The sequence below is a fragment of the Ferrimicrobium sp. genome (genome assembly GCF_027364955.1).
Lineage (GTDB): Bacteria > Actinomycetota > Acidimicrobiia > Acidimicrobiales > Acidimicrobiaceae > Ferrimicrobium.
In genome coordinates, this window is record NZ_DAHXOI010000005.1 from 57,672 (window position 1) to 115,342 (window position 57,671).

At 57.5% G+C, this 57,671-nt stretch carries 43 protein-coding genes and 3 pseudogenes (1 of these 46 only partly in view); 33 read left to right on the forward strand and 13 right to left on the reverse strand.

Going from position 1 to position 57,671, the window contains the following annotated elements:
• Nucleotides 1-330 precede the first annotated feature (330 nt).
• The 5 genes from M7Q83_RS04880 to dnaK all read right to left on the reverse strand — a co-directional run bounded on the left by M7Q83_RS04880 (nucleotide 331) and on the right by dnaK (nucleotide 5,713).
• Nucleotides 331-561: a hypothetical protein gene (locus tag M7Q83_RS04880; protein WP_298335957.1), complete on the reverse strand. Its 231-nt coding sequence runs from the start codon at nucleotides 559-561 to the stop codon at nucleotides 331-333.
• 957 nt (nucleotides 562-1,518) lie between these two features.
• Nucleotides 1,519-1,944 (reverse strand): helix-turn-helix transcriptional regulator, encoded by a 426-nt coding sequence (locus M7Q83_RS04885; RefSeq protein WP_298335959.1) that lies wholly within the window; start codon nucleotides 1,942-1,944, stop codon nucleotides 1,519-1,521.
• A gap of 7 nt (nucleotides 1,945-1,951) precedes the next feature.
• Nucleotides 1,952-3,055, reverse strand: coding sequence for a molecular chaperone DnaJ (gene dnaJ, locus M7Q83_RS04890; RefSeq protein ID WP_298335961.1), 1,104 nt, complete (start codon nucleotides 3,053-3,055; stop codon nucleotides 1,952-1,954).
• A 16-nt stretch (nucleotides 3,056-3,071) separates the two neighbouring features.
• On the reverse strand, nucleotides 3,072-3,851 hold the full coding sequence (locus tag M7Q83_RS04895) for a nucleotide exchange factor GrpE (RefSeq protein ID WP_298335963.1): 780 nt from the start codon (nucleotides 3,849-3,851) through the stop codon (nucleotides 3,072-3,074).
• A gap of 5 nt (nucleotides 3,852-3,856) precedes the next feature.
• Nucleotides 3,857-5,713, reverse strand: a complete 1,857-nt coding sequence (dnaK, locus tag M7Q83_RS04900) for a molecular chaperone DnaK (RefSeq protein ID WP_298335964.1) — start codon at nucleotides 5,711-5,713, stop codon at nucleotides 3,857-3,859.
• Between the two features lie 937 nt (nucleotides 5,714-6,650).
• On the opposite strand from dnaK, the gene M7Q83_RS04905 reads away from it, so the two are divergent.
• Nucleotides 6,651-8,540 (forward strand): hypothetical protein, encoded by a 1,890-nt coding sequence (locus M7Q83_RS04905; protein ID WP_298335966.1) that lies wholly within the window; start codon nucleotides 6,651-6,653, stop codon nucleotides 8,538-8,540.
• A gap of 63 nt (nucleotides 8,541-8,603) precedes the next feature.
• Entirely contained in the window at nucleotides 8,604-9,290 is a 687-nt protein-coding gene (gene gpmA, locus M7Q83_RS04910) for a 2,3-diphosphoglycerate-dependent phosphoglycerate mutase (RefSeq protein ID WP_298335968.1), read from the forward strand.
• A 240-nt stretch (nucleotides 9,291-9,530) separates the two neighbouring features.
• Here gpmA and M7Q83_RS04915 read toward each other — a convergent pair whose 3' ends face one another.
• Nucleotides 9,531-11,324, reverse strand: a complete 1,794-nt coding sequence (locus tag M7Q83_RS04915; RefSeq protein WP_298335970.1) for a hypothetical protein — start codon at nucleotides 11,322-11,324, stop codon at nucleotides 9,531-9,533.
• Nucleotides 11,325-11,859: 535 nt separating this feature from the next.
• On the opposite strand from M7Q83_RS04915, the gene M7Q83_RS04920 reads away from it, so the two are divergent.
• A complete protein-coding gene (locus M7Q83_RS04920; RefSeq protein ID WP_298335972.1) occupies nucleotides 11,860-11,997 on the forward strand; it encodes a hypothetical protein in 138 nt (45 codons plus the stop codon).
• A gap of 36 nt (nucleotides 11,998-12,033) precedes the next feature.
• On the forward strand, nucleotides 12,034-13,869 hold the full coding sequence (locus M7Q83_RS04925; protein ID WP_298335974.1) for an ABC transporter substrate-binding protein: 1,836 nt from the start codon (nucleotides 12,034-12,036) through the stop codon (nucleotides 13,867-13,869).
• 597 nt (nucleotides 13,870-14,466) lie between these two features.
• On the opposite strand, the gene M7Q83_RS04930 is transcribed toward M7Q83_RS04925, so the two are convergent.
• On the reverse strand, nucleotides 14,467-14,793 hold the full coding sequence (locus M7Q83_RS04930) for a DUF6788 family protein (RefSeq protein ID WP_298335976.1): 327 nt from the start codon (nucleotides 14,791-14,793) through the stop codon (nucleotides 14,467-14,469).
• An 88-nt stretch (nucleotides 14,794-14,881) separates the two neighbouring features.
• Between M7Q83_RS04930 and M7Q83_RS04935 the strand changes: the two genes are divergently transcribed.
• Genes M7Q83_RS04935 through M7Q83_RS04950 form a run of 4 tightly spaced genes read left to right on the forward strand, consistent with a single transcriptional unit; the run spans nucleotide 14,882 to nucleotide 16,557 of the window.
• Nucleotides 14,882-15,247: a DUF4277 domain-containing protein gene (locus M7Q83_RS04935; RefSeq protein ID WP_298335978.1), complete on the forward strand. Its 366-nt coding sequence runs from the start codon at nucleotides 14,882-14,884 to the stop codon at nucleotides 15,245-15,247.
• The gene (locus M7Q83_RS04940) at nucleotides 15,186-15,512 is read left to right on the forward strand and encodes a hypothetical protein (RefSeq protein ID WP_298335980.1); all 327 of its coding nucleotides are present in this window, start codon (nucleotides 15,186-15,188) and stop codon (nucleotides 15,510-15,512) included. The genes M7Q83_RS04935 and M7Q83_RS04940 overlap by 62 nt, the downstream gene beginning before the upstream one ends.
• Nucleotides 15,484-15,912: a hypothetical protein gene (locus M7Q83_RS04945; protein WP_298335982.1), complete on the forward strand. Its 429-nt coding sequence runs from the start codon at nucleotides 15,484-15,486 to the stop codon at nucleotides 15,910-15,912. Before M7Q83_RS04940 ends, M7Q83_RS04945 begins: the two co-directional genes overlap by 29 nt.
• Before the next feature lie 12 nt (nucleotides 15,913-15,924).
• Complete coding sequence (locus M7Q83_RS04950; protein ID WP_298335984.1) at nucleotides 15,925-16,557, forward strand: hypothetical protein; 633 nt, start codon at nucleotides 15,925-15,927, stop codon at nucleotides 16,555-16,557.
• Between the two features lie 226 nt (nucleotides 16,558-16,783).
• Here M7Q83_RS04950 and M7Q83_RS04955 read toward each other — a convergent pair whose 3' ends face one another.
• The 3 genes from M7Q83_RS04955 to M7Q83_RS04960 are packed head-to-tail and all read right to left on the reverse strand — an operon-like array spanning nucleotide 16,784 to nucleotide 19,784.
• Complete coding sequence (locus tag M7Q83_RS04955; protein ID WP_298336171.1) at nucleotides 16,784-17,428, reverse strand: G1 family glutamic endopeptidase; 645 nt, start codon at nucleotides 17,426-17,428, stop codon at nucleotides 16,784-16,786.
• Nucleotides 17,391-17,663 carry a G1 family glutamic endopeptidase gene (locus tag M7Q83_RS14210; protein WP_366526372.1) on the reverse strand — a complete coding sequence of 91 codons (273 nt, stop codon included), beginning with the start codon at nucleotides 17,661-17,663 and terminating at the stop codon, nucleotides 17,391-17,393. Before M7Q83_RS14210 ends, M7Q83_RS04955 begins: the two co-directional genes overlap by 38 nt.
• A gap of 12 nt (nucleotides 17,664-17,675) precedes the next feature.
• Entirely contained in the window at nucleotides 17,676-19,784 is a 2,109-nt protein-coding gene (locus tag M7Q83_RS04960; RefSeq protein WP_298335985.1) for a hypothetical protein, read from the reverse strand.
• A 321-nt stretch (nucleotides 19,785-20,105) separates the two neighbouring features.
• Between M7Q83_RS04960 and M7Q83_RS04965 the strand changes: the two are divergent.
• Both M7Q83_RS04965 and M7Q83_RS04975 read left to right on the forward strand, forming a co-directional pair.
• A pseudogene (locus tag M7Q83_RS04965) lies at nucleotides 20,106-21,520 on the forward strand (MFS transporter).
• Nucleotides 21,521-22,530: 1,010 nt separating this feature from the next.
• On the forward strand, nucleotides 22,531-22,701 hold the full coding sequence (locus tag M7Q83_RS04975) for a hypothetical protein (protein WP_298335991.1): 171 nt from the start codon (nucleotides 22,531-22,533) through the stop codon (nucleotides 22,699-22,701).
• A gap of 37 nt (nucleotides 22,702-22,738) precedes the next feature.
• Here M7Q83_RS04975 and M7Q83_RS04980 read toward each other — a convergent pair whose 3' ends face one another.
• A complete protein-coding gene (locus tag M7Q83_RS04980; protein ID WP_298335993.1) occupies nucleotides 22,739-24,247 on the reverse strand; it encodes an APC family permease in 1,509 nt (502 codons plus the stop codon).
• Between the two features lie 183 nt (nucleotides 24,248-24,430).
• Between M7Q83_RS04980 and M7Q83_RS04985 the strand changes: the two genes are divergently transcribed.
• The 20 genes and pseudogenes from M7Q83_RS04985 (at nucleotide 24,431) to M7Q83_RS05075 (ending at nucleotide 48,600) form a co-directional block, all read left to right on the forward strand.
• Complete coding sequence (locus M7Q83_RS04985; RefSeq protein WP_298335996.1) at nucleotides 24,431-25,789, forward strand: glutamine synthetase family protein; 1,359 nt, start codon at nucleotides 24,431-24,433, stop codon at nucleotides 25,787-25,789.
• Entirely contained in the window at nucleotides 25,789-26,676 is an 888-nt protein-coding gene (locus M7Q83_RS04990; RefSeq protein WP_298335998.1) for a MurR/RpiR family transcriptional regulator, read from the forward strand. Before M7Q83_RS04985 ends, M7Q83_RS04990 begins: the two co-directional genes overlap by 1 nt.
• Nucleotides 26,677-26,681: 5 nt before the next feature.
• Nucleotides 26,682-27,824 (forward strand): amidohydrolase family protein, encoded by a 1,143-nt coding sequence (locus M7Q83_RS04995; protein WP_298336000.1) that lies wholly within the window; start codon nucleotides 26,682-26,684, stop codon nucleotides 27,822-27,824.
• A gap of 909 nt (nucleotides 27,825-28,733) precedes the next feature.
• Complete coding sequence (locus M7Q83_RS05000) at nucleotides 28,734-28,937, forward strand: type II toxin-antitoxin system VapB family antitoxin (protein ID WP_298336002.1); 204 nt, start codon at nucleotides 28,734-28,736, stop codon at nucleotides 28,935-28,937.
• Nucleotides 28,934-29,323 carry a PIN domain nuclease gene (locus M7Q83_RS05005; RefSeq protein ID WP_298336004.1) on the forward strand — a complete coding sequence of 130 codons (390 nt, stop codon included), beginning with the start codon at nucleotides 28,934-28,936 and terminating at the stop codon, nucleotides 29,321-29,323. Before M7Q83_RS05000 ends, M7Q83_RS05005 begins: the two co-directional genes overlap by 4 nt.
• 200 nt (nucleotides 29,324-29,523) lie before the next feature.
• On the forward strand, nucleotides 29,524-30,123 hold the full coding sequence (locus M7Q83_RS05010) for a GNAT family N-acetyltransferase (RefSeq protein WP_298336006.1): 600 nt from the start codon (nucleotides 29,524-29,526) through the stop codon (nucleotides 30,121-30,123).
• 306 nt (nucleotides 30,124-30,429) lie between these two features.
• A complete protein-coding gene (locus M7Q83_RS05015) occupies nucleotides 30,430-32,730 on the forward strand; it encodes a 2OG-Fe(II) oxygenase (protein WP_298336008.1) in 2,301 nt (766 codons plus the stop codon).
• 320 nt (nucleotides 32,731-33,050) lie between these two features.
• A complete protein-coding gene (locus M7Q83_RS05020) occupies nucleotides 33,051-33,323 on the forward strand; it encodes an AbrB/MazE/SpoVT family DNA-binding domain-containing protein (RefSeq protein WP_298336010.1) in 273 nt (90 codons plus the stop codon).
• The gene (locus M7Q83_RS05025; protein WP_298336012.1) at nucleotides 33,320-33,724 is read left to right on the forward strand and encodes a PIN domain-containing protein; all 405 of its coding nucleotides are present in this window, start codon (nucleotides 33,320-33,322) and stop codon (nucleotides 33,722-33,724) included. Before M7Q83_RS05020 ends, M7Q83_RS05025 begins: the two co-directional genes overlap by 4 nt.
• Nucleotides 33,725-34,069: 345 nt before the next feature.
• The gene (locus M7Q83_RS05030; protein WP_298336014.1) at nucleotides 34,070-35,845 is read left to right on the forward strand and encodes a TIGR02677 family protein; all 1,776 of its coding nucleotides are present in this window, start codon (nucleotides 34,070-34,072) and stop codon (nucleotides 35,843-35,845) included.
• The gene (locus M7Q83_RS05035) at nucleotides 35,842-37,059 is read left to right on the forward strand and encodes a TIGR02678 family protein (protein WP_298336016.1); all 1,218 of its coding nucleotides are present in this window, start codon (nucleotides 35,842-35,844) and stop codon (nucleotides 37,057-37,059) included. The genes M7Q83_RS05030 and M7Q83_RS05035 overlap by 4 nt, the downstream gene beginning before the upstream one ends.
• Nucleotides 37,056-41,231 (forward strand): TIGR02680 family protein, encoded by a 4,176-nt coding sequence (locus M7Q83_RS05040; protein WP_298336017.1) that lies wholly within the window; start codon nucleotides 37,056-37,058, stop codon nucleotides 41,229-41,231. The genes M7Q83_RS05035 and M7Q83_RS05040 overlap by 4 nt, the downstream gene beginning before the upstream one ends.
• A 2-nt stretch (nucleotides 41,232-41,233) precedes the next feature.
• Entirely contained in the window at nucleotides 41,234-42,505 is a 1,272-nt protein-coding gene (locus M7Q83_RS05045) for a TIGR02679 family protein (protein ID WP_298336019.1), read from the forward strand.
• Nucleotides 42,506-42,723: 218 nt separating this feature from the next.
• Nucleotides 42,724-42,969, forward strand: a pseudogene (locus M7Q83_RS14215) (transposase); the annotation flags it as partial.
• Between the two features lie 140 nt (nucleotides 42,970-43,109).
• Entirely contained in the window at nucleotides 43,110-43,490 is a 381-nt protein-coding gene (locus M7Q83_RS05050; RefSeq protein ID WP_298336021.1) for an IS3 family transposase, read from the forward strand.
• 571 nt (nucleotides 43,491-44,061) lie between these two features.
• Nucleotides 44,062-44,766 (forward strand): annotated as a pseudogene (locus M7Q83_RS05055) (reverse transcriptase domain-containing protein); the annotation flags it as partial.
• Nucleotides 44,767-45,341: 575 nt separating this feature from the next.
• The gene (locus tag M7Q83_RS05060) at nucleotides 45,342-46,088 is read left to right on the forward strand and encodes a group II intron maturase-specific domain-containing protein (protein ID WP_298336173.1); all 747 of its coding nucleotides are present in this window, start codon (nucleotides 45,342-45,344) and stop codon (nucleotides 46,086-46,088) included.
• A 238-nt stretch (nucleotides 46,089-46,326) separates the two neighbouring features.
• Nucleotides 46,327-46,686: an integrase core domain-containing protein gene (locus tag M7Q83_RS05065; RefSeq protein ID WP_298336025.1), complete on the forward strand. Its 360-nt coding sequence runs from the start codon at nucleotides 46,327-46,329 to the stop codon at nucleotides 46,684-46,686.
• 388 nt (nucleotides 46,687-47,074) lie between these two features.
• Complete coding sequence (locus M7Q83_RS05070; RefSeq protein ID WP_298336027.1) at nucleotides 47,075-47,332, forward strand: helix-turn-helix domain-containing protein; 258 nt, start codon at nucleotides 47,075-47,077, stop codon at nucleotides 47,330-47,332.
• Nucleotides 47,329-48,600 (forward strand): HipA domain-containing protein, encoded by a 1,272-nt coding sequence (locus M7Q83_RS05075; RefSeq protein WP_298336029.1) that lies wholly within the window; start codon nucleotides 47,329-47,331, stop codon nucleotides 48,598-48,600. Before M7Q83_RS05070 ends, M7Q83_RS05075 begins: the two co-directional genes overlap by 4 nt.
• Nucleotides 48,601-49,347: 747 nt before the next feature.
• Here the strand turns inward: M7Q83_RS05075 and M7Q83_RS05080 are convergent.
• Together M7Q83_RS05080 and M7Q83_RS05085 are read right to left on the reverse strand one after the other, a co-directional pair.
• Nucleotides 49,348-50,250: a nucleotidyl transferase AbiEii/AbiGii toxin family protein gene (locus M7Q83_RS05080; protein WP_298336031.1), complete on the reverse strand. Its 903-nt coding sequence runs from the start codon at nucleotides 50,248-50,250 to the stop codon at nucleotides 49,348-49,350.
• Nucleotides 50,231-50,764 (reverse strand): hypothetical protein, encoded by a 534-nt coding sequence (locus M7Q83_RS05085; RefSeq protein WP_298336033.1) that lies wholly within the window; start codon nucleotides 50,762-50,764, stop codon nucleotides 50,231-50,233. Before M7Q83_RS05085 ends, M7Q83_RS05080 begins: the two co-directional genes overlap by 20 nt.
• Nucleotides 50,765-51,554: 790 nt before the next feature.
• On the opposite strand from M7Q83_RS05085, the gene M7Q83_RS05090 reads away from it, so the two are divergent.
• The 3 genes from M7Q83_RS05090 to M7Q83_RS05100 form a co-directional block, all read left to right on the forward strand.
• Nucleotides 51,555-53,633, forward strand: a complete 2,079-nt coding sequence (locus M7Q83_RS05090; protein ID WP_298336035.1) for a hypothetical protein — start codon at nucleotides 51,555-51,557, stop codon at nucleotides 53,631-53,633.
• Nucleotides 53,634-54,404: 771 nt separating this feature from the next.
• Nucleotides 54,405-55,256, forward strand: coding sequence for a hypothetical protein (locus M7Q83_RS05095; RefSeq protein WP_298336037.1), 852 nt, complete (start codon nucleotides 54,405-54,407; stop codon nucleotides 55,254-55,256).
• Nucleotides 55,257-56,972: 1,716 nt separating this feature from the next.
• Nucleotides 56,973-57,671 carry the 5' portion of a hypothetical protein gene (locus tag M7Q83_RS05100; RefSeq protein ID WP_298336039.1) on the forward strand. The gene runs 48 nt beyond the window's last position, so only the first 699 of its 747 coding nucleotides appear in the window; its start codon is at nucleotides 56,973-56,975; its stop codon lies beyond the right edge, outside the window.

Here is a 57,671-nt window from a genome sequence, read left to right on the forward strand (position 1 = left end):
ATCTACTTGTTTGTCTCGTTCATACTCTTCTTGGCATCACTACTCTGAACACCACCACCAGCCCGTTGAACTAGTATTGGTTCCCACGACCCAGAGTCGCTGACCCCGAGCCCGCATCTGCGCTTCTCATCACGCGATGTAGCCGGGTGCTCTCCGTCTCCTTTGAAGCCAGAATCCCCCTCTCAACGAAGCTGGATTCCCCACGGTAGAACACAAGGCTTCGCATCTCTCGTGCACTGTCACCCACCGATGACATATGGGTAATGCCGACGTTGGCTCTTTGCCAGGAACCGTTACCAGAGCGCTCGATCACTCTATTATTATGCAACATCACCGCGCAGGAGCCTCCATGGAACCGAGCTGCTCGGTTCGAGCAAGCTCATCCAAGCTGACCGATCCAAACCGAGGGTGTCGCGCAGGCGGTGTCTTGGCAATAATGTGTGACTGGTTGGATCGAGATAATGACATCGCTAGCCAAGCTACGCCCCCAGTAGCCAGTGCTCCTCGGATCTCGCTGAGTGCCTTCCCCAAATGCCACAAGGTCAGATTACGCGTATCCATCGTTCCACCTCTTACGGTGTGATCTCTCACCCAATGGTCCCTTACCGTATCGCCTCTCACCGTATCGTCTCCAAACAGGTTGCCTGTACTGTACTGCACTGTCTTGCATTGTGCTGTCTTGCGCTGCACCATCTTGCATTGTGCTGTCTCTCAACATGTTGCCTCTCATCAGCCCTCCGATGCCCACTTCTGTCGATAAGAAATCCGAACAACGTTTCCCGCACCCTCCTTCGACCTCGTATCTCTCGGCGCAGCGAGGTGAGTGTTTCTCAGGCTTGCTCTCATCTGTTATGCCCATGGTGGTGCCATAATGAACTCGTCACCTCGTTATCTCGCACCGACGATTGGCGTGCTCTCAGCCTCGAAGAACCTCCGCCCCATGACCGATATGGCATCACTGCGTTCTTACCGCCACATCCCGCGATCCAGGTTTTCTGCCTTGGTGCCTCTGTCTCATGTTCACTCCCCCAAGACTCCGTATGCAACGGGCAGGTTGGCCCCAAGTGCTTAGCAATCTGTGTTCCTTGCCGGCAAGCACACCATGGCTCGACACCGTTGTTCCTGGCCGACTCAGCACTAGCGCAGAGTCCTGGCATATCCCAATCTCCGGGTACCTTATTATTGCTAAGCTTGATTATTGCTAAGCTTGTTTTGCGTCATACCATCTCCGGCAATGCCCCTCGCATCCACATATGGGCCAGATCCCGGGATCGGAGTGTTCCCGCGTGTTAGCCTCCCCGCGAAAAACCTCCGGCGAAGCAATGAACAAACCCATTGAACACGTCTTCAATACCCTGCCTTCGTTGAGCCACCCTTCCGATCCTTAACCTCTCACTGGCTGGCATCCTTGTCGTCCGACACCACGACATCTCACGCGCCTGACTCTTGTCCTCGTCTCGGCTTGCGCCCCCTACCGCCTGGGTTCACACCCGCGCGGTAGGCGACCAAATCTGATCCCTAGCGACGGATCTGGGTGCTCTTCACATGAACCACCGCCTGGGAAAGCGGAACGAGATCACGCCGGTAATGACGATGGATCTCCTTCTCACGAAGACGTGCCAGTTCTCGCTCGCGTTCGAGTTCGGCTCTGAGCTCAGCGACCTCAGCCTCTAGCTCAATCACCCGACGCACACCCTCGATGTTGAGACCCGCATCGGTCAACTCTGCGATGCGTCGCAGCCGTGCGAGATCGTGTTCGCTATAACGCCTTGAGCCGCCCCCGGTACGGTTTGGTTCAAGCAAACCCCGTCGTTCATAGACCCGTAAGGTCTGAGGGTGCATGCCAGCGAGCTCGGCAGCCACCGAGATCACATACACCCCCCTCCCGATGGCGGCACCCTCGAAGGCGCCGCGCCTGGCCTGGCCTTCGATATCACTTACCATCTAGCCTCTAGCCTCCTACCTTCTCTTCCCCTTTGTCTCCAAAGACCTTGTGATAGTCCTGGAGGTACTTCTTCTGTCGTGCATCGAGTGCCGCCGGAACGACGATCTCTACCGTCACCAGGAGATCACCGACGGCGTTCTTCTTCCTCGGGTTTGGCAACCCTCGGCCGCGAACCCTGAAGGTCTGACCTGAATGGGTACCCGCCGGGATCTTGAGCGTCACAGGGCCAGTCAACGAGGGTGCGCTCACCGTACCCCCAAGGGCAGCGTCAGCGAAGCTGATCGCAACCTTGGTGGTCAGATCGGCTCCCTTGCGACCAAAACGAGGATCTGGATCGACATGAACCTTCACCAGGAGGTCCCCTGAGGGACCCCCACTCTTACCAGGGGCACCCTTGCCGCGAACCCGAATCGTCTGTTCTGGCTCCACCCCAGCCGGGATGCGAACCTTCACAGTGCGAGCACGGTGTTCAGTTCCTGTTCCCTTGCAGGCGGTGCAGGCCTGTTCGATAATGAGTCCTCGACCATGACACGCTGGGCAGGGCTGAGAGAAGGAGAAGAATCCCTGGTTATCAGAGACCGATCCCGATCCGTTGCACCGGGCACAGACCTTTGGTACCGTTCCAGGGGCCGCTCCAGTTCCATTGCACACAGAACATGAGGTCTCCCCGATCACCAGCACCGAGGCGGTCGCTCCTGCAGCAGCGTCAGCAAAGCTGAGGCGAACCTCGGCGCTCTGGTCCTCTCCACGCTTGGGCCCACTCGTTCGTTTCCCTCGATTGAAGAGGTTCCCGATCAGATCACCAAGATCCTCCGAGTGCACATTGAAGTTTCCGTTCCCTCCAGCGTTAGAACCCATACCACCAAGGCCAGAGGCCATCGGGCCCATTCGGCGGACCTCGTCGTACTCCTTGCGCTTGGTCGCATCACCGAGCACGTCGTAGGCGGCCGAGACCTCCTTGAACTGCTCCTCATGGCCAGCATTCGAGTCAGGATGGTACTTACGAGCAAGCGCTCGGTATGCCTTGGTTATCTCCTTGTCAGTCGCTGTCGACGGAACTCCGAGGACCTTATAGTAGTCCTTCTCGAACCACTCGCGCTGTGGTGGCATTCGTTACCTCCATCTCTCACGAACCGGTGACCTTCACCATCGCGGGCCGCAAGGTCTGTCCATTCCAGCGATAGCCAACACGGAATACCTCACTCACCGTCGGTTCACCGTCTCCTTCATCGTGGGCAACCGCCTCCGCCTCTTCAGGGTTGAAGCGCTTGCCGAGAGGCTCGATCACCTCTAAACCCTCTTTGGCGAGCACCTCCAAGAAGGAGGCGCTGATCTGGGAGAGCACCGAGGCGACCTCATCCGATCCTGACTCCGAGGTTGCATGAGCGAGCGCGAGCGTCAAGGTGTCAAGTGCTGGGAGCAGCTTGGTCACCAATGCTCGAGACCCTGCGGCCCCAAGCTCACTCTGTTGTCTCGCGACGCGCTTCTTATAGTTCTCAAAGTCAGCTTGAAGACGCTGCAGTGCCTCGAGGTAGGAGTCTCGTTCACGCTCTGCATCGGCGAGGGGATCGTTGATCTCTGGCTCAAAGTCGAGTGCATCGAGATCGAACTCACCCTCGGTCTCATCGCCACGAATGGAGGGGTCCTCATCAGCGTTGGCATCTAGCCCCTCATCAGAAGGGTTGACCTTGGCTCCTTGATCATCCGCCGGGGTGTATTCACCCGTCCTGCTCGTCGCATCCGAGCGCTCATCCCCAGAGGAGGACGCCTCTCCATCGAAAGGCGTCTCCTCCTTGGCTCTGTCGTGCCCTTGGCCACCATGGTGCTCGTTGGCACCCTGAGAACCGTGAGCACGGTGGGGCTCATGAGTACTCTCGTGTTCTTCGTCGAATCTCTCATCGGCCACGCGCATCACTCCTTGGGTTCGTCGACGATCTCAGCATCGACGACATCGTCGTCGCTACCACTTCCGCCATCGGCATCACTCGGCCCAGCGGTGCCATCCCCGGCTCCGCTGGCAGAAGCCTGACGCGAGGCCTCCTCATAGAGTCGCTGAGTGAATCCCTGAGAAGCCGACATCAGCGCGTCCGTCGCTGACTTGATCGCCGCAATATCGGTGCCGTCAAGCGAGTGCTTGACCTCGTTGAGGGCTTCGGTCACCTTGTCCCGCTCCGGACCCTCAAGCTTGTCACCCTGTTCGGTGAGGAGCTTCTCGGTCTGATAGACGAGCGTGTCGGCGTTGTTGCGAACCTCTGCCTCCTCTTTACGCTGCTTATCCTCGGCGACATGGGCCTCTGCATCGCGCATCATCTGGTCGATCTCCTCCTTGGAGAGTGCGGTCGTGCCGGTGATGGTGATGGATTGTTCCTTATTGGTCGCACGATCCTTGGCCGAGACATGAACGATACCGTTCGCGTCGATGTCAAAGGTCACCTCGATCTGGGGGATACCCCGAGGCGCCGGCGGAATTCCAACGAGTTGGAAACGGCCAAGCGTCTTGTTATAGGAAGCCATATCGCGCTCACCCTGGAGCACATGGATCTCCACCGAGGGCTGATTGTCATCAGCAGTCGTGAAGACCTCGGTCCGCTTCGTCGGGATGGTGGTGTTGCGTTCAATGAGCTTGGTCATGACGCCACCTTTGGTCTCAATACCGAGCGACAGTGGGGTCACGTCGAGGAGCAGCACATCCTTGACCTCGCCCTTCAACACACCAGCCTGGATCGCAGCACCAACGGCGACGACCTCATCTGGGTTCACACCACGGTGTGGCTCCTTGCCGGTCATCTGCTGGACGAGATCCTGGATCGCTGGCATACGGGTTGATCCTCCAACGAGCACCACGTGATCGACCTTACCGACGGTGAGGCCAGCATCCTTGATCGCCTGCTCGAAGGGGCCCTTGCAGGCCTGAACGAGGTCTGCGGTGAGCTCCTGGAAGCGCGAACGGGTCAGCTTCATCTCAAGGTGCTTTGGCCCCTCTGACGTTGCGGAGATGAAGGGGATGTTAATCGTCGTCTCCAACGAGGCCGAGAGCTCAATCTTGGCCTTCTCGGCCGACTCCTTGAGCCGCTGCATCGCCATCTTGTCGGCGCCGAGGTCAACACCTTCGTTGTCCTTGAAGGACTTGATCATCCAGTCGATGATCCGCTGATCCCAGTCGTCACCACCGAGTTGGGTGTTACCAGCGGTGGACTTGACCTCGAAGACGCCGTCACCGATCTCAAGGACCGAGACGTCAAAGGTACCACCACCGAGGTCGAAGACGAGCACCGTCTGATCCTCGGTCTCCTTGTCGAGGCCGTAGGCGAGTGCGGCAGCCGTCGGCTCGTTGATGATGCGAAGCACCTCGAGTCCCGCGATCTGTCCGGCCTCTTTGGTGGCGGTGCGCTGTGCATCGTCGAAGTAAGCCGGGACGGTGATAACCGCCTGGTTGACCGTGTCGCCGAGATAGGCCTCCGCGTCTCTCTTGAGCTTGGAGAGGATACGTGAACTGATCTCCTGTGGGGTGTACTTCTTACCATCGATATCGATGGTCCAGTCCGTGCCCATGTGGCGCTTGACCGACCGGATTGTCCGATCAGGGTTGGTGATCGCCTGCCGCTTAGCGACCTCACCGACGAGTACCTCGCCGGTCTTTGAGAATGCGACAATCGAAGGTGTGGTTCGCCCACCCTCCGAGTTCGGGATGACGGTAGGGTCACCTCCTTCGAGAACCGAGACGACGGAGTTCGTCGTTCCAAGATCGATGCCTACTGCTTTGGCCACTCGAGCCTCCTTATTAGCTGTTACCAAATACTTGAGTGTAAGTATATCAAGTTTTACTACATCCTACCCATCAGCTTTATTCCAAAACCTTGAAGAAAGGTCTTTAGTCCCCTCGCGACCCGCACAGAACCGGGACTGGCCCTGCTCAGAACCCAGCCGCTTGGGATGATCGACCCTCAAAGACCCCCGGCGGAGCCTCTCTGAAAAGTACCGCGGAGCCTCTCTGAAAAGTACGGCGGAGCCTCTCTCGAACGCATGATGGTGCGCCCTGGCAAGGCCCAGATCCACCCCCACGCCCTTGGATAGCGCATTCGCATGGTGGAAAGATAACATGAGGACAGCTGAAGAGCCAGTTCGCACCTGGCTCTAGATGGCCATCACCGAGGCCCGATCCACTGAACCCCCGACGAGAACAGGCGGGTCCCTCCTATCCTCCAACAATGGCCGGTGTCAACGGCGTTACCTATTGCCTGGGTTCCGGTATTGGCAGGGCCAAGAGACGCGCGATGCTGGGACAGCCCTCGCAAAAGAGGCATGCGCAGCGCAAGAGCATCGTACTGATCTGCCATGTTTTGCCAAGAGTCGGCGGTAGCCTCACCTAGGCCGGCAAGTGATGACCTCTCATGACGGAGTCATCCCGAAGAGAAGCTTCGTGACCGCGAGCCTCTCATACACAACGACATCGCCACGCCGCTACCGTCAACACGCTGACGATAGTGTCAACACCTGAGCAGAGTTCATGCCCGGGACACGCCATGGCCCGGATGTTCCGAGTAACCCAAGTAATATGGTGCGACCGACGAAGTCCAGTCGCGGGCACAGACCCAATCAACATCCAAGTTCAGTGGTTACGAACATCACCCCATAAACGCACATCACCCCATAAAATAGCAAGATCTTCGTCGCGACTTTCTGTATTTCGGCTAACATACGACCGATGAGAGGCACAGATCAACAGGGACGTAACCGGGTACCAGCGGGAACCGCGCGTTCTCCGAGCATCCGAATCTGGCTCGTCACGATGGTGGTTCTCTCGCTCATCCTCACAGCCTGTGGCACCAACTCCGCGGCTCAACTCAACCCGACACATGCCAAGGAGTTGCTCACCAAGGCCTACCATGACACGATCGCAACGGGTGGCTATACGGTTGGCGCTACGATTCACGAGACGCTGGGGCGAGAGACGTTGAAGAACACTCGACTATCAGGTCTCGTAACCACCGACCCACCTGCCGCGCAACTCGAGCTGCCAACGTCACACGGTAGAACGCAAGAACAACTCACTATCGGTGACACCCAGTACGTGCCGGCCCCGTCCACGCCGCACTCCGACCGTGTGAACCAGTGGCTCGCCTTCGCTATACCACCACAAGCATCGCTCGCCAACCCCAGCACCTTGAACTCCACGAGCACGCTCGCCCCCTTGCCGTTCCTCATCAACCCCGCCATCGGTCAGATCCACGAGGTTGGCCAAGCACAGGTGAACGGCACCCCCACCATTGAGGTCCAAACTCAGGTGCAAGAACAACTAGAGCAGCCACCCCCAGTACCGAGCAGTGGATACTCCATCGGGCCTCCCATCACGACGGTACTCACCCATGTCATCCTCTCGATCTGGGTCACCCGAGGTGCAAAGCCACTTATCAAGCGGCTCGAGACCACCCAACAGGCGACACCATATCACGAGAAGCTCACCACAACCACCATCACGACACTCTCTGGCTATGGAACAAAACTCTCCATCACCCCACCACCGATCGCATCAGTGATCACCCTGTCCTCTATCATCGGATCGTCAAACGCTCAAGGACAAACTCTAACAGCGCTCCAAGCAGGAGCCCCGCTCGCTCCGAACCCAATCCTCACCCCGATGAAGACCTATACCAATGCCATCCCGGTGGAAGAGATCAGTACAGTCAATAATCAGGCGCTCGTCCTTGATGAGGAGACCGGTCAAGGGAGCGAGTTGGTCCGGTTTGATCCAGCAAACGGTGCCGTCGAAGCCCACGCACGGCTCCCCGTTATCGAGGCGACAACCTACGCAGACGGGGAGCTTTGGGTATTGGCCTCTCCACCCAGTCAAAAGAACGCCTCCATCATCGAGGTGCTCAATCCTGACACGCTTACGATGCTCTATCAACGCACCCTCTCCGTAACGCCCAACCTCGCGGCGGACGCCGCCTCTATCGCGGTGGTTGGCAAGAGAGTCTGGATCTCCACCACGACGGGTATCGTTGGGCTAGACGCTGATCTGCGCCACCCGACTTCCATCACCATCGCGCGCCCTGCGACGCTGTCGATTGAGGTCGCAGGCTCTGTCAATGGCAGCGTTTTGTTGACGTCGCTCTGTGGAGATGGAGGTTCCGCCGTCACGGTCCAGGTGCGAAACCCAATCACTGGCGACCTCGTCTCCTCCTTCAAGACCGGGTTGGGGGGAATCGGCGGTGCTGCCATGACCCCTATCACCAACCGTGTCTGGCTCCGTGTTGCCACCGGGATGCTGGGAACCCTTGGCTTTGTCAACCTCACACCAGGTAACCCTCCAACCCTGTTGCCAGGCAGACCGCTCAAAAACGAGACCGGAATCCATGATCCTCCGTTCCCAAATACGCTTCGAGTCAGCGTCGCCGGTTCCACGGTGTTCGCCTACGACCCCGATAACAACGTCCTCGAGTGCCGCAACGCAGAGACCGGGTCGCTGCTCGCCGTGACTCGCAGCCTCGAAGGTGTCACCACGATCACGAGTCTCACCCACGATGAGATCGCGGTCACCCTTGGCAATGGTGAACTCACCTTCGCGAGGATCAGTCCAACCTGTCTCGGTTAACTGATGCCTGACTCAGAGGTTCAGGTTGCCTGCAGGGGACAATGTTCGTTAGGCTTGAAATCTATGGCTACCCTGATCCTCCTCCGTCACGGACAGAGCACGTATAACCAAGAGAACCGTTTCACCGGTTGGGTCGACGTTGACCTCACTGAGACCGGATACCAAGAGGCCAAGAAGGCTGGTGAACTGCTGCGTAACGCTGGACTCCTACCTGACATTGTCTTGACCTCGGTGCTGAAGCGCTCGATCTACACGACTGATGAGGTCCTCAAGGTCCTTGATCGAGCATGGGTACCCGTCGAGAAGAGCTGGCGGCTCAACGAGCGCCACTACGGGGGACTCGCTGGACTCAACAAGGCCGAGACGGCCGAACGCTTTGGAGCAGAGCAGGTCAAGATCTGGCGGAGGAGTTACGATGTCAGGCCACCGGAGACCTCCGAAGAGGAGCACCGACACTTTATGAGCGATCCGCGCTACCGAGGCCTCAAAGCGACCGACGTTCCCTACACCGAGGCCCTCGCCGACGTACTGGTGCGCGTCATGCCCTACTGGGAGGAGCACATGGTCCCACTTCTCCGGGAGGACCAGGTAGTACTCGTTAGCGCCCATGGCAACTCTTTGCGAGCCATGGTCAAGTTCCTAGAATCCATCCCGGACGATGAGATCGTCGGTTACGAGATCGCCAATGGCGAGCCCATCGTCTATGAACTCGACGGCGAACTCCACGTAGCCTCAAAGACCGTCCTCTGACTCCACAGACCTACCACCTCGGAGCGCAGGGATCGGATCGCCCGGCAGGTAAGCGACTCTGATCGAAGCCGCTCTCCCTTCAGAGGATGTAATAGACCCATTTGTGACCACTGCAACAGAGTTTCCTCGCTGACGGCGACGGTGGATTGGTGTCTGGGCTCAACCGGGGCATCTCATTTCGCCTCGCCTCTGTACGACCCCATTCACAAAGCTGACCAGACGGCAAGGCCCGGGCTTGCCCTACGCCGTCACCGGTATCGCCTCGACGATGACGTTGTCGGCATAGGAGCCACCCACACCAGGGACCTCAGTAAAGGGGCCACCACAGGTGACAAGGGCGAGGGTTGGTGGACCCTGGTTGGTAAAGAGCTGAGGGTGAGCCACGGTGTTGGGAGAGAGGGTTGGTTTGGTGGTGATCTGCCAGGTGGTCTCGTGTCCTTGCCAGTTGAGGATCACAGCGATGCCAAGGCTAGCGATACCGATGCCGATGGGGAGGGCATTAGTGGTGTTGGTTGGAGCATTCGGGGGACCAGTGACCAGTTTGACTGGGGCGGGGGAGGTGGATGAGGACTTGGTGGTGGGTGTCACCGTCGTTGGCTTGGTGGTGATCACCTTTGGTGCTGTAGTTGGAACCGAGACCGGGATAGTGAGACTCGAAGAGTTACTCGTCACCGCCGTACCCGCTGGATCGGTTGCCGTAGCAGATGCGGCATCGCTCACCTTACCGTTGGTGATGTCGGTGCTGGTGACCGTGTAGGTACCAGTACAGGTAACACTCGCACCAGCTGCCAACGATGTGACCGGGCAGGAGATCGGACCTGTCAGAGCCTCACCGGGGACCGACTGGGTATCGGCGACAGAGAGGTTGTTCAAGGTAGTGTTGCCGGTGTTAGTCACATCAAAGTCATAGGTAACACTCTGTCCCGCCTTCGTGATGGGATTCGGGGATCCAGGAGCCTCGATCTTGGTGAGGGAGAGGGATGGATTCGAGGGAGTGATCACAGCTGGGGTGGGGGCCACTAGGGCAGGCGGAATCTCCACTCCAAAGGCAACGCCTTGCTCTTGGCCATCACTAGTTATAGAATCGGTGGCGGTAACCGTGGTTGGATTATTCGTGGCGAGCACGAGATCGCCAACAGCGCCTGAAGTTGAACCGACGCAAGTAACGATCCCGGTACCAATTCCCAGATTCGTCTCCGCTTGGGTCTCACTGATCGGAGTCGTCGTGGAATTGCCGCTACTTCCCCCACAGGTATTGAGGAATGATAATGACGACTCACTCGACGTGGAGCCGTCTGGATCGGACAAAGGCTCGACCATCCCATTGACTGCAGCCCACGAATTCGACGACGTGAATTGGACTGACTCACCGCTGTTGGTGCTCTCGCCATCGGCGGCAACCAGAGTGAAGGAAGGAATTGCGATTCCGGCGGAGGTGCTAAGACTCATGTTCGCTAGCGTGAAGCTCCAGCTGGCTGGGTAATACATAGACGAACCTCCGATGCCCTCTTGCTGAGAGTAGAGAATGTATTCTCCAGTGGAGGGAAGTCCAGTATACGCATCACGTCCAAAGGCAGCGTTGGACCAGGAGACCGGCGACGTGACCGCCTGTACGAGCGGCGGAGGACTTGAATCGCTCTCAGCGAAGTTGTAGGTCAAATCAAAGGAGAAGATGTCGCCGTTTGGAAGAACTTCCTGGTAGGGAACCGACTCCCCGGGAGTCGCCTTGATACTCCCCGCGGTCAAGTCAGGTCCATTCAATACTGCGGACGGGGCCTCTGAGTTCTCAGAGGGCACAGGTGCAGAATAATTGCCGTAATCGAACCAGCAGATGTTGCTTGCATCAGGCCCATCGGTAGCAACGCCGCAGTCTTGCGATATCGGGCTCGTTGGCGATGTCAGTGTGCTCGTCACTAGCTGGGTTGGCGAGCCGCTAGCACCTGCAACCAGAACCCCAGCCGCAAGGGTCAGCGACGAGAGAGCGAGACCCCAGTGGGATCGGACTCCGCGCCTCCGATGTTGTGCCTTTCCCATAGCGCCATCCCTTCTCGTTTGTTGCCCACAAGAACCAATCTGTCCCTGTTGAACTCCACTAATTTCCCACTGTACCGCATTGAGCGGGTTGGCGAACACTTTTTTCTAGATTTTTGGATACACCGCTAAAGTTTTTGCTGGTTTGTGACCGATAACAACGCAATCAGCGCCCGATCCCACTGGATATCGGTGTCAGAAGACCATGTCCTGAACCAAATATTTTGATCGATTAGTTGTAGCCAGTCGCCTACAGAACGGGTTTCATCACCATTATCTTTCGAGCTACCTTGATGACCCTGGTCATCGCTTGCCTCCCCAAGGAGTCGTCAGCAACTCTGCGCACATCCCCGATCTTGACGAGCTCCGTTCACTCGCGTTCCGCGGATCCGGTGGGTGACATTGGCGTGAGTGCATGGCGTTAGCCTAAATTTTGCGTGGCTGAAACCAAAAGAAGACGCACGCCTTCACTCATCTGCTGGCTACAACAAACGCATCGGGGATGCAACCACCGCGACCTCAACAGCGAGGTAACCTTATGACCCGTCTCTATCGCTTCTTTGGGACGGAGCTCCACCATGGCAGCTCACTCTACGAGTTACTAGTCGGTCTAGATGCGACACCCATTGTGGCGGAGTCAACACAACAACACGCTGGACCACCGGTCGCCGACTAGTCTATCAACATTAAAGCAACCTTCAAGGAGTCATTGATGAAGCGTACAATTCGATTTGCTGGGGTCGCAGTCGCTGCTGGGGCCTTGCTCGCAGCCTGCGGTTCCACGAGCTCGAGTTCAACTTCGAGTTCGTCGTCGACCCAGCCGATCAAGGGCGGCACCGCCTACTTCGCAGAGCAGCCCGGCGCCTCCCCCAACTACATCTTTCCTCTCACGCCGAGCGGGGAGTTCTCCGTCAACAACCTCGCCCAGTTTCAGGTACTCATGTACCGACCGCTCTATTACTTCGGGAACGGTAACGACGCGTCGATCAACTACAACCTCTCCATTGGTAACCAACCAGTCTTCTCCAATGGAGACAAGACGGTGACGATTACTCTCAAACATTACGAGTGGTCGAACGGTACACCAGTCACCTCGCGCGATGTCATCTTCTTTATGAATCTGTTGAAGGCAGAGAAGGCGAACTGGGGTGCCTACGTGCCTGGAGCCTTCCCTGATAACGTAGTCTCAACCACCGCGCCAAACGCCACCACCGTTGTCTTCCAGCTCAACAAGGCCTATAACCCGACCTGGTTCACCTACAACGAGCTCTCCCAGATCACTCCATTCCCGATGGCCTGGGATCGAACATCTCTGACTCAGCCCGCGCCCAACCCCAATGCCGCCAATCTCCCCGATACCACCGCGACTGGGGTCAAAGCGGTCTATTCGTTCTTAAACTCCCAAGCCGCTGATCTGTCCACCTATGCCACCAGCCCGATCTGGTCGATCGTTGATGGGCCGTGGAAACTCTCAAGCTTCACCACCGTTGGTAGAGCCGTCTTTGTACCGAACACCAAGTACTCCGGCCCGGACAAGCCAAAGCTCTCGGAGTTCGTGGAACTACCTTTCACCAGTGCATCCTCAGAGTTCAACGTACTTCGTGCCGGGAACAACGCGATCACCTACGGGTACATCCCGACCGAAGACCTCACGCAGAAGGCAACCGTCGAGTCACTTGGTTACAACATCAACCCATGGGTTGACCTAGGTTTTAACTTCTTCCCGATCAACCTCAACAACCCAACCTATGGACCGGTCTTCCAGCAGCTCTACTTCCGACAGGCGCTTGAGCACCTGATCGATCAGCCTGCCTGGATCACCCACTTCCTCGATGGCTATGGGGTCACAACCGCATCGCCGGTACCAACCGAACCGAGCAATACCTTTGCTGACGCTACCTCGAAGACGATCCAGTATCCGTATTCGACCTCTGCTGCAAAGAACCTGTTGACCTCCCATGGTTGGAAGGTCGTCAATGGCGTGATGACCTGCGAGAGTCCTGGAACGTCAGCGACCGAGTGTGGAGCGAACATTCCGCCGGGACGCAAGATGACCTTCAACATGATCTACGCATCGGGAGTCACCTCGCTCGCCCAAGAGATGACGGCGCTCTCCTCGGCTGCCAAGCAGATCGGAATCGTCCTCAATATCTCGGCACAGCCCTTCAACAGCGTCATCTCCGATCAGCCACACTGTACCGCCACTCAGTCGGATTGCACCTGGGAGATGGTGAACTGGGGCGGTGGCTGGGAGTACAGCCCGGATAACTATCCAACCGGTGGTGAACTCTTCGGCTCGGGACCTGGCCACACCGGTTTCAGCAACTACGCCAACAATCAGGCTAACCAACTGATCGACGCGACCCATACGGCCACCAACGCCCAGGGAGCCCTCGATGCCTATCAAAACTTCATGGACAAGACCCTGCCGGTGATCTATCAGCCCTATCCGGACTACGCGATCTCGGCAATCTCAAAGAAGCTCGGTGGCGTCACGCAGAACCCCTACCTCGATCTCGCACCTGAGACTTGGTACTTTACGAAATAGACCTCCACAGGGTCTTTGGATTCAGTTCAGACTACGGAGGGCGCCAATCACCGGCGCCCTTCGGCTATTGTCGTCACCCAACCAAGAAGGCAACAGAGCGAGTACACCAACTTGGCTTTCCTTTTCCCCGATGAGCACCCTTCACCAACCGATCAGTCGGTCCCTGGATAGTTACCACCGCCAATCGACACCCTACGAACACGAGCCGATCAGAGCTCCTCGCCAACCGGGCGCTGAACCTAGGCAGTCCTACAACGTACCGGCTTGTTGTTCGGAATCGGAGTCGGCCAAAGAAGGCCGACGCTCGATCGCAGTCGTATCTGGTGGAATCCTGGTTAAGACCGCCCGCAAAATATGATTCTCGCTTCCCGCCGAGAAAGAGTCTCTGGAACCCTTGGTTGACAGATGATTAGGTCTTTCTAGGACCCGGTCGGCTCAGCCATCGCCCTTCTGCCTCTCTGTGGTTCAGGCTGGAATGAAAATGCATAATCGGATGACGTTAGTGGAATTCCCTCAAACACAGAGATGGTCAGGCTAGCCGGGCTTTCAGCACATGCAGGGTCGAGGGGTGCTGTTACTGGTCAAGGAGTGATGTGACTACCGGCTTTTGCCCCCTTCGGCCTGTTCGAATGCTCGGAGAGACAGGGTTTCTAACTCCCTGACGAGTTGGGGGAGTTTTCGGTCGTTGTCGAACCACTCCTGGTAGTGGGCGAGCTGGTCCTCAGTGATCTTGCGGGTCACGGTCTTGCCACGAACGGTCCTTGTCCAGGTCAGATAGGGACCGTGTAAGACCGGCGGGTCATCTTGACAGTGGCAGCCGGCTTTGCCGCACGCAGTACTGCGCCACACCAGGCTGCCCGGTAAGGCAAAGCCACTCTCGCCCAGTGAGGACTCAATGCGCTCTCGTGCTCCAGGTTCTGCCATCATCTCCACCTTTGGGTAGCTACGTCTTTTACTCTTGAAGTGAATATGTCTCAAGAGTACAAACACAACCGTTACCGAGGAGAGCGCCGTGACCAGACGTCAGATCAACTACGGAGCACCAAGTGTGGAAAAGGCACTGGGAGCACTTCCGGTCATCGCCGAGTTCTGTCGACGACTCGACATCTGTGGAATCGTTGATAGGGCCAGCCCGGTACGCGATATCATCGCCTATGCCACTCACGGCCAGGTAATTGAGGCACTAGTGGCCAACCGACTGACCTCTCCTGCCCCGCTGGTCCATGTGGAGGACTGGGCCCGGGACTGGGCGGTCCAAGAGGTATTCGACCTTGACCCCAATGTCTTGAATGATGATCGCATTGGACGGGCTCTCGATGCCGTCGCTCCTCCAGTTGGCAGGCATCGTCGGTTCTATCGGTGCCAGTGCTATCGCTGAGTTCGGGATCGACGTGGCCCGCATCCACTGGGATATGACCTCGATCAGTCTCTATGGTGCCTACCGGTCACCCGACACCGACCACATCGAACCTCGTTTTGGTCACCCGAAGGATCGTCGTCCCGACTTATTACAGGTCCAGGCGGGTCTTGCGGTTAGTGCTGACGGAGGCATTCCGATCTGGCTCCGGGCCTATGACGGCGGGGCCGGTGAGGTTGTAAAGGCAAGTCCCAGCAATGGAGGCACTTGCCACGTTGGCTGGTGAGAGACGCTTCTTGATGGTCGGGGACTCCAAACTGGTGCCTTATCCGAACCTACGGGCGATGATCGAAGCGAATGTAACTTTCATCTCTCCAGCATCGAAGTCCTACGTCGGTGCCGATGTGCTTGCTCGCTGTGACCACGACAGCGCTTTCCCTGTCGACTACACAGCACAGCGCGATGCCAACAAATCGATCGAGGAGAGAGGATCCTGCCGAGTGTTAGAGGACACCATGGTTATAGGTGGCAAGAAGAAGTCCGATCCCGATCTGTGCCTACGTCGGGTGTTTGTGTACTCCAGCGCCCGGGCCGGCGCAGCACAAAGAGCCCGGGAGAAGAAGCTGGCACGGGCCCGTGGAGATCTCGAGCGCCTTGGTCGTGGGATCGGGGGACGGTACTACTAAAGCGAGAAGGAGTTGATCGAACGCATAGCGCTCATCACGCGAGAGCGCCGAGTCAAGGCCAGCTTGAGAACGATCGTCGGTACTGACCCGGTAACAGCCAAACCCACTTTGGAGTGGCACTTCGATGAGGCCGCTCTCTCCCACGGGGTCTCAACCGATGGATGGTACGCACTGCTCACCAACCTCGGGCCCGAGGTCAGCACTGCCGAGGTACTCCGCAACTACAAGGGCCAAGAGGCAGTGGAACGGCGCTACTCCAACTTCAAAGGACCGATCGCTGTTGCTCCCATGTTCTTGAAGAACAATCGCCGCATTGAGGCACTCATCAGTGTCATCTGTCTGGCGTTGCTTATCTTTAGCCTCGTCGAACGGGCGGTGTGTCTAGCCCTTGCCACTACGGCCAAACTCGCCGGCCTTTGGGCAGGGCAGCCAGCCAAGCCCACCGGACGACTCATCTTCATAGCACTCTCCCAATTACGGCTCATACCGGCAACCGCAACCAGCCCAGCCAAGATCCCAAGGCCACCGCCCCTCCAGGCCGACATCCTTTGCGCTACTCGGTGTCGATCCACGAAGACCTCGCTGAGGAGTCCCAGTTCACGAGGCGGGAGGGCTCGACCCTGCATGTGCTGTAAGCCCGGCTAGCCAAAGAGTCGATCGATCGTCTTGTAGACTAGTGTTCTTACTCAAGAGTGCAGCAAATTAGGCCAACACGTCGGAGAAAGCGGTAGGTCTGATCGAATGGATGCGCTTGCTATCGGAGAGATGGAAGGGGCGGGGAATGTCTCACCACCAAGAACTGAACCTGCACTTTGCCAACTCCGCATGCCTAACGCATAAGAGTGCATGCGTTCAGTGATAATCCAGTCCCCTATCCATTGAATGTTTGTGGTGGAGGTCCTGCTGGGGCCACATCACTCGCAGCAGCGCTCGTGCCGGCCGTTGTGTCATCAGACTGCGTGAATCCGAATGCACCTGGCAGACCATCGCTTGGATACCCCGTCGGCGTGAAAAGCCCGTCGCCGTTCGCCACTAAGTCGTAGTCGTTGGTTGCGTAGGAGTTCTGGTAAAAGACGTACTCTGACTCCATCCCAATCGAGTTCACAGACGCGCTTGTAAACTGTCCTCCAGCCGACACCTGCGGGAGGATCGAAAAGGCATTACAGGGCACCGACATGTAGCCAGGCGAGGGATTGATGGAACAAATATTATCAGCTGGTGCATCGGAAAACATCGGACTCTCCATAATCCACTCGGCAGATTCAGTGCCGGGAAAACCGCTGGAGACTGTACAGTTGATCGATGCTCCAAGCGACTCTTTGATCGAATAGCTCGCGTTTTGCGTTACGTCGGTAAGGGTCATCGTCCAGGTCTGTGATGCATTCTTCACAATAGACACCGACATGGTATCTCCAGGCTCTACGGTAACAGTGTTTCCGCTTGATGTCTTAAGAGAGACGTAGGTAGCTGGCGCTGGATTAGGTGACGGAGTGACCGTCTCGACCCATTGTTGCACCGGGGAGTTCGGGGAAACAAAATTCCCCCGCTTGGATAAGTTGCTGACTGCTCTCGCCGTCAACCTCGACCCACTCGGCGAGGGCACAGTAATGGTACGGCTCGATATCGGTGCAGATCGAATTTTGCGTCGAACTGAGAGTGGGTACGACGAACGTGCCACTCACTGATGTGATCGCATCTGATGCCGACGAGGCATTATCGACAAGCTCTGCCCAGTTCCCGGTGGCGCTCAAGTAGGCGGGAACTCACGGCGAGTAGGTGAGCGCGATAGGAACCGTGTTGACCAGCACGTCATTGTACTCGATATAGACACCCAGGCTGCTTGCTGACGCTGATAGTGTGCCTCCAATGACGCCAGACGAGCTGAGTGTCAATCCCGAGGGCCAAGTACCTGATTCTGCGTAGGTGTATCCCGTTCCTTCCCCCGAAGCGACTGCCAACTGGATATCGGGTGACGCACCAGACGTGTAGTCCTCGGTAGATAAAGTTGGATGCTTAAAACTGGCTTCGACGGCACTGAGTGCTGACCCTGACCCTGAAGACACCTCAATACGCTCGTAGGAGTCTCCTCTCATGCTACTCGCATCGAATTCAGTGCTATTGACCGTCAACACCCCACTTGAGCTAAGGTAATATAAGCTGGGTAGGCTAACTAAAGACCATGTGTAGCTTCCACTCCCGCCACTAGCCGTCAACTGGATACTCTGACCTGGATACATAGAGGATGGCAACGTTCCCATTGTTAAGGGGCTCGGCAGTGCAATCGAGATTGGAACATCCCCGAGTAGGTCTCCGTTGTAGGACAGTGCCACCTCAAGTCCGGTGGCTGCTGAGGCGATCGTTCCGCTCAGCGCTCCGCTGGACGATAAAGAGAGCCCAGAGGGCCAAGTACCTGATTCTGCGTAGGTGTATCCGCTGCCGTAAGAACTTGGGACCGAGACTTGCCCGCTCACACTATACGGCGAGCTAGAACCCGTGGCCGTGAACGATGAAGTCGTAAGACTAGGTGCTTGAGCTGTGACGTTGAGCACAATCGTAGTTACTTGGTAGCCGCTTTCAATTGTCACGGTGAAGCTTGTCGTCAACGATTGACTGCCAAGGAGATTAGAGACGTTAAGGCTTAGCTCGCCCGACGAGGAGAGATTCAACCAATCGGGCATACCAGCACTAGCACCCCATGAATAGCTTCCATCACCTCCACTGGCTGTGAGTTGCATGGTCTGTCCTGGTATGGTGTCGTAACTCGTGGTTGGAACCTGAATCGCAGGCTCGATCTGCTGTCGACCACCCCCTGTTGCACCGCCACCGCCACCCTGTGGCTCCTGAGGGGCCACAGGAACCTTAGGAGCGATGGGGACCAGTGGTTGTGAAGGCTGTGAATTTTGAAGCTTATTCGGGATCACAAATACCTTGCCATTGGGCGCAACTGGAACGTCTGGAACTTGAGGAGCTCCACCAATCGCCAAGACCTTACCGTTGCCAAGTACTGCGTAATAGCCAGAACCGTTTGGATTAACGACCAGGCTCGTCACCTTGGCTGGCAACGGGTTCTTGCCACCCGGTCCGGTGTAGCCAAGGTCGAGAACCGACCCAGGCGAAGGAGCACTACCCACGTTAAGAGTGCTACCGTCTTGCCCGACCAAGGCTATGCCGTTACCCGAAGGCGCGGCAACGGCTCCCATGATTGGGGCCGAAAGAGGTTTGCTTCCTCCGAGTCCGGTATAGCCAAGAGAATACGATGACCCCAAGAACGGCGCGGACCCAAAGTTGAACACCCCACCATCAGAGGCAACAAGCCAGTAACCAGTTCCCGATGGGTCAAGAACCATCGATGTGACAGGAGCATCCAGCGGTCTCTTACCTGTGAATCCGGTGACCCCATAGGTGTATGTGGAACCAAGGAACGGCGCGGACCCAAAGTTGAACACACCCCCATCAGAGGCAACAAGCCAGTAACCAGTTCCCGAGGGGTCGGCTGCGATCCCAACGATTGGAGCGTTGAGGGGCTTGGCTCCCGAGAGTCCGGTTAAACCGTCTGTGTAGGTGTCGCCGTAGTACTTAGCATCGCCATAAGCGAAGACGTGCCCCGAACGGGTTACGATCCAGTATCCTCCGCCGTCGGGTGTTGGAGTTGCGGCCACGACTGTGTGAGAGCCGGTCACGGAGCCATAGATCTGTGCTCCGTCCTCGCCGGTAACGGTCCCGGTTTGGGAGATCGCGATAATGCCTGGACCGGACGATGTAGCGCTTGCGGCTGAGCTTGTACTGGCAAACGCCGTCGCTGGCAGAGCCACGAGTGAGGCTACTGCTAGCGCTCCTCCTGCAACGAACGATAGTGGCTTCCTGATACGCATGATCCTCACCCTCCATGGAAAAGTAGTTGCGTGGTTGTTGAGTGTTCATCGGCAGACCTATGGTGCTCCTGAAAGAGAAGAAGCTGTTTAAGACTACCGATCGCCATCGGGGACAATCCAGAGCGTCTCGAGTCCGAATCTTGACGACCTCGTTCGACACCCCATCAAGCACACGACTTAATCCGTCGAGCGAACTGACTCTTCATCGACTGTTTACCTGACATCTTCTGCGGCGTTCGATCGTGGCAACATGGCGCTCCTACGTTATGGTTGTCGCGACAGATAGGTGCGGCCAGAGCCTAACAAGGGAGGTCAGAACGTATGAGTGAGGTGATCGACGGAGACTGGGACCCGTTCGCGGTCCAAGACCACTCCAAGTTTCAATGGTTCCACTGGAAGTCTATTTTTACAATCTCGATGGGCGTATTTGCCGACGGATACGACCTGTCGTCTATTGGAATCGTGCTGCCACTCGTCCTGGCCTCCTTCGGCGTGAAGTCCCTTGTGGGCATCGAGGCCTCGCTGCTCACAGCCTCAGCGCTGGGTGGTGCGGTGATCGGGTCACTCATCTTTGGGCTACTCGCCAACAAAGGGCGTAAACGCTTCTATGGTCTCGATGTTGGCCTGATGACGCTCGGAGCGGTCTTGCAGATCTTCGTCACTAACGTCCCAGAGCTGATCGCGGTTAGGTTGCTGTTGGGAATTGGAGTCGGTGCCGACTATGTCCTGTCCCCCATGATCATGGGAGAACACTCGAATGCCAAGGACCGCAGCAAGACCATGTCCTTTGGCTTTGGACTGATGTGGGGCTTTGGTGCCGTGCTTTCCGCATTCCTCTACTTCATCCTCCATGGTCTCGGCGTGGCACCGGACCTGATCTGGAGAGTCGTCCTCGGTTTCGGCGCGGTACCAACGCTCGCGGTCATCTATCTTCGGCGCAAAATGCCTGAAACGGCACGCTTCCTTGGGAGAATTAAAGGAGACGCAAAAGCTACTGCGTCCGTGGTCACCCAGGCCTCAAGTGTCCCCACGAACTCCGAGTCCTTTGAGGACTTGAAGGACCCTCACGGCTTTGGCTTCTACTTTCGTCGTGAGTGGCGGACCTTCCTTGGGGTTTGCCTGTTGTGGTTCCTCTTCGACATGGTTGCCTACTCAAGCATCCTCTTTGGCCCCTCGGTGATCGCCAAGCACATCGGTCTTGGCCCCGATACCTTCCAGTTCCTCATGGAGGGTGCATTTACCATTCCAGGGGCATCGTTGCTCTTCTGTTGATCGACAGAGCGGGTAGAAAGCCCCTGCAGTTGCTGGGATTCATCGGCATGGCTGGAGCCCTCATCTCGTATGGTTTGGTTACCGGCGGGGGAGCTCTGGCCGCTGCACCAGTACTGGCCTTTGTTCTCTATGGTTCGCAGAACTTCTTCTCGCAAGCTGGCCCAGGGTCAGTGAGTGCATCTGGGGTGCTTGGGGTCGAGCTCGCACCGACAAAGGTACGCGGAACGGTTCAAGCCCTCACCGTCGCCTCCGGTCGCCTTGGTGCAACCCTAACCGCCTTCGTCTTTCCCTTCCTGATTCGCGTCTACGGCGAGTCCTTCGCGGTGTACTTTCTCGCAGGTTTGGCGGTCCTAGCTGCGATCGTGACCGTGTGGGTGATGCCCGAGACCAAGCGAAGGAGCCTCGAGCAGTCATCAGGCGAGGCCAAGCTCATGGAGGAGGAGAGCCTGGTCGTGCAGCCGTAGCTGACTGGTAGACCCCTCAGGGTCGAGTGTTCCAAACTATCAACCGTCGATCGCTCCTCGCTCCCCTCGGCGAGGAGCGATCCGATTCATGACCGATAATGTTCCCCGACGACTCCCTTCACCTCTCGCACATCGTTCGCTTGGTCAATCGTCAACCAACAACCACACCTGGCCTCGGCAGCGAGGTGACCCGCCTAGGTGCAGAGATGCTGTCAATGCATGACACCATCTCTGAGACATTGGGAGCCATGAGAGATGAGACCTCAATCCCCAGAGGGCGTTTGATCGAAGAGATTCTGAGACAGGACCGGTCCGGCGTCAGTGTCGATGGTCGCTCCGTCGGGTCAGAACTGAGACTGAAGTGATCCCAGGGAGCTGGAGAGGTTGAAGGAGTTCAAGAACCGATCTGGGCTCCCGGTGGATGCCCTTTCTCCGACGTCCCTTCGTTGGCGGTGATCGCGACGGACGCGATCACGTCAATGGGAGCACTTCAGGACCCCACGCCTCGACCTCCGACACTGGAGGTTCCTCTCGATACCGCCACCGTGGCCCACAGTCTGGGAAACCCCGTCTTACTTAATTCGACAGTACCCCTTCGATCAGGACAGACATGCCGTTGAATGAATTCCTTGTTTTCCTATAGTTTGTCAACATTTGACTGCGACGACGCCACAATTGAACTGCACAGACAACCTCCAACAATCCAATCGATCTCTCGACCTCGCCCTTTGGGGTTTGCGAGATGTGGACCAACCGCCAAGCACCCCCTCCAAGACCAACGGGTATGAGCAACCGGGTCGTCTCCTGCCTGTGGCGGTATTCCACGGCCATCACCCCCGACACGATTGAGCTTGTCGGTCGGCACAATCACGATGTGGGTCATATTTCCTCGCACTCCGAGCTACGGAAACTCCACGCAAGACTCGCCTACCGCCTCTTCAGGTTGAGGCCCTCGTTACGTGCCGGAGGGAGAAGTGAGCGGACACCCCCAACCACCGGCTGGCTGACTCATGATGATTAATGCTGGCTTCGACGGCATCGTTGCCAGTGGACCCGGCCGCATCGACCATGTCGTGTTCACTGCCGAGTCCACTGTCGAGTCCATCGCGCCAATCCCCTCCGTTGGCTACCCTTCGGCCCAACTCACAGCACCGCATCTTGCCTCATCGCGTCTCGACTAGTAGGTGACGAGTGCAGCCGTCCTCGAGGCGCACCTCACTAGTCAGTCGTAATCGGCCGTGAGTCCTCAAGAGCCTTCTGATCCACAGTTTCAGCGCCAGCGGTCAGACTCAACCCCTCTGTCTGAGTCAGCTTCTGGCCCACCTTGGCAGCGAGCTTTGGTGCCGAGAGGATGATCGCCACGCCGATAAGAATCCATCCCCCGGAGACGACTGGGAACCAGGCTGATGCCCCCGTCGGATATGGAATGACGTTGCGATAGAGGGTGTAGACGATAAGGACACCCGCCAGAATCGGCAAGATGATCTCCCAGGTGGGGACAGAACCACGCTCCTTCACAAAGAGGAGAGTGAGGGCGCCAATCGTTGCCAAGAGATAGGCGAACAGGATGATGAGCGTGCCGATGGTGCCGAACCAGAGAAACTCATCAAAGGCGGTGGCGCCGAAAGCGAGGGCTGAGATCCAGGAGATCACCAGGATGACCCCGACGATGAGCGTCGCTGCGCGCAGTGGCGTCCCTGTCTTGGCGTTGACGACTCCGATGCCCTTCTCGCCGAAGGAGTCACGAGAGAGTGAGTAGGCCAAGCGAGAGGCACCCACTGTTGAGGCAAGGGAGCAACCGAAGGCTGACACCACCGTCCCAAGGGTGACCACGTTACCGAGCCAGGAGGCGACATACGTTGAGCCAAGCGTTCCAAGGAGTGAGCCGGTATTGGCGAAGGTAGTTAGTTGGTGTGCACTTGTTCCAAATCCCATGACCTCGACGGCGGTCACAAAGATGAAGTAGACGCCACCAAAGATCGCGGTGCCCACAATGGCTCGCGGAATGTCGCGCCGGGGGTGTTTTGATTCCTCGCCAAGCGTGGCAGAGGCCTCGAAGCCTGCAAAGGAGAGGAAACCAAAGACGACCCCCAAGAACAGGGCCGAGAAGCCGACAGTCTGGGATGGTTCAAAAACCGTCATGGTGAAGTGCTGACCTTGGGGACCATGGCCGACGATGAGCTTGACCAAGACGATCGCCGACAAGATGACGATGAGCGCGACGGTGGTGAGTTCAGTCCCCAGCAACACTCGGGTTCCGTTCTTCGCTGGTCGGATGGAGAGATACCACACACCAACTAGCTCGATCGCCGCCACCAAGAAGGGTGCCCAGGTCGGAGGCGAGGACCAGATCGACAGGCTCTGGAGGAGCGCGGTCAAGAAGATCGCCGATGCCATCGCGGTCAGGAGTCCGTAGAAGATATAGGTACCCATCAACGACCAACCTGCGATCACGCCAGCACGCGGACCGAGGGTCGCACCTACAAAACCATAGACCGAGCCAGAGTGATGAAACCGTTGGGTGAGCCGCGCAAAGACGTAGGCGATGAAGAGCACCCCGATCAGCGCTATCACAAAGGTCAACGGCACTGCCCGTCCTACCGTCCCCACCGAACCCTGTGGGTTGATGTTGGCAGCCATGGAAGGCGCCATTAACGCCACTGAGACACCGACCACCTGCCAGAGCGAGAGGCTCTTGGCGAGCTTTGGTCCTGACTGATCTGTCATATCCCCCTCCTTTTCTCACGATCCTTGACCCCCACGACATCCAACCTATGAATAGGATGGACCCATCAGGATCGAACCGCTGCGTAACAATGTTGTTGCGTAACAATGTTTTAGCACGTTCATTTGATTCATGTGACGTATTTTTGTTAACATTTAATTGCCAGCGCCAGAAGGGGGACAATGATGATCGAAGGACAGGCACCTCTGCTCGATGAGGGCAAGTTGCATGCCGCGGAGACCCGTCTGCGCAAACACGAGATCGACGCGATTGCACTGACCTACGTGGACAACGCCGGTATCGCTCGCGTCAAGGCCATTCCCGTCGAGCGATTGGACTCTGCGCTGCGCAACGGCGTTGGTATGTCGCCGGTCTTTGACGCTTTTCTCTTTAACGATGCGATCACGCAATCACGGTACTCCGGGGGACCAATGGGTGATCTCCGCCTCTTCCTCGATCTCGACTCACTCTCACCGATTCCGGCTATGCCTGGGTGGGCCTTTGGCGCCGTCGATCGCTTCGATCAGCTCCTGGCACCCCATCCCAACTGTTCACGCGGATTCCTCCGTCGTCAACTCTCTCACCTCAGCGAGCGAGAGATTTTGGTCAAGATGGGATTTGAGATCGAATGGGCCATCTCCAAGAGTGGTGATCAACACTTCGTGCCAGCGACCGATGGATCGGCGTATGGACTCACCCGCATCGTCGATGTCGCCGACTACTCACGAGCGCTCCTTATCAACCTACGCAACGCTGATCTTCTCATTGAACAGTTTCATCCCGAGTATGCCCCAGGCCAGTTCGAGGTCTCACTGCCAGCGATGCCTCCACTCGCCGCCGTCGATAGGCTCATCCTCGCCAAGACCATCATCAGAGCGACTGGCCGTGCCTTTGGACTCAGCACCTCCTTCGCTCCGGTCGTCGAGGTCAACGGTGTTGGCAACGGCGGCCACGTGCACCTGAGCGCAACCAAGGCCAATGTACCGATCTTTGGAGGCGGCACTGGACCAGGCAAGCTCACTCCAGCCGGTGTCGCGGCTCTGGCCACCCTGCTCGACTGGCTCCCAGGTCTCCTCGCGATCGGCGCACCCTCGCCAGCGAGCTACCTCCGGCTGGTGCCGAGCCACTGGGCAGGAGCCTTCCAGTGCTGGGGGATCGAGAACCGAGAGGCGGCACTGCGGCTGGTGGCTGAGTCAAAACTAGTAAGTGCCACCAACGCCAATCTCGAGGTCAAGTGTTTCGATCAGAGCGCCAACCCCTACCTCGTTGCCGGCGCCCTACTCGCAGGGTTGGCGACCAGCCTGGATGGTGGACCTCCGTTACCTGATCCGGTGGGTTCAGATCCCGTTGGGCTCCCCAACGCGATTCGACTTCCCCAATCACTCGATGAGTCGCTCGCCAAGCTCTGGACACTCAAGCCTCTGCTTGACGCGATGGGCCCAGAGCTCACCGAGGCCTTCACCGCGGTGCGCAAGGCCGAGCTCGCCCACTTCGAGTCGGCCACCCCCGAACAGATCGTCGCCGAGACACGGTGGGTCTACTGATGACCCAGAGCACCGTCGCCGAGGTCATTCGAGCACAAGTCGATTCACTCACCAAGTCAGAACGCAAGATCGCAAAACTTCTCCTTGAGGACTATCCCGTCTCCGGACTCGCTGGCATCCCCACGATCGCCGAAGCGGCTGGAGTCAGCGCGCCGACCATCGTCCGTTTTGTCACCAAACTCGGCTTCAAAAACATCGCCGAGATGCGCGAGCAACTCCAGAATGAGATCAGCACTCGTCTCGCCTCGCCGCTCGAGCGACTCGGACCCATCGAGGACCATGCCCCGATCACCCTGCTCGGCAGCTCTGAGGCGGAGCTCCTCGATGCGGTCACTCGGAGTTTTGTCTCAGTCAACCCCAACGAACTCGAACAGTTTCTCCAGTACCTCTGTGATCTCGACCGGGAGATTATCCCCATTGGAGGGCGCATCTCTCACGTGCTCGCCCAGCATCTCTCCTGGTCATTGCAGGTGCTCAGACCAAAGGTACGAGTCGCACGTTCATCGCCTGGCGAGCGGATCAACCTCCTTCTCGATGTCGATGATCGTTCGGTGGTGGTGGCCTTTGACTACCGGCGTTATTCGCCAGACACCATCCGTTTCGTCGAGGTCGCCAAGGCCGAGGGAGCCACCGTCCTCCTCGTGACCGACCCCTATCTCTCCCCTGCCGCCAAGAACGCCGATGTGGTGCTCACCTCGGCGATCAGCTCCTCAGGAGTCTTCGATGCCTTGACCCCCTCCTTCGCACTCGTTGAGGCACTCTTAAGCTTGATCGCGAAGCGTCTCGGCGGTCCAGCCACCGACCGCGTGGCCAAGTATGAGAAACTCACCGTACGGATCCTTGAGAACGACCGAAACATCATCGGCTCCTACCGTGGACAGGGATAACCAATATGCCAGCTGCACAACGCAAGGACTCAGAGCTCGCCGCAGCCATCGCTGCACTCCCCCTCGTCGATCACCACTGTCATAGCTTCTACTCCGCACCTCTTACCGATAGCCAGGTCGAGGACAACCTTACCGAATCACCCGACGCGCGCGCCGCGCGCACCTCAACCTTTGACTCCCACCTCGGACTCGCCGTGCTCCGCTGGGCTGGACCCTTGTTGGGGCATGAACCCCCCGTCACAGTTCAGTCCTATCTCGACGCACGACGATCGCTCACCCCAGGCGAGCTCGTCAACCGCTCGCTGACAGGTGCTGGGGTGAGCGATCTCCTCATCGACACCGGGTTCCATGCTGAGGATCTCATCCCATTGGCCGAGCTCGCGACCCTCAGTCCTGCAAACGTCTATGAGATTCTCCGTATCGAGGCCCATGCCGAGCGGCTGCTCGCCGAGGTCGGGTCTGCAGAGGCCTTTGTCGATGCCTGGCCTACCTTTCTCGCGAACCTTGATCCTGGGGTAGTAGGTCTCAAATCGGTAGCTGCGTACCGGTGCGGGCTCGACCTCATGGGCGAGTGCCCCTCGCGTTCCGAGATCCTCTTCGCGTTAGGTCACGAACTCACCCACGCCCCTCTTCGTCTCACCGATCCCACCGTCATCAGCTACCTCGTCATCACCGCCATCGAGACCACCCGGTTGCCGCTTCAGTTCCATGTCGGTATCGGTGATCCAGAGGTACGACTGGCGACAGGACGCCCCGGGCATCTTCAAGACCTGATCGAGTTTGCCAACCGGCTTGAGACACCGATCTGTCTCCTGCACTGCTACCCCTATCACCGCGAGGCCGCCCTCCTCGCACACGACTATCCCAACGTCTACCTTGATCTCGGGCTCGCACTCAATTTTGTTGGTCCACGGGCAACCGAAGTTCTGGCTGAGACGTTAGAGCTCGCCCCCTACGCCAAAGTGTTGTACTCCTCCGATGCATTTGGTCTCCCGGAGCTGAACTACCTCGGGGCCGTGCAGTTTCGAACCGCACTCACAAAGCTCCTTGGAGACTTAGTCGACCAACAATATCTGGTAGATCGTAGCGCCCTGCGCCTAGCGGAGTTGATGACCTCTGCTACCGCCAAGGAGTTATACCGACTCTAAATCTGGGCAACAGTCTCGAACCGACCAAGTTCAGCCACCATCTGCCGTTGACAGACAGAGTCATGATCACGTACCATCTCAGAGCCGACAAAGGAATACCCTCGAAGTACTAAGTGGACGTCTCTGATCATTGTCGGGGCGATGGTGGCGGGGTAGCTCGCGGCCTACGGATCGTGCCCTCCGCACGCCAGAGCTTTCGCGCCGGGATGGTGAAACGATCATTGGCACCTATGGCTGACTGACAAACACTGCGTCATAACAGAGTCCAGCTGCTTGGATAGGAATTTTCCCAAAACGGTACCGCGCCGACGACCTGAGACGCCTTTCGCAACAACGCAAAGTGACTGGCCACCATGGACGAGTTGAAGGAAGTTCCCGGGTTGGCTGCCGATGTCACGATGTTGTACAGACTGGTTGGGCTCGGAGAACACACGAGTTATTCGCATCGGGGACGCTGCTTGACCCTGGACGAGGTCGTTCGCTTTCACGTGTTTGAACAATGGAAAGTTTCGGCCGATTCACCACACTCGTCGCTCCACTCGAGGAGTTCGTGGGGCCGCAGAGGCCGGCTATCACGTCGCAGAAGCCGATGCTGTAGTGCAGGTGGGCACCAAGGCCGCCCTCGCATGCGCTAGCACGCGAGGGCGGCAGACCCGGTGCCACCTCGCCACTCATTTTGCAGAGACCGCCCATCGAGAACAATGTACGGGTGGCCTTGAGCGCAATGAGGAAGAGGAACGTGGCTACTGGATGCAGTGGATGTGCGACAAGCACCACGCGTTCGAACCGGAGCGACCGGAATTGCGTGCAGGTCTCGTGGCAAATGGCTTCCCACCCTGATATGGCCGGCGACCAAGGTTGTTGCTGGCTCTGCTGAGGCCAGAGACAACTGATGGGTATGCTATGCGTATGGCACGCACCAACATCGACATCGATGACAAGGCCTGTGAGGAGGTGATGCGCCGCTACCACCTCACCACCAAACAAGATGCGGTAAATTTCGCTCTGCGCACTATCGCCTCGGACGCTCTTGACCTCGATGAGGCCCGTCGGTTGCGCGGGTCGGGGTGGGAGGGAGACCTTGAAGAGGAGCGTTCCAGCCGAGTCGGATGATCGTGGTTGACACCTCGGCCTGGATCGAGTTTTTGCGAGACACTGGTAGTACGAGCAATGAGAGGGTTACCGAGGTTTGTGGTCTAGCGATCGCTACCTGTGATCCGGTCCGTATAGAGGTCCCCGCGGGCGCGCGCAGCGAAGCTCATCTCCGGGCCCTTCGCGGCCTTCTCGCACGTGCCACCACTCTTCACACATCGCCCACCGACTACGAGAATGCCGCCGCGCTGTACCGGGGATGCCGCCGCGGCGGTGAGACCGTTCGTAAGTTGATCGACTGTCTCATCGCCGCCCACGCCGTTCGCGCCCGAATACCACTCCTCCATGTCGACGCTGATTTTGATGTGCTCGCGCGTCACACGCCGCTGATGCTCGATCGCGTCTGAAGGCATGGTGCCTTCGGACAAAGTCTTACGTCAACCAAAGGGCAAGGTCGAGGTGGACTCTTAAAGCAAGGTTGGCATGAACCGCCTCCGACTCAATGAATGTGTGCCAATTCTCATCGACCTAAGACAGCTAGGGCATGCACCACAAGCACCTCGACGGAGCAGGGACCTCCAAAGCGTTTTGCACTAGTCGGTAGCTCGTGGAGCAGAGGATCGAGCCACTGACCGAGACGAACTGGGAGGACTTCGCCTCCCTTTGCAGAGCCATGGGATCCAACCGTTCGTGCTGGTGTCTGTGGTGGCGCGAGGACGGAATTCGAGGTGAGGGCCCCGCTCGCTCGAGAGCACTACAGCTCGTCCGCACCTGTACGCATCCGATCGGCGCGCTCGCCTACGAAGGAACCCAACCGATCGGGTGGATAGCGGTTTCACCTCGTTCGGACTACCTTCGCCTCAACCGGACGAGGGACACCGCCCCAGATGGCCCTCTCGATGGAGTCTGGGCAGTGCCTTGTTTCTTCGTGCTACCTCCTTTTCGCGGCAAAGGTGTCAGCCGTCAACTCCTCACAGCCGCGCTTGCTATCGCACGCGCTCACGGCGCCGACGCTGTGGAGGGAGTCCCGGGAGATCCAGCCACTAAGGAACGGACGCCAGCGGCCTCCTATACCGGGACGGTCGCCATTTTCGCCGGAGCGGGCTTTCGCGAGGTCGCACGCAGAACCAAGAGTGGACGTGTAATCATGCGTCGCCAACTCGGTCATCCTCAAGGTGGGGATCCAGGTCGAGATGAGAGCTTATGAGTGTTTGGGAAAACTACTGAGCCACTATAGCGTTGTAGCGTTTCGCCCATCATCTGCGAGTCAGACACGTAGTTGGCACCCTTGTAATCGTCCAACCTGGCTTGCTGGTCCACTGCCAACCATGCACTGGCAGGTTACACTCGGACATGGGCGCCTAGCGTCCAGGACACTAGCGGACACCTTAAGATCTTTGCTGTTCTCGGCGACCACCGTCACATTACATCTAAGGTAGCTAGCGTGCCCAATGGATGAGATCGAAGAGTTAGCACCCATGGGCATATCCCGAATGCGGTTAGGAGATGAACGATGAGCAGCACTGCCCGGGAGCGGTTGGCCGCTCTGCTCGCCAACGGCGTGCAGAAGAGCAACTTTAGTGCAGGCCGGACGGCACCCACCGACGATCTGCACCTCGAGGTTCAGGGGGTCGGCACGATACAATTACCCGTGCCCCAGGCACAGGCCAGACTGCTCTGTGCGATCAGTCGGCCAGCCCGTTACGGACAAGGGGAGCGCACTCTCCTCGATAGGAGAGTGCGTGATACGTGGGAGGTTCCAAAGAGCCGGGTCAAGATCGATAAACGGCGCTGGCACCAGACGCTTGGCCCCGTCCTCGACCACTTCAAGTCAGCGCTTGGCTTTCCCGAAGGCAGCCAGCTTCGAGCCGAGTTCCACTCCATGCTTGTCTATGGACCTGGCCAGTTCTTCCTCCCCCACCAGGACTCCGAGAAGGATGACGCGATGGTGGGTTCACTCGTGGTCGGCCTACCCTCAGCATTCACCGGCGGCGCCCTGGAGGTCCACCAGGGAACAGAGACGGCTACCTACCGGGGGTCAAAGAAGGCTCTATCCTTTGTAGGCTTCTTCAGCGATTGCCAGCATGAGGTCAAGCCCGTCACCTCTGGGTACCGGGTGGTGCTCACCTATGACTTAATCGCTGTCAGCGAGACCCGCCAGCCGTCGGGCGAGGTGAACTCAGAGCTGATCGACAAGCTGGTTGGTTGTCTCGACGAGCACTTCGGTACTCCAAGCGCCCCGGAGCACCTGGTGTACCTCCTCGACCATCAGTACACTCCACGTGCCTTGAGTTGGTCACGCCTAAAAGGTATCGATGGTCGGTCGGCGACATTGCTTGAGGCTGCCGCTGAGCGTGCTGACTACGAAGTGGTACTGGCCTTAGCCGACGTGCACGAGACGTGGAGCACCGATGAGTCCGAACCGCCCTCTCACTGGTATCGACACTCCGACTATGGGGATGATGACGATGAGTACGACGATGAAGACCACGATGTCCAAGAGCTCATCGAGTCCGAGATCACCCTTCACACATGGATCGATCCGAGCGGTGCTAGCGAAAGTGACCTCTCACTATCGGTTGGCGACGACGAGGTTTGTGCCAGCACTCCATCAGATAGCTTGGAGCCATACTCGTCTGAGTACGAGGGTTACATGGGGAACTGGGGCAATACCCTTGATCGTTGGTACCACCGAGGAGCGATCGTACTGTGGCCCCGTCAACGCGCGTTCATCGTGCGAGCTCAGGCGTCACCGGGCTGGGCGCTCGATACCCTCATCGCACAGATCCACACGGGCGACCTCGAGGGTGCCCAGAACATGGCCGCCACACTTGCTCCGTTCTGGGATCGAGAGGTGAGCCGGGCACAATCACCCGACTTGATCGCAGGCGCCTTATCCGTTGCCCGCCTGATTGCGGAACCGGAGTTGGCCGCCGCGCTCCTTAGACCGTTCCGCCTTGAGATGCTCAGCCACACCCACGCCAAGACTCTGAGTGCGCTCTCGGAGAGCTATGGCGAGGCTTGGATGAGTGCACTTGTGGCGCAGTGGTCGCTGCCGCAACGGTACTACTACGCATCGACAAAGAAGAACACTGAAACGTGGATCGCTGAGCTACCCCAACTCTGCGGCGCTCTCGCCCAGACGGGAGGCTCCGGTGGTGAAGTAGCCCGACTGCTGCTCGTAGCCGCCAAGAACTGGACGCGAGAGAGTATCGAGTCGGCGCTCATGGGATCCTCCCCTAGCCGACGAAGACAGCACCTATCCGACCTGGGAGTCCCGGTCGCCGGCGTGCTACAGGGTGCAGGTCTCGTCCGTGCCGATGCCGTCAGCGACGAGCTGATCGGCCTCGTGTGCTCAGGAGGCGATAGGTTGTTGGACTGCGCGATAGCCGTCCTGCGAACCACTCCACCAACCGAGTGGGAGGCGACTGGACTCGAACTCGTCAAGGCCCACGTCCGCTACACCCTGACCGACCTCCTCGCTCGTAGCCAACGACGCGACGATGACTGGTCGATCCTACTGCCGCCTGGGTGCACGTGCGAGCTCTGCTCCAAGCTTGCGACCTTCCTAGCCGATCCCGCCACAACCCAGCTTGAATGGCCACTCCGCCAGGACGGCAGAGCCCACATGCATCACCGTATCGACGCCTCTGAACTGCCGGTAACCCACCAGACCCGGCGGACTGGTCGTCCCTACACCCTGGTATTGACGAAGACCGGCGCCCTGTTCGAGCGCGAGCGCGAAGAACGGCAGCGCTTTGAGACCGAGCTGGCGTGGCTCGATGGGAGTTCTTGGGTCAATGACGCGGAGTGATCGGCACTGGGTTACGTGAGCGTTCAGAAGCCGGCAGGTGAACCAAGACTGCCCGCTCCAAGAGGACCGCTTCTGCCCAGCTGGCGATGATCGCCCTGGATCCTCTTCGTTTCCCCGGGCCTTATACGAAGAGGGTCACTGGTTGCTGGGGGATTCGATCGTCTCGCATCTGAACATTGGGACCAAGTAGCGGAGTATCCATAGCATTCATGACCAGCGACCTTCCACGATCGACAACCGGACGGTGCACCAGGTCGCCATTTCTTACCTATCACTCCTTACATATAACCTATACCCTTACAATATGGTACAGTAAGGATATGGAACTAGCAGCAAAGGTCACGGCCAAAGGTCAGGTAACCATCCCCGTTGCCGTTCGGCGCGCGCTTGACCTCAATGTGGGCGACGAGGTGATATTCGAAGTGGATACTGAGGTAGGTGAGCCTCATGCCCAAATTCGCAAAGCGGCTGACTTCATGGCCTTGGCCGGTTCAGTGCCTGTCCCAGATGAATGGGTCGGCGCTGATTGGCCGACCCTCCGGGCAGCGGCGTGGGTCCAGCAGGCCGAACACCAGCTCAACCCCAACTCATGAGCGAGGCTCTTGATGCGAAGGTCGTGCTTCGCCACTTCACCGGCCAGCCCGCCGAGATGGCTACAAGGGCCACGAATGCCCTAGTCAACGCCCCACCTCGCAGTCTTGTGCTTGCCGATCTCACTGTGGCTGAGATCGTCTACGTCCTACAGGGTCCTTATGCACGACCGAGGAACGAGATAGCCCGCCTCGTTGAAGCAACCTTGTCCCTGGGATCGGTGGTCGTCGACAATGAAACACTCCTACGGCGCACCTTGGAGCACTACGAACAGCGGAAGCTGGACTGGCCTGACGCGTACCTAGTCGCGCTCGTAGAGCTCCGCCACCTCGACGGTCTCGTCAGCTTTGATCGTTTCGACACCAAGATAGCGGATCTTCTCGTGACAAGACGAGAGCCATAAGCGTGCGTGGAGCTTCGGTACCGGGTTCCGTCCATCCAGCCAGACGCTTGATGGAACCAGCTCCAACGAGTAATAGTCTCCATCTCGCCCAGCCCATGAAAATGCTCTCAAAGGGGCGGGCCGGAGTACAGCTCCTGCAGGTACTCTATGGATGAGGGTAAAGGTCAGATTAGAGTGAAGGTCGTGAAGTTGGCCGTTTGGAGTGTATGACAGACGATGGGAGTGCAACTCCACACTCTCGATACTCTCCTGTCGGCAGCCACTTGGCGCACTCTCAAACGGGGCCCACTTCGTCACCTACTCGCCTCCTCTCTCAAACGTTAGCGAACAAGGATTCGATCTCTCATGATGGATCTCGTAGAGAACCACGACCAGCCTCACTCCCAACCAGCAGCCCCCAGAAAACAGGGATCCGCGCAGGACCCCCATGCGGATCAAACCAACGATTCTCCGGGTGTGCGAGACTACGGGAGCAGTGGTGAACCGCCCTCTTCTCTTCGTGACGGCGAACAGTTCTCGCTAGAGGCAACCTCTGTTGTCGGACCCGCCGACATCGGCTTGTCTGATGACCAGATAGGCCGCCTCGACGCATATCGCTACCTCGCAGTGCCTGACAGAACCCTCTATCTGTCCATCATGCGTCAATTTACTTCGGTGTTGCTCGCTGAATGGTCCGCTCAAGACGTCACAGAGCGTCTCGCCCACGACGGGATTCGAGTCGAATCTGAAACCGTCGAAGCAAAGCTTCGTCAGCTGGCCACCTGGGGCAACCTCCTTCCATCACCCAGAGAGGTTCGTGTAACGAGCATTGCCGAATACCACCGACAAGCGGCACGTTACCAGGTATCAAAACTGGGAACCGCGATTCAGCGCGACGTCGACGCGATTTTGGCCGCCGCTGAGGGTGCGCGAGAGGTATCCCGAGAGCTGCTCAACCTGATCGCTCGTGGTATCGACGAGCTGGCCTCTCTCTTGGCCTACGGCGCCCAGAACGTCCAAGGCGTGGAGGTTGCCGAGAAGGTCTCGACTCTGTTCCTCCAGTTTGGTGACTTTGCGGCATCCATCAATGACTTCTATGCCTATGTATTTTCAGTGGTGTCCCGCTTTGACTTGAACGATGATGAGTTCAACGGATTCAAGGGACTCCTCCTTGACTATTTGGAGACCGTCGTTGGAGAAGTGACCCTCTATACCCCCGCCATCGAGGAGGCACTCAAGCGGCTCTGGCCCAATGTCGACTCGCTCCTCGGGGTGCTCGATGAGCACAGCGCTGACTTCCGCGCCCTTGAGAACGCCAAACAGGGCGGGGTCGGGAAGGCTCGCGGGCGCAGCAAAGGCGACTGGGAAGAGCTACGGGCCTGGTTCTCTGAGGGTGGCTCCGCGTCGGGGGCTTACCAGCTTCGCTCCGCCGCTAATCGGGCACTGTCTGCGCTACTCGTGAATCTCAAGCGTATCAACGCTACCACAAGCAGCGCCGCCTCCCATCGGCGCGACCTGTTGAAGCTAGCCACTTGGTTCCGTGATTCCACCACCGCTGAAGCTCACATTTTGTACAATGCAGCCTTTGCGATATACGGGGCCCGACATCTCGGTATCCCAATCGGTGAGGACGGTTCAGTCGACCCCGATCAGGTGCCTGCAACGACGTCCTGGTGGCAAGCGCCGAGAGCACCGGTCCCGGTGAGTCTCCGAGATCGCGGAGACCGGACCCCACGCGGTCGTGCGGCCCAACCTGTCATCCACAGAGCACAGAAACAAGCCCTCCTCGCTGACCACGTAAGATCCCTCCGGGCACGTGAGGCTGCCTGTCATGAACTGGCTGCGGCGGCAACAAGACTCGAGGATGTCTGTCTTAGCGGTGATGCCATGGCCGTACTTGTAGAGTTGTTCGGATCCGCTCTGGCCACAGGAGACTTGAAGCTCGATTCAGAGCACCCGTCGTTCTCCTACGGGAAAGGTATCGCAGCCGATACGGGCCTTGAGCTCATCGTTCGTCCCCACATCAACCACAGGACTACCGTACATGCTATGACGGGAAGCCTGACATTTATCGACCTCGACCTAGAACTCACTGCTGTTCAGGGATCTGGTGGACCCGAACGAGAGGCCGCACACCAATGATGTTCGTCGATTCGACCGCCACCGCCGAGCGCCAGGTGGGTGCGCGCACACTCCTCGCCCATCCACTTGTGCTCGCGCAGGGGCCACTCGCCGAGGAGTTCCGGCTCATCCGTAAGCATGCAGACTGGCTCATCGAGCAGTACCATCAGTTATTCGGTTACCGCCTCGTCGTGGAGACTAGCTTCGCACGGCTCTATAAGGCGGCTCTTGGTGATGCGAGTCGGCCCGGGATCCGTTCTGGCTCACCAAACCCGATGACGCCGAGAGCATACAGCTATGTCGCCCTCATCATCGCCGTCCTCCTGACATCGCGAGAGCAACTACTTCTCTCGGGTCTTGTCACTGACCTCCGAACGGCGGCCGCAGAGACAGAAATAGCGCTCGATGACAGCATAGGTGAGCGACGGGCTCTCGTCTCAGCGCTACGGCTCCTCGTCGATTGGGGTGTCCTCATTGAGGACGAGAACTCGGTGACCGGATACACCGAGGAGGGCCCTGACGTGCTCCTGACTGTGCGACGGGACCTCGTGCGCCACCTGGTCGCAGGCCCTCTGCGCCAAGCAGAGAGTCCAGCAGATCTCATCGAGCGCGCGGGGTCGGCTCTTGTCGGCGGTCCGCGCCATCGCGTACGGCGCAAGCTTGTGGAGACGCCGGTCGTCTATCGAACTGACTTAGATGACGAGGAACGAGCATGGATGAGTCAAAACCAGCGGCGAGAGGAGACCGTTCTCGGCGACTTCCTCGGCGCCACGCTCGAGATCCGCGCCGAAGGAGTAGCCCTCTTTCACCCCGAGATCACCGACCGTGAATTTCCCGGTAACGGGACGGTAGCACAGGCGGCTCTCCTGACGGTCGCCGAACTCGCCACGCGTCTGTGCCCATCGCCGGTCCCCAATCCACGTAACGCTCTTGTGGTGAGCGTTCCGATCCCCGATGGACTCCTTGAGGAGGTGCTCGATGGCTATGTCGAGCGTCATCACCGTAGGTGGGGTCAAGCCTGGGTCGCAGATACCGTCGCCCTCGCGTCAGAGGTGCGCCGACTACTCAAGGATATGCACCTCATAGCGCCGGTGGATTCGGGTAGTATCTCGGTAGGCGGCGATGACGCAGTTCGAGACTGGGTACTCCTCGCAGCTGCTGCTCGCTACGTCGCCAATGAATCCGTCATCGTTCCCAGTAAGACCATCGGCGACCTTTTCGGAGGAACGCAATGAGCCTCTTTGTAGACGACTCAGAACCATTGGAGTTAGTGTCAATGCCTGTCGAACGGATCGGCCGGTTCGTCCTTCATCGTGCCGGGATTCGCAACGTGTGGCAGTACGACGATGTCTCCCTTCTCTTCTCAGGTGGCCGGATGCTGTTGCGGGGCAAGAATGGGGCGGGAAAGTCCAAGGCGATGGAGATGCTGCTCCCCTTCCTCTTGGACGGCGACACCCGTGCTCTCGATTGTGTCAGGAAGGACCGCACCTCGCTGTTTTGGCTCATGACCGATGGACGAGAGCCGGGCAATCACATCGGCTACATGTGGCTCGAGCTCCGGGCCGTCGATACTGCGGGGAATGAGGAGTTTCGGACACTGGGCTGCGGGGTAAAAGCCTCGTCAGCGGCTCGTAAGCATACCGTATGGTTCTTCATCTCCAACAAGCGCGTCGATGACGGCATTGCCCTGGACGATGAATCCGGCATGTTAGAACAGGAGGCCTTTCGGCTCCAGCTCGAACCCGAGGAGTTCTTCACCACGACAGTATCGTATGCCCGCCGCGTAGCGACGGAGCTCTTCGGCATCGACGATGATGCTCGTTATCGCAACCTCTGTCATCTGCTCTACGAGTTACGACGACCAAGCGTAGGCGAGAACATCGAGGCGGGACAACACACCAAGGTTCTCACGGAGGCGCTTCCTCCACTCGATGACGACTTAATCGCAGGTGTAGCCCAGAACTTCGACGACCTCACCAAGATCCGGGAGGATCTCGCGCGTGCCGAAAGAACCGAACGTGCCCTCGCTACGTTCCTCGACTCCTACCGCGACTACGCACGCGGGGTTCTGCGCCACCGCGCACAACTCGTCATCGATGCGGCGAACGAGGCAAAGGCCACGCAACGCAACCTCAAAAGCGCCGAAGGAGAGGCCCAACGAGCGCGTCAGTCCGCCGAGACCGCGCAGGATCGGGTCGACCGACTCGACACCCAGGCCCACGATGCCCAAAACGAACTGCAAGTTCTGCTGACCTCTCCGGCCTATCAGCACTTGCAGTCAATCAATGACCGCAAGCAGCGGGTTGATGCCTATCTGAGCGCTGCCACGGCCGCCGAAAATGCCGCCGACCTCGCTCGCAACCACGCCGAGCAGGAGGCCGATACGGTCACCGTGAGCGCAGCCAACGTCGACCACGAAGCAACCCAGACGCGCGCCACCCGTCGTGCACTCGAACCGCTAGCGGTATCCGCTGGTATCGACGTCAACCTTCTCGCTGAACCAGTCACAATCACCGAAGTCCATCGCCCACTCGGGCCAAAGGTCACTACGCCCCAGCCGACCGATTCAGCACCTCGCACCATCGATATCGGAGTAGTCGAGTCTGCGATTCAAAGATACGAAGCCGATCTCAAGACCCTCGCCAGCCATTGCCACCACCGCTCCACGATCCTTGGCACACTCATCAAAGATGCCGAGCAGGTGGAGCACCTTGACACGGTCGCGACGACGGCCGAAGCTGCCGCCGCAAGCGCCCAAAGGCAACTCGAACGAGCGAGCCTCGCCGAGAACCAGGCAGCTGCCACCGCGGCTGACCAGGACCGCCGCTGGCGTCACCAGGTGAGCCTTTGGCTCGACCAGGCAAGGGTTGTGTGTGATGGTACCGATTGGAGCACCGTCGGCGCCTACTCCGAATTCGATGCAGGGCTTCTTCTGACCGCAGATGAGGTCGACTCGCTTCCCGGCAAGGTCGAACAACTCCTTGCCCCGAGTCACCAAGGTGTGGAGGCGGCCCTGATGGAGGCTACCTTCGCCAAACGAGATGCAGACGCTGCCCTTGCCGCTCTTGAAACCCAGCTCGCCCAAGTAGAGGCCCGCACCGAAAAGCTCCCGGAACCGTCACCGTATCGGGCGCTATCTCGTGATCCCAACACTGGCATCCCGTTCTACGCGGCCGTTGAGTTTACCACCGACGTCGATCAGGCCACCGCGGCTGGTATCGAGGCGGCCCTCCAGGCAAGTGGGTTACTCGATGGCTGGGTGAGCACCGAGGGGATGCTTCGCAGCGCGACGACCGAGGACCTTCTTCTCACTCCGTCACCTCTCCCGGCCGGAGCAACGCCGCTTAGTTCGGTTCTTACCCCTGCCACGCCGCCCGACAGCGCCGTGGAGTCCACGACAATCAGTGCGCTCCTCACTAGCATCGCAGTCAGCTCGCACCCTGAGGCCTCTTCTTGGGTTGATGGTAAAGGACGATGGCGTCTTGGAGTAGCAACTGGAGCTTGGCATAAAGACCAGGTTGAGTTCATAGGCGTGACCGCTCGTCGCCAAGCCCGCGAACGTGAACTCGCCCACATCAACACCCAAATCTTGGAGGCACAGTCCGAGGTCACCAAGGCCCGTGACGCGAGAGAAGCTGTCATTAACCGACGAGATGAGCTCACCCGACTTCGCCATGATCTTCCCGGTGCACGCGAGCTTGTCGAGGCCCTCAACAGGCTAGCCACGCTTGGCATGATCACCGCTCAGCACCGAAGCGAGTCCGAGGAGATGCGCAACGCTGCCGAACAGGCACGAGACGTCGAGACGCGTGCTCGTCGTCACCTTAGCGAACAGGCAACCCGTTTCGGCATGCCAAAGGAGCTCTCCACACTTGGGGAGTTGCGCAGTGCGGTGTCTCTCTTCACGCAACGCGTGCACACTGCCCTCGGCGATGCTGAGCGCATCACTCGTGCGTTAGCGTCCCACCACAAGGCGATTGAGTCATGGCAGCGGGCATCCGATGAACACCAACGACTTGCAACCACTGCAGCCCAGGAGCGCCTTCGCTACCATAACGAGGCCGCGCAACTCGCTACCCTCGAGGATGCTGTCGGCGAGAGGGCCCAAGAGGTCCAAGCCAAGATCAACCAAGCCCAAGCACTTCTTGACGAGGCCGAGCGCAGTCTGCCTTGGGCTCGCAAGGAGCTCACGGGTCTACAACAGGATCGAGCCCTTGCCGACGATCGTGTCAACAGACTCCATATCGCGGTCGATGAGGCAGACAGGACCATCCAGAACGCGGCTACCAGCCTCGATCGGATTCTCACCACCCCTGGACTCTCACTGGCGGCATTCGGAACCGAAGGGGTCGAGCTCACGACCCCACCTGAGGACAGCATCCGCCCGGGCCAGCAGTTGGATGCATACGCCAAGAAGATCATTGACGCTGCGACGGGGGGCTCAGAGGTGAGCGAGGGGAGCATACTGAGGCGCTACGAAACGCTGTCCGGCGACAGCGGGATAGCGGCCGGGTACGAGGCGACCCAGGACGAGACCGACGATGGTATCAAGGTCTTCGAGATCCAGGATGACACCGGCCGCCAACCCATCGCCGTGGTGGCCCAGCGCCTCACCAAGGAGGTGGCCGAGGCTAAATCCCGCCTGACGGTTCGCCAGCAAGAGGTGTTTCAGCGCTTCCTGCTGAGTGAACTAGGTGAACATCTGCGTCGACAACTCCTCGATGCTGACACCCTCTGTGCAGCGATGAACGAATCGCTGGCCAAAGTGCGTACATCGCACGGCCTTGGCGTCAGACTCGACTGGCACCTCAGAGAGGATGCGCCTCCAGAGGCACTCGATGCAATCCCAATGTTGCGCGAAGCCCCCGCTATTCGTGGAGAGGATAAAAACCAGCAGTTGGCGAGGCTTCTCGGCTCTCTTATCGATGCCGCACGAGAAGCTGATCCAAGCGCGAGCTACGAAGTTCACCTTCATACTGCACTCGACTATCGCAACTGGCACACCTTTGCCATCAAAGTCATCGATGCGGCTCATCCGCGTCGCGAACGCAACCTCTCGAACCGTCTTGCCGTGAGCCAAGGGGAGCAACGAGTGCTGGCCTACCTGACACTGTTCTCTGCGGCTTCTGCCTACTTCGACTCGCTGAAGAAACGCAGCCCACGAGCGCCGCGGCTCATCCTCCTCGACGACGCCTTTGCCAAGGTCGATGAACCGACCCACGGACTCCTGCTCGGGTTACTCCTCGAACTCGACCTGGACTTCATCATCACCAGCGAGCGTGTAACCGGTTGTGTTCCTGGCATCAGTTTGGAGATCTATGAGTGCCTTCGCGACGCTCGCACCCCGGGGGTCGCTCTCGTGCATACCCACTGGGACGGTGAGCGAGCCACCCTCGAGGTCACCTGACCATGACCCAGAGACCTACTCCTGTCTTAGCTCCCGCTACCGAAAAGCTCCTCCGTTCAGACGGTCTTCGAAGGTTGTGGGGGCCAGCTCGGGGTCGGCTTGAGCAGAACGGCCTCATCCCAAAGGGGATTCTCGTCATAGACGACCTCAATGATCGCGAACGTGGCGATCTGTCTGGGCTGCTCGGGCGGCGGATCACCGGCACGAGGGTCCGCGTCGACCTAGCCAGCCTTGACGATACACTACGGGCGAGCGCGGCCCAGCGCGGCCTTGCCGACGTCCTCGAACTCCTGGACGGACCCCTCACGGACAGAAAAGCGCTGCGACTTGACGCACAGACGGCCAGGAACCTGCGCGCTAGTGGCACACTTGCTGCAGCAATCAGCGAGGGATTGAGCGCTCATGCTTGGTGTGATGCGTGGCTCGAGTCGGTCAGACCTCTCCTTTCCCGTCTTGATCCCCATAGCGCTGATGCCTGTGCACGGGAAGCGGCTCGCACTCTCGGGATGCTTCCCTTTCTCTCCTCGGAGGGCTACTCCGAGATTGCCCGGAACGACTTAGCGGTTCATATCACTGGCTCAGCACATGGCCTGGACGACGACACCACGCTCTCTGCCATGGTGTTACGGGGTGTCGCCGCGGCCAAGGGAATCGGGATACCGACTTCAGCGATGGAGCGCAGGGCACTGTGGCGCGAGGCCGGAGTGATCACCGACAGCGTATCGAGCACCGTCCTCACCCTTGGACTTCGCCCCCTCGGCCCAGGCAAACGCGAGAGTGAGATGCGCGACCGTGCAGACGATTCTCTTGAGACTCACCTCACCGCCCGTGATCTGTCGAGGATACTGTGGAGACTGGCACCCAATACGACCGTCTACGTATGCGAAAACCCAAGAATCGTTGAGGCGGCCTCGGATGCAAGATCTCAGGCAGCAGTAGTCTGCACCTTCGGCAACCCCAATTCGGTCGTCTTGGATCTCCTCTCGCACCTTCATGGTGCCGGTGCAGCATTTCGATACCATGGCGACTTCGATTGGCCGGGTATCGCCATTGCCAATCGGGTCATCGCCCACATAGGTGCTATCTCATGGCAAATGGGCTCCACCGACTATCTGGCCGCGGCCGCGTCTGCCACTGGAGAGCTTCCGCCACTGACGGGCAAGCCGATATCTGCTAGCTGGGATTTGGCACTTCAACAGGCAATGTTGGAGGTGGGTCGAGTGGTCCACGAAGAACTCGTACTTGACAGGCTCCTCGCGGACCTTGTCTCCTGAGGTTTCGGACGGCGTTGTCGCAACCCTAGTAGCTGTCATGGCGATCTCGACGTTGTAGTTTGGGCAACTGGGTGGACAGCTCGGTGTTTCCATCGCGCCACTCGCTGCAAGTTGCATCCCAGATGGAACTCATTGTTTGGTAGATTGTAGATCATGGCGATTGAGTAAACCACCCCGGGTTTACTGGAGACTCCTACTCTTGAGAGGATGGAGTTACTATGGCACAGGTGAAGCGTTACTCACCGGAGGTAAGGGATAGGGCTATTCGTATGGTTGTGGACCACCGAGGGGAGTACCCTTCGCAGTGGGCCGCGATTCAATCGGTAGCTAACAAGCTCGGCATGACCCCAGAGACCCTACGTCACTGGGTACGCCAAACCGAGATCGATACAGGGGACCGCGAAGGAGTAACAACCGAAGCCAAGGAGCGGGTGCGCCAACTCGAACGCGAAAACGCTGAACTCAAGCGGGCGAACGAGATCCTGCGCGCGGCATCGATTTTCTTCGCGACCGAGCTGGACGGTCGACCAGGAACCAAACGAAACAAGTCGTCGCGTTCGTCGACTCAAACAAGGACAAGTGGGGGGTCCAGCCGATCTGCACAGTGTTGCATTTCGCCTCCTCGACCTACTATGACTACAAGCGACGAGAACCCTCCGAGAGAACCCTCAGGGACGAGGAGCTCAAGGTCCTCATCACCGAGACCTACGAGGCCAACTACCGCGTCTATGGGGCCAAGAAGCTCTGGGTAGCGCTCAACAGAGCTGGCCACCAAGTGGCTCGCTGCACCGTGGAGAGACTCATGCGTGAGCTGGGCATTAAGGGCGCCACCCGAGGTAAGGGCATCGTGATCACCACCATCGCTGATGAGGCGCTAGAGAAGCCTAAGGACCTCATCAAGCGACACTTCGTGTCGTGGGAACCAAATGAACTTTGGTGTGCCGATATCGAGCGCCACGAGGCGCCTGGAACCGCGCCGTGGTGAAAGGACACGGCCGCCCACTCGTCGCAGCGAGTGAGTAGAAGCTGAGGGCAGCCTGACCCTAGAGGACATAGGGAAAGGTGGCAAGCAGCCCTGACAAAGCCGGGGCGGGTCAGAACTGTCAGATGGCCTGAGTGCCCGGCGAGCAAGACAGGAAGGTATAACGACAGTGAACCAGCGTATGAAAGCCTCTCAAGAACGAGCCACCAGCTCCAAACCTGACGGATATGGGCTGGGTTGCAATGCGCATCGGCATCTCGGTGTCGAGAACTCCTTGGTCGATTGATGTCGTCGATCGGGAGGCCACGGTGAAGGCCTGCGGCGTAGTCGTGGCGAAGTTGCAGGGGCATAGTTGGGTGCCTCACCTGTCAAACGGTGAAAGGATGAACGTGGGAACCACTTTGACAGCCCCCTACCCGGCCAGCAACCAGCTGGTTGGCGGGAAGGCGTGTCGCTCGTTGATGCTGTCTAAGTGGGGCGGAGGAGTCGTAGTAGTCCGAGGTCGGGAAAGCCGACTACATGGCGAAGGGCTCCAGCGTGTTTGTAGCAACAGAACAGAACGAGGAGGTCGCTTGTGAATATAGGCGCTCCGTGGCCCGACCTCGACGAGGCAGAGCACCGGGTACTCAGGATGCAGACGAAGCTACACCAATGGGCGATCAGTGATGCTGGTCGTTGTTTTGATGACTTATTCAACCTTGTCTATGACCCGGCGTTCCTCGTTATGGCGTGGAGTCGGGTAAGGGACAACAAGGGTGGGCGCACCGCCGGCATTGACGGGATCGCACCACGATCTATCGCCTCTGCCGGGGAGTTTCTCGGTGAGCTACGAGATGACCTCAAGGCTCGTCGGTTTAGCCCAACCCGAGTTCGGGAGAAGGTAATCCCCAAGGCGGCAAGCAAAGTCCGTCGTCTTGGGATACCAACTGCTGCGGACCGGGTGGTGCAAGCATCCTTGAAACTAGTGCTTGAGCCGATCTTTGAGGCGGACTTTAAGACGTGTTCTTATGGCTTTCGCCCCAAGCGCCGAGCCCAGGATGCAATAGCTGAGATACACTTCCTTGGCACACCGGTCCGTAACTACGAATGGGTGTTTGAGGGAGATATCAAGGCGTGCTTTGATGAGATCGACCACACTGCCCTCATGGGCAGGGTGCGACGTCGAATCGGAGATAAAGGTATCCTTCGCTTGATAAAGGCATTCTTGCGAGCTGGAGTCCTTACGGAAAGGGGCCTCAATCGCGAGACAATCACCGGCACTCCCCAAGGCGGGTTATTAGAAGCTTCGCATAACGACCCTTATGTGAAGTAGACGATTATGCGAAGTTGACACCCAGACTCCCAGGTCAGATTGGCATCCAGGTCTTATGTACTTCGCATAACGTCACCATGGGCCAAAGTGGAGTGGAGGATCTTCACGATCCCGCTAACCCATTGAGGAGGTACCTAGTTCATGTCTGAATCATTTTTCCAATTGACCACTGCCTTAGAACAGGAGCTACATCGGCTGCACTACGCCGAGGGGACGATCAGTTACTATCGGCGCATGTGGAGCCGTACTGCTGCGTTTCTGGAGGCCGAGCACGCCCCAGACCTCACTGAGGAGTTAGGTGTAGGGTTTTTAGACCAGCAATATGATTTCTTGCCTCGTCAGGAGACCGGAACGTTGAGAGACATCCGAACACACCACCCCGAGACTGCCCGATTAGACCGGCGTTGCTGACCTCTTCAATGGCCTGCAAGTCCTCAACAAAGTGACGACGCATTATGCGAAGCTACTGCGCCCATGGATACACCTTGACATGGGAGTATGTCCGTCAACTTCGCATAATCGTCTACTTCACATAAGGCGGGATCCTCTCGCCACTACTTGCCAACATTGCCCTATCGGTGTTGGACGAACACTTCTCATCTAAATGGGAGGCACTCGGTCCAGCATCGATGCGTGCCAAGCATCGCAGGGCTGGAATACCTGCTATGAGGATCATCCGATATGCGGATGACTTTGTGGTCATGGTTAACGGTTCCCGCGACGATGCCGAAGCACTCTGGGATGAGGTGAGAGCGGTGCTCGCTCCGATGGGCCTACGCCTATCGGAAGAAAAGACGAGGGTCTGTCACATAGACGAGGGTTTTGACTTTCTCGGCTGGCACATCCAGCGTCGGAACCGTAGGGGTCAAAACGGCAAGAAAGCCGTCTACACCTACCCATCGAAGAAGGCTCTCGCCTCGGTGATGGGCAAGGTCAGATCGCTGACTACAAGAGCAAGGCACCGAACACTTTGCGACCTGCTGATCTCGGTGAACCGAGTCCTGCAGGGGTGGTGTAACTACTTTTATCACGGTGTGTCCGCGCAGACCTTTAGCTACCTCGATCACTTTACGTGGTGGAGGATCTATGGCTGGTTGCGCAAACGACACGCCGGGCTAAATAAGGGGACACTCGTTCGTCGCCACCTCCCCAACTGGGAGATACGCGATGGGCGAGTCGAGATGTTCCGGCCACAGAAGGTAGCGATCGTTCGCTACCGATACCGGGGTACTCGAATCCCCACACCATGGTCAAGTGAAACGACAGTCTCACCCGTTCAGGTGGCATAACACGTGGAGAGCCGGATGCGGTGAGAGTCGCACGTCCGGTTCGGAGGGCGGTCCGGGGAAACCTACCAGCTGAAAGGCTGGCAGGGCGTCCCGGTCCGACCCTACACCTATGTCAAGACAAGGGCTGGGTGGGCATATGTAGCCTTCATCATCGACGTCTTCTCTAGGATGATCGTCGGTTGGAAGGTGGCCAACTCTCTCGGAGAGTGACCTAGCTACCGATGCGCTAGCAATGGCTATGGCGGCGAGACCAGATACCGAGGATCTCATCCATCAGAGCGATCGAGGCGTCCAGTATCTCTCTGTGGCCTACTCGGCAACTCTTCTGGCGGCTGGCATACGACCTTCGGTCGGCACTACGGGTGACAGCTATGACAATGCTCTGGCCGAGAGTTTGAATGGCCTGTACAAGACGGAGTTAATCCATGCGATCGGTCTCCTTGACGACGAGATCGCGGTCGAATGGGAGACCTGTAAGTGGGTGGATTGGTTCAACAACCGACGGCTTCACTCCTCGATTGGAATGATGTCGCCGGCGGAATACGAAGCTCTCTACTATGCTCGAAGGCAGTCAGGAAATTACCTGATTGACAACTAACCGAGTCTCTGTAAAACCCGGGGCGGTTCAACAGGTATATTGCGATTAACGCCAACTTAATTGACACAAGACAAAAGACAGCCACCGCAGTGGAACCATGTCTGCAAAGCGCCGAGAATGGATATTATGTCAAGTTGGATGCTTGGCGACCGGAATATATGCTCAAGATGAGTTGTCGTGCCTCAATCATCTTGATCAAAATCTCATTCAACATGATCTATCTCTGAAAAAGGGGGAACTCGCAATAAAGTTGATGAAACTGTTGACAGGAGGCTTGCGGATGAAACCGTTTTGGGCTTCTCCTAGCTAGAGGTCTTGTGGTACACCTTGTCGTGCGGTGACTACGAATGAGAGCTGGAATATCCCGACATTGCTATACTGTTGGAATATGGACACATCCCCACACACCGGTACTACTGCTGAGCGCTCCTTCCGTATCTACAATGCGAAAGTTCTTGGCATCGCTCTTCGCGAGGCTCGTAGGTCGGCTGGCTTGACCCAACTGGAGATGGCCGACCGGATCGGTGTGGATCGTAGCTATCTCTCCGAGATGGAGAACGGCAAGGAGACTGAGCAGCTTCGTCGGCTCTTCCAGATCTTGCGCGAACTCGATATCAAGATGTTGCTGCAAAGCGAGTTATGGTGAGTGTAGACTCGCTTGTCATCTGGCTCAAAGGCGAACCGGTGGCTCGTGTTGAACGTGATCCTCGAGGCCGTCTATCCCTTACCTATCTCGATGTGACATTTGACCGTTTCGACCTCGGTGCTCCCGTGCTGTCCGTTTCGCTCCCGCTTGTTCGAACGAGCTACCCAAACGCTCTGACGAGGGATTTCCTAGACAACCTTTTACCGGAGGAGCCCGCGCGCTCCATCCTCGCTGCAAGATTCAGACTTGGCCCATCGGATACCCTCGGGCTGCTTGGGGAACTGGGTAAAGAATGTGCTGGAGCGCTCGTCATCCAGCATCTCGACACTCAACCGCCACCAGTTTGTTCCGATCCCTCGTTGGCCACCCCAGTCGATGATACAACCGTGTCATCGCTTTTGCAGGCACTCCCTCAGTCGCCGCTTGGTGTAGGAAACGGGGTACGAATTTCTCTCGCCGGAGCACAACCCAAACTGCTCCTGACGAGACTAGAAGATGGACGATGGGCACTTCCCACGGGAGGAGTGCCTTCGACACACATCTTGAAACCGCCGATAGCAGACCAACGCTTCCCATTCTCGGTTGACAACGAATACTTCTGCATGCGTCTTGCCTCGAATGTTGGACTGGCAGTCGCTGAGGTCGAACGATTGGAATTTGGTACCATCCCAGTCTTGGCTATCAAACGATTCGATCGGAGATGGGAAGACGGAGAGCTGATTCGCATTCATCAAGAAGATACTTGTCAATCCCTGGGTTTACCTGTCACACGTAAGTATCAAGCTTATGGAGGACCGAGCCTGAGACAGATCGCCGGATTGTTGTCAGAATATGGAACCCACGATGATCTCATCTCCTTGCTTGAGCTGGTGACGTTCAATATTGTTATCGGAAACTGCGATGCACACGGCAAGAACTTCACTTTGCTTCACCTCCCCGAGGGCATACGCCTAGCTCCTGGCTACGATCTCATGTCCACCCTTTGTTATGCCCAGCATGACAAGCAGATGGGAATGTTCATCGACGATATCCAGACGGTGGATCGGATACGCTCTGAAGGGATCGTTAGAGAAGCAACGAGTTGGGGTATGACTCAAGGGGAAGCTGCGGAAACCGTACATACCCTGCTTGCGCGGCTCCCTGAGTCCGTTGAGGCCACTATTGGTGAGGTCAGGACGCACAACGATTCCCTGAACCGTGTCATTCAAGCTCAGATAGAGCTGCTGGCTCCCCAGCAGCCTCGCAAGCGTATTCACTTCGACATGTAGACCGACAGCGTGCGTCCAACGTAATGGTCAGCTCGCATACCAGGTAGGCCAAAATAGCGTCTGGCCAGGATAAACCCAGAGGGTCAGCATCGAGTCTGCTCAACGTAATTGAGATAAAACCATGGTTTGGAACCTGCGCGGATCATCTGTACTGAGACAAACCACGCCCCAGGAGCAGAACTGATTATAAAAGACCCAGTCAGAGCGCCACGGAAAGATCGCTTTGATCGAAACGCGACACCGGAAATCGGGCAAAGTTTCAATATAGTTGGGAAACATCCCGATAGGAGACTTGTGAGCGACAATTTCCTTGGCCTTGACTACCTAGACCCTCGGGGGCGCTCTATCTCATGTCAGCACTACAATGGCCTGGTGAATATGCCTTTTGAGTCGGTGTTGCCTGTTCGATCGTTCAGTTCATATCGGTTCAAGAAGAACTAAGCAGGTCTCTATCCGTTCCGAAAGCTGGACACCCAGGTCCCCTTTGAATGCTTGCTCGAAAGTGACTATCTTCTGCAATGCGATTGGGAGAATCAGGCCGTAGGAATTGCCGCGCAGCCGTTCACGATCTGCTGGACGCCAGGGGTCAAGAGAAGCCACACCCCTGCTTAGTGCGCTTGCGCAATGACGATGGACTTGTCGTAGACGTACGCACTGCAGAGCGGATTGACGAGCGGACCCGCGCCGCGCTAGACGTTACAAAATGTCTTAGCGCTCAAGTGGGCCGGATTTATCAGGTCGATGACGTTAAGCTTCAATCTCGCCGCCACCGCGCTCAAGTTGCGCAATCGCTTCCCGAGAGATGGTAACCGCAGCGTTAAACACCTGGTCGAGAAAGGTGATGTCCTTTAGGAAGGACTGGAGGGGTCCATCAAGGAACTGTGCCATCGCGATAGCAAACTCCCGCCGCGTGCCACTCTGTTGCAGTACATCAATTCGCTCAGCAAGCTTCTCTAGAAATACACTCCGTTCCAGATGGTAGTCAACAATCTTCTGCTTGACCAGGCCACTGTCGAGCTCAACTCCAGCCTGTTCAAGCATGTGAATATCCCACACATCCCGGTGCTTCAGGTAGGGGCGATCCCCCAGAGCAAGAATCTTGTCCGCCAAAATCTCCTCGCGAGACTCTGTCTTCACCATGAGTGACCGGTAACTGTACTGTGCCGTAGAGGACAGTGGTCGTACCAGCCGTACCTCGCTAGTGTGGGCTGGAATGTTAGCAACTTCCAGATGGATGACGTGAGACTGCTTCAAAGATCGGTTCTCTCGCGGAAGATGAACCTTTGCCTTCCACCTGCGAACCGCAATTTTGTCGTCCGGATTAGCTTGGCGTTCCTCAACTGCGACGGTCAATCCGTAGTGAGACGAAATATTGTCGGTGAGCCTACGCTTAAACTCCCCCATTACCACAGGATCGAATGCTGTGCCACCGGCAAAGTCAAGATCCTCCGAGTATCGGTTGCCGCCGTAACATAGCCGAAGCGCGGTACCGCCTTGAAACACCAGGCTTCTGGCTGCATCTGCCTCGAGGAGAGCCTGCAGCAGCTCATAGTGCATGATCTCCTTGACCACGGCGGACTCCGCCGCATGCCTCTGAGATGCAATCGCCTTTGCCGTCGCCAGCATGGATTCATACCCTGGCTCCATCATCACTCTCCTCCTTGACTAGATCAAGATTGCGTCCTACGTGCCTAAGATCCCTGAGAGCACGTTCTGGTACGGCCACGTGGATACCCCTAAATGGATCGAACACCACGTCAGTGGAAAGGGGAACTCTTACAGTATGCGTGAACTCCAAAATCCCAATCGGCGTTGTCATTAGATAGCTACGGCCAGTTGTCATCACTGTATAACGCATCGGGACTTGGGAGATCCATCCAGCCTCGGACAGCACACATTCCAGACTCAGATAAGAGAAGTCAAAGGGCCGGATCACGGACACCAAAGCCAGCAAGGGTTCTGTCGGCGCGCTACGAGCCCTTGGATTCATGTAAACATCTTTGCAAACCCGTTTGATAACTCCAGCCTCTTCATGGCGCGACAAGGACTTTGCGAGTGCCGATGGTGACTCATTGAAAAGCATCTCCAGTCTCGGACCATCAAGAGCCCAGATACCGGCCATATCCAACCAATCCAACGCACGAATCAGTTCAACTACTCTCATAACCATCATTATACACCTATTGCCTCTATATGTCCTATTTATGTAGAGCAGTAGCTACCTTGCTCGCCCTCGGTTGGTAGGCTCCCCCAAAAGTGATTCACCTCAACTACGAGAAGTGCGACCAGAATCAAGCTGAGATGAAAGTCTCACTTCTGGTTGTGTACCTGACGCTAGGGAGGTGGCCAGCAGGAAAATACTGCCGCAACGACTCCAGCCCACCCTACTGGATGGCTTATCGTGCACGGAAGGAGGATCCGCTTAGGCCAGCATCGAGTCAGAACAACATAATTGAGACAACGCCATGGTTTCGGACGCGCACGGATCATCTCTATTGAGACAAGGCACGCGTCAGCGGCCGCAGGAGGAGAAACATAGCCGGTCAGGACGTCGCACCACGATCAGATTGATTGAGATGCGACATTGAGTGTCGTGTCTCAATCATCTTGATCAAAGTCTCCATGCGAGAAGATCATAGTGATTGAGTGACGAAACAGTGTGCCACGAGCAGCGGCGATAATGCATTCGTCATCGATCGGCGCACCGTGGAAGCGGATCGATGATCGATCCTTAAAAAGGTCCGGCGTTGTAAAGGACCGCGGAAGCACAGGCGCGTCGGAATGAGAGAGCATAGAGTATCACTGCACGCACGAGAAGCCGTCAAACTGCTCATCATGACGAACGACATACTATTTGAGAATCCTGAGAATAATCACGACAATCAGATGATGAACTCACCAGTATTTCGCTAGGGTTACTCTGATCGGTCTCAAGTGACAGAAGGAGTGTCGGCTTGGCTTTGTGGATGCAGGGACGGCGGTGGGTGATCGTACTTACCGCTCTTGGGTTGGTGCTCGCTGCTTGTGGTTCGACAACGTCACCGCACGCGGCTACGACACATCAGCATTCGGCCGTGCGACAGCCATCGACGAGTACGACCACTCCAACACGTTCTGGGCGAGAGCCTACTGCTGTTCCCACCAGCGCGTCGCAAGCAGGATGTACTCTCGGTGCGCTGACTGCGACGATGAGTGGGCACCTTGCCAAATCCTGCTACCGCATCCCCAACCTCCCCTCGGGGACTTACTATCTCGGTATCGAGGCAGTCCCTATGCCGCGAGGAGCGGCGGCGGAACAAGGGGGCTTCACAGTGCCCTCCGGTCATAGCGAGCCAGCGGTAGATCTCACGGTATCGCATCCATCAGTTAAACCTGGGGAGGCGGTCACTGTTTCTGGTCGTGTCAGCACGCCACTCTCCCCGGAACCAGACCATGCCAATCTTTGTTTCGATGGCTGCGTGGATGGGCTGCAATACGATGGCGTTCCTGTACACTGGCTCTCTTCAACGGAGTTTCAAACCTCCTTCGTTACACCAGGTGGCCCCTGGCTTGAACGCTATCCGCTGCGGGTCGTTTCACCCAGAGCGGGTAGCTATCGCGTGGGGATTCAATGTCTCAAGATATTGCAGGCATGTGGGCTAGGCCACGCTGAGGGATCGACGACCCTCAGCTTCGCACACTCCGTCAAGACGGTTCTGCCGCAGATCGTCCTCCCGGCCGACAAGGTTCTCCCCGGCGAAATGATTCCGGTGGAGGGCACATCGGTACTCACCACCATCATCGGCAGTAATCAACCCTTTGTGGATCAGTTTTACATCGTCGATCGATTCCCCAGCACGACAATTGGCAAGGGGGTGTATGAGCTGGCTCGCACGCGGTCTGGCACCGGCACCGCGTTACTCCTTAGCCCCGTGAAGTTACGGGTGATCACCCCGCTGACGTACCAGTCCATCAGTCTCAAAGGTCCTACAGCTATCCAGACGAGCGCTGATCCCCCAATTGTTACCGAACAAGGAACTAACGGGGTCGCGCTCACCTGTAGCTATAACCCGCAAAGTCAGGCGAACGCGATCAGGATGCTGTCCAATGGAAAGGTCAGCATCGTCAATACCAGGGGCGTCGCTACGCTCTTGGAAAGTAAAGGGGTGCCGACTTCCGTCGCGGGCAATGAGTCCTGTGCTGGTCTTGCAGCTTTGCGCACCTCCAGCGGCAAAACCGTGATCGCGGCCTCCTACGCTATCGATATCCCAAGTCAGACTCCAGCCTTCTCCTATCTTCCGATCATCTCGACAAATGAGGGCACGACGTGGACCATCATTCCCTCGCCTGCTGGAATCAGCGATGCGAGTTTCGCCGGCCTTCGAGCCACACAATCCGGCATACGCGCCTACTTCAGCGTTCCACATCATGGCGTGATCGCCGAACGTACCCTGAACGGAACTAGCTGGCAACAGGGTGGATTGCGCTGTCCACAGTCCGGACCCTGCGTTCGCTTCTCCCCCATTGCAAACCTGACGAACTGCGCAATGAACGGATCGCAAGAAGCGATCCTCGTGTCGGGGGACCGGGGGCAGAGCTTCAAGGAACCAGGTTGGCCAAGCGTGGTGAATGCCTGTGGACCCAACGAACTTTTCTCAGTTCATGGGGTGGAGTACCTGCTCGATCCTGAATCCAGTTTTTACCCACTGCGTCGCAGCACGGATGGTGGCACCAATTGGCAGGTGGTGAGTAGTGTTCCAACCCCGCCGGGAGTATCGCCTCCAGGCACCTCCCCGCTTGAGCAAACCAGTTGGGGTGAGACTGTACTCGTTCTCCCGGGGTCCGGTGAGCTGCTTAGTCTTGGGCAAGGAAGCAAGAGCGCCATGCTTGCCCCTCATGCGCACCAGTGGTGCACAATACCTACCAGTATCATCCCAAAGAATGTGGGTGGGGCTATCACGGGAAATAGCTCTCTCTATTTTGTCACATACTCCAGCTCGGAGACCTCTACCTTTAAAGATATCCCTTTGACGGCATTACGTTGCAGCAGCTAAGGCCTAGACCTGGAGTCCTTTGCGGCGTTAGCGTGGTTCCACTGGTGCGCGGTTTCGTCTTCCAGCACTTACGACTTGGCGACAGAGGACTCTGATGGCTATGGATTGCGTAGAGACATCTTGCCTGAGAAGCTTTCCGGTGTGCACCAAGTGTCCGCTTATGGAGCACGAACCGAAAGTGATCTGGGCTTGCTGGACCGCTTGATCACAGAGATCACCTCAACTACCCCATTGCGCCGAAGTCTGCTTCGGTGGTAGCTTACCTGACTCCGAGCATTTGGCTCGCAACGTAGCTGCACCGCAGTCTCGGCCCCGGCCCGCGGCCCAGATCACTGAGCGATACGAGGTGAATGGAGCGTCAGATGACGATCACAGTCGGTTCGGGAATGATGGCTGGCCGTTGCCATCCGACCCTGGGGGCGTAACGACGGGTGAGCACGATAACAATGCTCTGGCTTAAAAGTTTGCATGGCCTGTGCAAGACGGAGTTCGTCAATGCGATTGGTCGCCTTGACGACGAGATCGCTGTTGATTGGGAGACCCGCAAGTGGGTGGATTGGTCCAATGATAAAAAGGCTACACTTGTCGATTGCCAATCATGGCCGCCAGTTGAATACGACGCTCTTGCAAGGGCTGAGTGTCCAGCCCCACTTGGTGGATGGGCCTTGAATTCGGTGCAGTTCGCGACTACTATTGAGTTATTGAAGATGAAGCAATTCACGGTCAACGGTAATACCTAAAGCAAACAGCATGATTTTTGGGTGGTGACAAATGGGCAAGAACGCAGGTCGCGATGCACGTCGGTTGCGCTCGCGCATAGTGATGCTGACTATCGGCGCCTGCATAGGTGTTGGGGCGCTGGCTGCTTATGTCAGTATCGAAGGCGGGGCTCGACCACAAGCAGTTGCCCATAGTCACCGGGTGTCGAGCGACATTTCGCCATCACAGCCAACCTCATCGGTTCCAGGCGGTGCGGTCGCAGCGGTAGTCCAGCAGGCCGAGGCGAAGTTGCCATCACAATCAGCCGATGCCGCCCTAATAACCGCCCGGGGCATCGCCGTCAGCGACGGGAGATATTCAGAATCTGCATCAGGTATCGGTCAAATGATGCATGGCTTCGAAGTGAACGATCTGGTTAGTCGTGTATCGCCGTCGATGAGCATGTCGACGATTGAGACGACTGTCGTTACGTCAATCGAACAGTCTTCAAGGTCCTACTCATTACAGGCCGTTGCTAGTGCAACGCTGGATGTGATGCTCTTACAATACGCGGCGAAGACGAATCAAATGGTACCGTATTCCACTGCGCTCCAACAGGCGCAGAAAAACTACCATGGGTACTTGGTAGCGGGTTCACCACCGCTGTCGCTGCCTAATGGTGAAACTGCGAAACAGAGCTTCATCTCTCCGGAAGCCGTCCATCTTCTCCGCGATGCACTTACAACCACAGAGATGAGAAAGAAGATTGCCGGAGACCAGTACGCACCTGGGGGTTCTATCCATAATCAACGTGCTGCTCTGGCTGCCTGGATGACAAAACATCTTGACAGCCTGCACCCGAGTGTAGTGAACAGTCCCGTTCCCATTGCACAACTACCGAATGACCTCCCTTCGCCGATGTAGAGGGTTTGCAGGACAATCAATGATTGCCTGTGACATCAGATTCTCACGGCGCAAGACTGCCGTCGTGGAGTACCGAAGTAGCCCTAATTCCAGCTCTCCCTCCTCGAAGCGCACATCCATTGGTCTCCCAGCCAGCTCATCGACGTCGTTCACTGGCGACGCCCGTCCGGTCTCGAGAGGCCGGGCTGGCTTGGTTGGAGTGTGCAGTGTTGGCGGTACGGTTGAGGTTGGAAGGATCGACCCCGCGAGGCTTGCGCAAGAACAACCATCCGTAGCGGACCCCTAGTCGATGCTGGCTGGCGACGACGATCGTTATTCGTGTTCACGGCGTACCGAATACGACAGGCCTTCCAAGGAGTAGGCGAATTCTATCCCTAGCACCATCTGGAGTGATCCACATCCCCTACCGCTGCGTCACGCTTCCGAGAATAAAGACCCTGCAAGGCGGAGCTACTGGCTCGATGGGTAGGCGAAGCCTGTTTGCAGAGATCGATAATCCGATCAAACCGACCCCTCGTGCTGGTCGATTACCACAACAATGACGAGGGTTCGACCTCTCACCAGGCCTCGTTTCTCTTGGGAAGGCACGACAGGCAATGGAGGTCTCCCCTACCGCACTTTTCAGACCTTCTCCACCTTCTCCCTGCTAGAAGGGTTGGGCTTAGCGTAGCGGAAGACTACAACTGCATAGCAATTGTCTTGATACACTTCATGGACTCCTTCATCCACAAGCAGGGAACTCCTAGCTGTGAGCAAACCAGACGCCCCCTCCTGGTCGGCAACGAGTACTCTCAAACTTTGCCTGCCCAAGCGCCTGCTAGGAACTACGCTTTGGGAAATACTCTAAGATGGCGTGCACGCGTCGCGATGATCTAGTACGGTACTAGTTAGATGTGGAGGCATCGCCAGCAAGGTCGACTGCCACCATAACCGGAGACGAGTGGCTAAGGATATGTATGCTGGGAGAGAACGTGTACCACGAACACTCACGAAGTATCGCGAGTAGCCAGGCAGTCCTACATCGCTGCATGCTCGTTTCGGCATCCATCACCATATTGGCACTTGTCCTGTGTTCCTGTGGGACAAAGCCAGTCGCTGCCAAGAACACCGTGAACTTACCGTTGCTGCCGACCGTATCTAGTGCTGCGATGCGAACATTAAGAGATGCTGGGCACGGAGATGCCTCAGAGAGGTGGAGCCTCCTAGGAACAATCTCGAAGCCAGTTGTCATTGAATGGGAATGCGAGGGTCCAAAGGGGATTCGATTTACAACTGCGGGAAAGACACTGGCCTCCCAGCCTGAGTGCGGTAAACGGACCGGGGTGGTCTTCTCGACGAGTGTGCCAGTGGATTTGCTCAGTGGGCAAAAGCTGGAATGGACGGCTAGCAAAAGAACTGAATGGCGGGTTGTCATCTATGAAAAGTAAAGAGGATCCGCAAACGATACAGAAGATATCACCGGAGTTGCCCTTGGCCGATCAAATGCGGAAGCCAACTGATTATCTCACTCCAGGCTTCGGGTCTCTAGGCAACCTGGGCCCCCAAATATTCTTGCACCAGCCAGGTCCTACGTCTTATCAAACCCAGGTGATAACTACTGCACTCCTTAGGTCATCTAAAACGCCACTCAGGAAGGCATGTAGCAACGACTTCATAGCCACATGGTGTTTATCAAGGATGCGGGCCATGCCAGTTCAGCGCAGGACGTGAGGAAAAATGGTCGAGCACTACCAGAGGGAAGAGCCGCGAGTCCCGGACGATATCCACCACGAACTCATGGAGATGTCCCTTGTTGGACGAGAACTCACGCTCTCGTATGATCTCGAGATCGACCATCAGGCTCTTGACTCGATGCTGGTTGAGTTCATCGCCTGGCGAGCGCGGCAGCGCGCGTCGCAGCCGCTCACCAAAGAGCGCGTTATCCTAGGTGTTCTTGCACCAACACGCCTGGGCATAGCTGCTGGCCACTGGCTGTTGACTCGACAACAGCACAAGCCTCTCGATCGTGCTCAGCAGTTTGCCGCTTTCCATTCAATCCAGATCCGCATCTCGCGAGAGGGAATCGTTCGTGCCAAGAATAGTGATGGGAACCTGGCTCAGTTTCCCATTCACGGCCAACGTCCGAGTGATACGATTGGCGGACTACTATACGATTTGGCTAGTTTCGTTGTGCTACCAAAGTCGAGGAAGTTAGGGCTCGAATTGCCGTTTGCGCACGCAATGAGATTCGACCAGGACGCAACGTTGACCCTCATCTTCGAGGCCGAGGCTTTCGGCAGGGATATGGTGGCTCAACCGCCCCCGGTCCCCTATTGCCGCTGGGCCAATATAGCGATGGTTCCGTACGCAACACGAGTGCAAGCCGACTTCGATACCGGTAGGAGGGTACTCACACAGCATCGCGTTTTTGATGCT

What these genes read in the sequence shown, in the direction of transcription:
- M7Q83_RS05045 (WP_298336019.1), top strand. Translation starts at nt 41,234, where the DNA reads ATGACCCAGAGACCTACTCCTGTCTTAGCTCCCGCTACCGAAAAGCTC.
- M7Q83_RS05065 (WP_298336025.1), top strand. Translation starts at nt 46,327, where the DNA reads ATGGCGGCGAGACCAGATACCGAGGATCTCATCCATCAGAGCGATCGA.
- M7Q83_RS04880 (WP_298335957.1), bottom strand. Translation starts at nt 561, where the DNA reads ATGGATACGCGTAATCTGACCTTGTGGCATTTGGGGAAGGCACTCAGC.
- dnaJ (WP_298335961.1), bottom strand. Translation starts at nt 3,055, where the DNA reads ATGCCACCACAGCGCGAGTGGTTCGAGAAGGACTACTATAAGGTCCTC.
- M7Q83_RS04930 (WP_298335976.1), bottom strand. Translation starts at nt 14,793, where the DNA reads ATGGCAGAACCTGGAGCACGAGAGCGCATTGAGTCCTCACTGGGCGAG.
- M7Q83_RS05000 (WP_298336002.1), top strand. Translation starts at nt 28,734, where the DNA reads ATGGCACGCACCAACATCGACATCGATGACAAGGCCTGTGAGGAGGTG.
- M7Q83_RS05005 (WP_298336004.1), top strand. Translation starts at nt 28,934, where the DNA reads ATGATCGTGGTTGACACCTCGGCCTGGATCGAGTTTTTGCGAGACACT.
- M7Q83_RS05035 (WP_298336016.1), top strand. Translation starts at nt 35,842, where the DNA reads ATGATGTTCGTCGATTCGACCGCCACCGCCGAGCGCCAGGTGGGTGCG.
- M7Q83_RS04925 (WP_298335974.1), top strand. Translation starts at nt 12,034, where the DNA reads ATGAAGCGTACAATTCGATTTGCTGGGGTCGCAGTCGCTGCTGGGGCC.
- M7Q83_RS04995 (WP_298336000.1), top strand. Translation starts at nt 26,682, where the DNA reads ATGCCAGCTGCACAACGCAAGGACTCAGAGCTCGCCGCAGCCATCGCT.
- M7Q83_RS04885 (WP_298335959.1), bottom strand. Translation starts at nt 1,944, where the DNA reads ATGGTAAGTGATATCGAAGGCCAGGCCAGGCGCGGCGCCTTCGAGGGT.
- M7Q83_RS04975 (WP_298335991.1), top strand. Translation starts at nt 22,531, where the DNA reads ATGATGATTAATGCTGGCTTCGACGGCATCGTTGCCAGTGGACCCGGC.
- M7Q83_RS05015 (WP_298336008.1), top strand. Translation starts at nt 30,430, where the DNA reads ATGAGCAGCACTGCCCGGGAGCGGTTGGCCGCTCTGCTCGCCAACGGC.
- M7Q83_RS05020 (WP_298336010.1), top strand. Translation starts at nt 33,051, where the DNA reads ATGGAACTAGCAGCAAAGGTCACGGCCAAAGGTCAGGTAACCATCCCC.
- M7Q83_RS04980 (WP_298335993.1), bottom strand. Translation starts at nt 24,247, where the DNA reads ATGACAGATCAGTCAGGACCAAAGCTCGCCAAGAGCCTCTCGCTCTGG.
- M7Q83_RS05025 (WP_298336012.1), top strand. Translation starts at nt 33,320, where the DNA reads ATGAGCGAGGCTCTTGATGCGAAGGTCGTGCTTCGCCACTTCACCGGC.
- M7Q83_RS05080 (WP_298336031.1), bottom strand. Translation starts at nt 50,250, where the DNA reads ATGATGGAGCCAGGGTATGAATCCATGCTGGCGACGGCAAAGGCGATT.
- M7Q83_RS05095 (WP_298336037.1), top strand. Translation starts at nt 54,405, where the DNA reads ATGGGCAAGAACGCAGGTCGCGATGCACGTCGGTTGCGCTCGCGCATA.
- M7Q83_RS04945 (WP_298335982.1), top strand. Translation starts at nt 15,484, where the DNA reads ATGGAGGCACTTGCCACGTTGGCTGGTGAGAGACGCTTCTTGATGGTC.
- M7Q83_RS05070 (WP_298336027.1), top strand. Translation starts at nt 47,075, where the DNA reads ATGGACACATCCCCACACACCGGTACTACTGCTGAGCGCTCCTTCCGT.
- M7Q83_RS04920 (WP_298335972.1), top strand. Translation starts at nt 11,860, where the DNA reads ATGACCCGTCTCTATCGCTTCTTTGGGACGGAGCTCCACCATGGCAGC.
- M7Q83_RS04985 (WP_298335996.1), top strand. Translation starts at nt 24,431, where the DNA reads ATGATCGAAGGACAGGCACCTCTGCTCGATGAGGGCAAGTTGCATGCC.
- gpmA (WP_298335968.1), top strand. Translation starts at nt 8,604, where the DNA reads ATGGCTACCCTGATCCTCCTCCGTCACGGACAGAGCACGTATAACCAA.
- M7Q83_RS04960 (WP_298335985.1), bottom strand. Translation starts at nt 19,784, where the DNA reads ATGCGTATCAGGAAGCCACTATCGTTCGTTGCAGGAGGAGCGCTAGCA.
- M7Q83_RS04940 (WP_298335980.1), top strand. Translation starts at nt 15,186, where the DNA reads ATGCCGTCGCTCCTCCAGTTGGCAGGCATCGTCGGTTCTATCGGTGCC.
- M7Q83_RS04990 (WP_298335998.1), top strand. Translation starts at nt 25,789, where the DNA reads ATGACCCAGAGCACCGTCGCCGAGGTCATTCGAGCACAAGTCGATTCA.
- M7Q83_RS05040 (WP_298336017.1), top strand. Translation starts at nt 37,056, where the DNA reads ATGAGCCTCTTTGTAGACGACTCAGAACCATTGGAGTTAGTGTCAATG.
- M7Q83_RS04905 (WP_298335966.1), top strand. Translation starts at nt 6,651, where the DNA reads ATGAGAGGCACAGATCAACAGGGACGTAACCGGGTACCAGCGGGAACC.
- M7Q83_RS05085 (WP_298336033.1), bottom strand. Translation starts at nt 50,764, where the DNA reads ATGAGAGTAGTTGAACTGATTCGTGCGTTGGATTGGTTGGATATGGCC.
- M7Q83_RS04915 (WP_298335970.1), bottom strand. Translation starts at nt 11,324, where the DNA reads ATGGGAAAGGCACAACATCGGAGGCGCGGAGTCCGATCCCACTGGGGT.
- M7Q83_RS05030 (WP_298336014.1), top strand. Translation starts at nt 34,070, where the DNA reads ATGATGGATCTCGTAGAGAACCACGACCAGCCTCACTCCCAACCAGCA.